General features: G+C 67.1%; 56 protein-coding genes and 4 pseudogenes (1 of these 60 running past the window's edge). 32 read left to right on the forward strand and 28 right to left on the reverse strand.

All coding sequences use genetic code 11. The features are described from left to right. The first annotated feature begins 96 nt into the window (after positions 1-96). From ACFVJ3_RS20335 to ACFVJ3_RS20345, 3 genes are all read left to right on the forward strand, one after another. Complete coding sequence (locus ACFVJ3_RS20335) at positions 97-555, forward strand: flavin reductase family protein (protein ID WP_378453733.1); 459 nt, start codon at positions 97-99, stop codon at positions 553-555. A 65-nt stretch (positions 556-620) separates the two neighbouring features. Next, positions 621-1,307 (forward strand): amidohydrolase family protein, encoded by a 687-nt coding sequence (locus ACFVJ3_RS20340; protein ID WP_378453734.1) that lies wholly within the window; start codon positions 621-623, stop codon positions 1,305-1,307. Between the two features lie 314 nt (positions 1,308-1,621). Further along, positions 1,622-1,897 (forward strand): hypothetical protein, encoded by a 276-nt coding sequence (locus tag ACFVJ3_RS20345; RefSeq protein ID WP_378453735.1) that lies wholly within the window; start codon positions 1,622-1,624, stop codon positions 1,895-1,897. Positions 1,898-1,920: 23 nt separating this feature from the next. Here ACFVJ3_RS20345 and ACFVJ3_RS20350 read toward each other — a convergent pair whose 3' ends face one another. Further along, the gene (locus tag ACFVJ3_RS20350) at positions 1,921-2,565 is read right to left on the reverse strand and encodes a PAS and ANTAR domain-containing protein (protein WP_378453736.1); all 645 of its coding nucleotides are present in this window, start codon (positions 2,563-2,565) and stop codon (positions 1,921-1,923) included. A gap of 415 nt (positions 2,566-2,980) precedes the next feature. Between ACFVJ3_RS20350 and ACFVJ3_RS20355 the strand changes: the two genes are divergently transcribed. Next, positions 2,981-3,352, forward strand: coding sequence for a hypothetical protein (locus tag ACFVJ3_RS20355; RefSeq protein WP_378453737.1), 372 nt, complete (start codon positions 2,981-2,983; stop codon positions 3,350-3,352). Positions 3,353-3,673: 321 nt separating this feature from the next. Here ACFVJ3_RS20355 and ACFVJ3_RS20360 read toward each other — a convergent pair whose 3' ends face one another. The 5 genes and pseudogenes from ACFVJ3_RS20360 to ACFVJ3_RS20380 form a co-directional block, all read right to left on the reverse strand. After that, positions 3,674-3,820 carry a hypothetical protein gene (locus ACFVJ3_RS20360; protein ID WP_378453738.1) on the reverse strand — a complete coding sequence of 49 codons (147 nt, stop codon included), beginning with the start codon at positions 3,818-3,820 and terminating at the stop codon, positions 3,674-3,676. Positions 3,821-3,922: 102 nt separating this feature from the next. Beyond that, positions 3,923-4,567: a ScbR family autoregulator-binding transcription factor gene (locus ACFVJ3_RS20365; RefSeq protein WP_378453739.1), complete on the reverse strand. Its 645-nt coding sequence runs from the start codon at positions 4,565-4,567 to the stop codon at positions 3,923-3,925. A 168-nt stretch (positions 4,568-4,735) separates the two neighbouring features. Then, positions 4,736-5,143 (reverse strand): lipopolysaccharide assembly protein LapA domain-containing protein, encoded by a 408-nt coding sequence (locus tag ACFVJ3_RS20370; protein WP_378453740.1) that lies wholly within the window; start codon positions 5,141-5,143, stop codon positions 4,736-4,738. A 314-nt stretch (positions 5,144-5,457) separates the two neighbouring features. Further along, entirely contained in the window at positions 5,458-6,066 is a 609-nt protein-coding gene (locus ACFVJ3_RS20375; protein WP_378453741.1) for a hypothetical protein, read from the reverse strand. 750 nt (positions 6,067-6,816) lie between these two features. Continuing rightward, positions 6,817-7,225: pseudogene (locus ACFVJ3_RS20380) on the reverse strand (ANTAR domain-containing protein); the annotation flags it as partial. A 292-nt stretch (positions 7,226-7,517) separates the two neighbouring features. On the opposite strand from ACFVJ3_RS20380, the gene ACFVJ3_RS20385 reads away from it, so the two are divergent. Beyond that, positions 7,518-8,108 carry a histone-like nucleoid-structuring protein Lsr2 gene (locus tag ACFVJ3_RS20385; protein WP_378453742.1) on the forward strand — a complete coding sequence of 197 codons (591 nt, stop codon included), beginning with the start codon at positions 7,518-7,520 and terminating at the stop codon, positions 8,106-8,108. A 137-nt stretch (positions 8,109-8,245) separates the two neighbouring features. Here the strand turns inward: ACFVJ3_RS20385 and ACFVJ3_RS20390 are convergent, their stop codons facing one another. After that, complete coding sequence (locus ACFVJ3_RS20390; RefSeq protein WP_378453743.1) at positions 8,246-8,698, reverse strand: hypothetical protein; 453 nt, start codon at positions 8,696-8,698, stop codon at positions 8,246-8,248. Positions 8,699-8,952: 254 nt separating this feature from the next. Between ACFVJ3_RS20390 and gvpJ (ACFVJ3_RS20395) the strand changes: the two genes are divergently transcribed. Together gvpJ (ACFVJ3_RS20395) and gvpJ (ACFVJ3_RS20400) are read left to right on the forward strand one after the other, a co-directional pair. Then, a complete protein-coding gene (gvpJ, locus tag ACFVJ3_RS20395; RefSeq protein ID WP_378453744.1) occupies positions 8,953-9,315 on the forward strand; it encodes a gas vesicle protein GvpJ in 363 nt (120 codons plus the stop codon). A 479-nt stretch (positions 9,316-9,794) separates the two neighbouring features. Beyond that, the gene (gvpJ, locus tag ACFVJ3_RS20400) at positions 9,795-10,199 is read left to right on the forward strand and encodes a gas vesicle protein GvpJ (RefSeq protein WP_378453745.1); all 405 of its coding nucleotides are present in this window, start codon (positions 9,795-9,797) and stop codon (positions 10,197-10,199) included. A 280-nt stretch (positions 10,200-10,479) separates the two neighbouring features. Here the strand turns inward: gvpJ (ACFVJ3_RS20400) and ACFVJ3_RS20405 are convergent, their stop codons facing one another. After that, a complete protein-coding gene (locus ACFVJ3_RS20405; RefSeq protein ID WP_378453746.1) occupies positions 10,480-10,776 on the reverse strand; it encodes a hypothetical protein in 297 nt (98 codons plus the stop codon). A 465-nt stretch (positions 10,777-11,241) separates the two neighbouring features. Between ACFVJ3_RS20405 and ACFVJ3_RS20410 the strand changes: the two genes are divergently transcribed. Together ACFVJ3_RS20410 and ACFVJ3_RS20415 are read left to right on the forward strand one after the other, a co-directional pair. Beyond that, entirely contained in the window at positions 11,242-14,544 is a 3,303-nt protein-coding gene (locus tag ACFVJ3_RS20410) for a protein kinase (protein WP_378453747.1), read from the forward strand. A gap of 418 nt (positions 14,545-14,962) precedes the next feature. Continuing rightward, entirely contained in the window at positions 14,963-16,906 is a 1,944-nt protein-coding gene (locus ACFVJ3_RS20415) for a potassium transporter Kup (protein WP_378453748.1), read from the forward strand. A 347-nt stretch (positions 16,907-17,253) separates the two neighbouring features. Here the strand turns inward: ACFVJ3_RS20415 and ACFVJ3_RS20420 are convergent, their stop codons facing one another. Further along, complete coding sequence (locus ACFVJ3_RS20420) at positions 17,254-17,934, reverse strand: TetR family transcriptional regulator (protein ID WP_378453749.1); 681 nt, start codon at positions 17,932-17,934, stop codon at positions 17,254-17,256. Positions 17,935-18,669: 735 nt separating this feature from the next. Here ACFVJ3_RS20420 and ACFVJ3_RS20425 point away from each other — a divergent pair. Then, complete coding sequence (locus ACFVJ3_RS20425; RefSeq protein ID WP_378453870.1) at positions 18,670-18,945, forward strand: hypothetical protein; 276 nt, start codon at positions 18,670-18,672, stop codon at positions 18,943-18,945. A gap of 158 nt (positions 18,946-19,103) precedes the next feature. After that, on the forward strand, positions 19,104-19,787 hold the full coding sequence (locus tag ACFVJ3_RS20430) for a TetR/AcrR family transcriptional regulator (RefSeq protein WP_378453750.1): 684 nt from the start codon (positions 19,104-19,106) through the stop codon (positions 19,785-19,787). 479 nt (positions 19,788-20,266) lie between these two features. On the opposite strand, the pseudogene gvpO reads toward ACFVJ3_RS20430, so the two are convergent. The 6 genes and pseudogenes from gvpO to ACFVJ3_RS20460 form a co-directional block, all read right to left on the reverse strand. Next, positions 20,267-20,398, reverse strand: a pseudogene (gene gvpO, locus ACFVJ3_RS20435) (gas vesicle protein GvpO); the annotation flags it as partial. 27 nt (positions 20,399-20,425) lie between these two features. Continuing rightward, positions 20,426-21,214 carry a GvpL/GvpF family gas vesicle protein gene (locus tag ACFVJ3_RS20440; RefSeq protein WP_378453751.1) on the reverse strand — a complete coding sequence of 263 codons (789 nt, stop codon included), beginning with the start codon at positions 21,212-21,214 and terminating at the stop codon, positions 20,426-20,428. Next, on the reverse strand, positions 21,214-21,588 hold the full coding sequence (gene gvpJ, locus ACFVJ3_RS20445; protein ID WP_378453752.1) for a gas vesicle protein GvpJ: 375 nt from the start codon (positions 21,586-21,588) through the stop codon (positions 21,214-21,216). Before gvpJ (ACFVJ3_RS20445) ends, ACFVJ3_RS20440 begins: the two co-directional genes overlap by 1 nt. After that, on the reverse strand, positions 21,585-22,808 hold the full coding sequence (locus ACFVJ3_RS20450; protein ID WP_378453753.1) for an SRPBCC family protein: 1,224 nt from the start codon (positions 22,806-22,808) through the stop codon (positions 21,585-21,587). Before ACFVJ3_RS20450 ends, gvpJ (ACFVJ3_RS20445) begins: the two co-directional genes overlap by 4 nt. 5 nt (positions 22,809-22,813) lie before the next feature. Then, positions 22,814-23,524, reverse strand: coding sequence for a hypothetical protein (locus ACFVJ3_RS20455; protein ID WP_378453754.1), 711 nt, complete (start codon positions 23,522-23,524; stop codon positions 22,814-22,816). Between the two features lie 408 nt (positions 23,525-23,932). Then, on the reverse strand, positions 23,933-24,232 hold the full coding sequence (locus ACFVJ3_RS20460; RefSeq protein ID WP_378453755.1) for a hypothetical protein: 300 nt from the start codon (positions 24,230-24,232) through the stop codon (positions 23,933-23,935). 61 nt (positions 24,233-24,293) lie between these two features. Between ACFVJ3_RS20460 and ACFVJ3_RS20465 the strand changes: the two genes are divergently transcribed. The 5 genes from ACFVJ3_RS20465 to ACFVJ3_RS20485 all read left to right on the forward strand — a co-directional run bounded on the left by ACFVJ3_RS20465 (position 24,294) and on the right by ACFVJ3_RS20485 (position 27,667). Beyond that, positions 24,294-24,893: a hypothetical protein gene (locus ACFVJ3_RS20465; protein ID WP_378453756.1), complete on the forward strand. Its 600-nt coding sequence runs from the start codon at positions 24,294-24,296 to the stop codon at positions 24,891-24,893. Positions 24,894-25,479: 586 nt separating this feature from the next. Further along, on the forward strand, positions 25,480-26,382 hold the full coding sequence (locus tag ACFVJ3_RS20470) for a Rieske 2Fe-2S domain-containing protein (protein ID WP_378453757.1): 903 nt from the start codon (positions 25,480-25,482) through the stop codon (positions 26,380-26,382). A 165-nt stretch (positions 26,383-26,547) separates the two neighbouring features. Then, positions 26,548-27,048: a hemerythrin domain-containing protein gene (locus ACFVJ3_RS20475; RefSeq protein ID WP_378453758.1), complete on the forward strand. Its 501-nt coding sequence runs from the start codon at positions 26,548-26,550 to the stop codon at positions 27,046-27,048. Positions 27,049-27,074: 26 nt separating this feature from the next. Then, entirely contained in the window at positions 27,075-27,332 is a 258-nt protein-coding gene (locus ACFVJ3_RS20480; protein ID WP_378453759.1) for a hypothetical protein, read from the forward strand. Beyond that, positions 27,332-27,667, forward strand: a complete 336-nt coding sequence (locus tag ACFVJ3_RS20485) for a hypothetical protein (RefSeq protein WP_378453760.1) — start codon at positions 27,332-27,334, stop codon at positions 27,665-27,667. The genes ACFVJ3_RS20480 and ACFVJ3_RS20485 overlap by 1 nt, the downstream gene beginning before the upstream one ends. A 369-nt stretch (positions 27,668-28,036) precedes the next feature. On the opposite strand, the gene ACFVJ3_RS20490 is transcribed toward ACFVJ3_RS20485, so the two are convergent. Then, positions 28,037-28,294 (reverse strand): Rho termination factor N-terminal domain-containing protein, encoded by a 258-nt coding sequence (locus tag ACFVJ3_RS20490; RefSeq protein WP_378453761.1) that lies wholly within the window; start codon positions 28,292-28,294, stop codon positions 28,037-28,039. 104 nt (positions 28,295-28,398) lie between these two features. Between ACFVJ3_RS20490 and ACFVJ3_RS20495 the strand changes: the two genes are divergently transcribed. Then, the gene (locus ACFVJ3_RS20495) at positions 28,399-28,719 is read left to right on the forward strand and encodes a hypothetical protein (RefSeq protein WP_378453762.1); all 321 of its coding nucleotides are present in this window, start codon (positions 28,399-28,401) and stop codon (positions 28,717-28,719) included. 139 nt (positions 28,720-28,858) lie between these two features. Here ACFVJ3_RS20495 and ACFVJ3_RS20500 read toward each other — a convergent pair. Continuing rightward, positions 28,859-29,090 (reverse strand): annotated as a pseudogene (locus ACFVJ3_RS20500) (hypothetical protein); the annotation flags it as partial. Between the two features lie 106 nt (positions 29,091-29,196). On the opposite strand from ACFVJ3_RS20500, the gene ACFVJ3_RS20505 reads away from it, so the two are divergent. Then, the gene (locus tag ACFVJ3_RS20505) at positions 29,197-29,688 is read left to right on the forward strand and encodes a DUF6328 family protein (RefSeq protein ID WP_378453763.1); all 492 of its coding nucleotides are present in this window, start codon (positions 29,197-29,199) and stop codon (positions 29,686-29,688) included. 113 nt (positions 29,689-29,801) lie between these two features. Next, positions 29,802-30,290 carry a hypothetical protein gene (locus ACFVJ3_RS20510; protein WP_378453764.1) on the forward strand — a complete coding sequence of 163 codons (489 nt, stop codon included), beginning with the start codon at positions 29,802-29,804 and terminating at the stop codon, positions 30,288-30,290. A 93-nt stretch (positions 30,291-30,383) separates the two neighbouring features. Here the strand turns inward: ACFVJ3_RS20510 and ACFVJ3_RS20515 are convergent, their stop codons facing one another. From ACFVJ3_RS20515 to ACFVJ3_RS20535, 5 genes and pseudogenes are all read right to left on the reverse strand, one after another. Further along, positions 30,384-31,067, reverse strand: a complete 684-nt coding sequence (locus ACFVJ3_RS20515; protein WP_378453765.1) for a PAS and ANTAR domain-containing protein — start codon at positions 31,065-31,067, stop codon at positions 30,384-30,386. Between the two features lie 156 nt (positions 31,068-31,223). Further along, positions 31,224-32,169, reverse strand: a pseudogene (locus ACFVJ3_RS20520) (aminotransferase class I/II-fold pyridoxal phosphate-dependent enzyme); the annotation flags it as partial. Positions 32,170-32,283: 114 nt separating this feature from the next. Further along, positions 32,284-33,495 (reverse strand): CoA transferase, encoded by a 1,212-nt coding sequence (locus ACFVJ3_RS20525; RefSeq protein WP_378453766.1) that lies wholly within the window; start codon positions 33,493-33,495, stop codon positions 32,284-32,286. Positions 33,496-33,520: 25 nt separating this feature from the next. Continuing rightward, entirely contained in the window at positions 33,521-34,528 is a 1,008-nt protein-coding gene (locus ACFVJ3_RS20530) for a MaoC family dehydratase (RefSeq protein ID WP_378453767.1), read from the reverse strand. Beyond that, entirely contained in the window at positions 34,525-35,373 is an 849-nt protein-coding gene (locus ACFVJ3_RS20535) for an HpcH/HpaI aldolase/citrate lyase family protein (RefSeq protein ID WP_378453768.1), read from the reverse strand. The genes ACFVJ3_RS20530 and ACFVJ3_RS20535 overlap by 4 nt, the downstream gene beginning before the upstream one ends. Before the next feature lie 180 nt (positions 35,374-35,553). On the opposite strand from ACFVJ3_RS20535, the gene ACFVJ3_RS20540 reads away from it, so the two are divergent. Then, positions 35,554-36,705, forward strand: coding sequence for an acyl-CoA dehydrogenase family protein (locus tag ACFVJ3_RS20540; protein ID WP_378453769.1), 1,152 nt, complete (start codon positions 35,554-35,556; stop codon positions 36,703-36,705). Between the two features lie 31 nt (positions 36,706-36,736). Beyond that, positions 36,737-37,489 (forward strand): GntR family transcriptional regulator, encoded by a 753-nt coding sequence (locus ACFVJ3_RS20545; RefSeq protein WP_378453770.1) that lies wholly within the window; start codon positions 36,737-36,739, stop codon positions 37,487-37,489. A 29-nt stretch (positions 37,490-37,518) separates the two neighbouring features. On the opposite strand, the gene ACFVJ3_RS20550 is transcribed toward ACFVJ3_RS20545, so the two are convergent. After that, positions 37,519-37,857, reverse strand: coding sequence for a winged helix-turn-helix transcriptional regulator (locus ACFVJ3_RS20550; protein ID WP_378453771.1), 339 nt, complete (start codon positions 37,855-37,857; stop codon positions 37,519-37,521). Between the two features lie 75 nt (positions 37,858-37,932). On the opposite strand from ACFVJ3_RS20550, the gene ACFVJ3_RS20555 reads away from it, so the two are divergent. After that, the gene (locus ACFVJ3_RS20555) at positions 37,933-38,544 is read left to right on the forward strand and encodes a malonic semialdehyde reductase (RefSeq protein WP_378453772.1); all 612 of its coding nucleotides are present in this window, start codon (positions 37,933-37,935) and stop codon (positions 38,542-38,544) included. Positions 38,545-38,750: 206 nt separating this feature from the next. Here ACFVJ3_RS20555 and ACFVJ3_RS20560 read toward each other — a convergent pair whose 3' ends face one another. Further along, on the reverse strand, positions 38,751-39,248 hold the full coding sequence (locus ACFVJ3_RS20560; RefSeq protein ID WP_378453773.1) for a hypothetical protein: 498 nt from the start codon (positions 39,246-39,248) through the stop codon (positions 38,751-38,753). A gap of 203 nt (positions 39,249-39,451) precedes the next feature. Between ACFVJ3_RS20560 and ACFVJ3_RS20565 the strand changes: the two genes are divergently transcribed. Continuing rightward, complete coding sequence (locus tag ACFVJ3_RS20565) at positions 39,452-43,930, forward strand: AAA domain-containing protein (protein ID WP_378453774.1); 4,479 nt, start codon at positions 39,452-39,454, stop codon at positions 43,928-43,930. A 32-nt stretch (positions 43,931-43,962) separates the two neighbouring features. Here the strand turns inward: ACFVJ3_RS20565 and paaI are convergent, their stop codons facing one another. The 3 genes from paaI to paaZ are packed head-to-tail and all read right to left on the reverse strand — an operon-like array spanning position 43,963 to position 46,737. Then, positions 43,963-44,376 (reverse strand): hydroxyphenylacetyl-CoA thioesterase PaaI, encoded by a 414-nt coding sequence (paaI, locus tag ACFVJ3_RS20570; RefSeq protein WP_378453775.1) that lies wholly within the window; start codon positions 44,374-44,376, stop codon positions 43,963-43,965. Positions 44,377-44,383: 7 nt separating this feature from the next. Continuing rightward, entirely contained in the window at positions 44,384-44,701 is a 318-nt protein-coding gene (locus ACFVJ3_RS20575) for an EthD family reductase (RefSeq protein WP_378453776.1), read from the reverse strand. Continuing rightward, positions 44,698-46,737, reverse strand: a complete 2,040-nt coding sequence (gene paaZ, locus ACFVJ3_RS20580) for a phenylacetic acid degradation bifunctional protein PaaZ (RefSeq protein WP_378453777.1) — start codon at positions 46,735-46,737, stop codon at positions 44,698-44,700. The genes ACFVJ3_RS20575 and paaZ overlap by 4 nt, the downstream gene beginning before the upstream one ends. A 159-nt stretch (positions 46,738-46,896) precedes the next feature. On the opposite strand from paaZ, the gene ACFVJ3_RS20585 reads away from it, so the two are divergent. Beyond that, positions 46,897-48,117 carry a thiolase family protein gene (locus tag ACFVJ3_RS20585; RefSeq protein ID WP_378453778.1) on the forward strand — a complete coding sequence of 407 codons (1,221 nt, stop codon included), beginning with the start codon at positions 46,897-46,899 and terminating at the stop codon, positions 48,115-48,117. Beyond that, positions 48,114-48,842 carry an enoyl-CoA hydratase/isomerase family protein gene (locus ACFVJ3_RS20590; RefSeq protein ID WP_378453779.1) on the forward strand — a complete coding sequence of 243 codons (729 nt, stop codon included), beginning with the start codon at positions 48,114-48,116 and terminating at the stop codon, positions 48,840-48,842. The genes ACFVJ3_RS20585 and ACFVJ3_RS20590 overlap by 4 nt, the downstream gene beginning before the upstream one ends. A gap of 35 nt (positions 48,843-48,877) precedes the next feature. On the opposite strand, the gene ACFVJ3_RS20595 is transcribed toward ACFVJ3_RS20590, so the two are convergent. Continuing rightward, entirely contained in the window at positions 48,878-50,026 is a 1,149-nt protein-coding gene (locus ACFVJ3_RS20595; protein WP_378453780.1) for an RNA-guided endonuclease InsQ/TnpB family protein, read from the reverse strand. A gap of 101 nt (positions 50,027-50,127) precedes the next feature. Between ACFVJ3_RS20595 and ACFVJ3_RS20600 the strand changes: the two genes are divergently transcribed. The 7 genes from ACFVJ3_RS20600 to paaE all read left to right on the forward strand — a co-directional run. Further along, positions 50,128-50,982 (forward strand): 3-hydroxyacyl-CoA dehydrogenase family protein, encoded by an 855-nt coding sequence (locus tag ACFVJ3_RS20600; RefSeq protein WP_378453781.1) that lies wholly within the window; start codon positions 50,128-50,130, stop codon positions 50,980-50,982. A 39-nt stretch (positions 50,983-51,021) separates the two neighbouring features. Continuing rightward, the gene (locus tag ACFVJ3_RS20605; protein ID WP_378453782.1) at positions 51,022-51,813 is read left to right on the forward strand and encodes an enoyl-CoA hydratase-related protein; all 792 of its coding nucleotides are present in this window, start codon (positions 51,022-51,024) and stop codon (positions 51,811-51,813) included. A gap of 86 nt (positions 51,814-51,899) precedes the next feature. Next, positions 51,900-52,853, forward strand: coding sequence for a 1,2-phenylacetyl-CoA epoxidase subunit PaaA (gene paaA / locus ACFVJ3_RS20610; RefSeq protein WP_378453783.1), 954 nt, complete (start codon positions 51,900-51,902; stop codon positions 52,851-52,853). Beyond that, positions 52,850-53,155: a 1,2-phenylacetyl-CoA epoxidase subunit PaaB gene (gene paaB / locus ACFVJ3_RS20615; protein WP_378453784.1), complete on the forward strand. Its 306-nt coding sequence runs from the start codon at positions 52,850-52,852 to the stop codon at positions 53,153-53,155. Before paaA ends, paaB begins: the two co-directional genes overlap by 4 nt. A gap of 8 nt (positions 53,156-53,163) precedes the next feature. Beyond that, a complete protein-coding gene (gene paaC, locus ACFVJ3_RS20620) occupies positions 53,164-54,081 on the forward strand; it encodes a 1,2-phenylacetyl-CoA epoxidase subunit PaaC (protein WP_378453785.1) in 918 nt (305 codons plus the stop codon). A 1-nt stretch (position 54,082) separates the two neighbouring features. Then, positions 54,083-54,592, forward strand: coding sequence for a 1,2-phenylacetyl-CoA epoxidase subunit PaaD (gene paaD / locus ACFVJ3_RS20625; RefSeq protein ID WP_378453786.1), 510 nt, complete (start codon positions 54,083-54,085; stop codon positions 54,590-54,592). A 2-nt stretch (positions 54,593-54,594) separates the two neighbouring features. Then, positions 54,595-55,688: the 5' portion of a 1,2-phenylacetyl-CoA epoxidase subunit PaaE gene (paaE, locus tag ACFVJ3_RS20630; protein ID WP_378453787.1), read on the forward strand. Its footprint extends 4 nt past the window's final position; the window shows 1,094 of its 1,098 coding nt (coding positions 1-1,094); the start codon lies at positions 54,595-54,597; its stop codon lies off the right edge, out of view.

Genomic DNA, 55,688 nt, shown 5'->3' on the forward strand with positions numbered 1-55,688 from the left:
GGCATGCATAGCCCGGACAGTTTCGAGAGGTCGCTACAGGTGGCAATCGCCTGAAATCATGTAACCCCCGTGTCCACCGTTCGGGGGAAACCTCAAGTGACCGGACCGGTCGCCATCGTCACCGCCAACGACAACGGAACGCCACACGGCACGACGGTCAGCTCGCTCGCGTCCCTGAGCCTGACGCCGGCCATGATCTCGGTCGCCCTCGACAACGCCTCGACGCTGTTGAGCATCGTCCGCCGGACCGGTGCCTTCGGTATCAACATCCTCTCCGCCGGGCAACACGAGGCGGCGATGCGCTTCGCGAGCCGCCGCGAGGGCAGATTTGCCACTGCAACATGGGAATTCGAGGAGGGCCTACCATCGCCTGATGGGCAGCACAGCCTGGTTGCAGTGCAACGTCGCGGCCGAGATCCCCGGAGGGGATCACACCCTGCTCCTCGGCGCGGTGCGGGGCTGCTCGACCACCGACCGCACCCCCCCCTGGTGTACAGCCGGCGCAGCTTCGGCACGCACACCGTGCTGCCCTCGATCACTGCAACCGCATCGTGAACGAGATAAGGAAGGGCGACCGGCCCCGCCGGACCGGCCACCGGTCATCGTGAAGGGCAGGGACAATGAGCACGGCCGCCGAATCGCTCATCGATGTGCACGCGCACTTCGTCACCGACCGGTACGTGAACGCAGCGAAAACTGCCGGGCACCAGCACCCCGACGGGATGCCTGGCTGGCCCACCTGGAAGGCGGCCGACCATCTCGCTCTGATGGACGAAGGCGGGATCGACACCGCCATGGTGTCGGTGTCCTCGCCCGGTACACACTTCGGTGACGACGGGGCCGCCCGCGCGCTCGCCCGGGAAGTCAACGAGTTCGCCGCCGAACTGGTGCGGGAGCATCCGGGGCGCTTCGGTCATTTCGCCAACCTGCCTCTACCGGATGTAGACGGTTCTCTGCGGGAAATTGCCTACTCCCTCGATGTTCTCGGCAGCGACGGCGTCGCCGTGGAAACTAACGCGCACGGACGTTATCTCGGCGACGCCCTGTTCGAACCGGTGTGGACCGAACTTGATCGCCGCCGTGCCGTCGTCTTCGTGCATCCGACGTCGCCGCCAGGTCACGAGGCCGTTTCACTGGGTCGGCCGCGACCGATGTTGGAGTTCTTGCTCGACTCCGCCCGCACCGTCAGCGACCTGGTCTTCGCCGGCGTCTTCCTGCGGTATCCCGACATCTCGTGGGTCTTCACGCACGGCGGCGGCGCAGCGACTACTGCTGGACTCCCGCACCCGCGACCGCACGCCAGATAGCATCCATCGATTCCGCAGAACAACCTCATGGTGACACTTGGCGCGCCCTGACCACCCGCAACGCGCATCGACTCTTCCCTCGCCTGAAGGCCACCGCAGATGAACCCCAGGCGCCTTCCTGCGATGACACCGCATAGGCGCCGGCGCCGCATCGTCTGTTCGGTTACCGCGATGCAGGGATCACGGCGAGGTCTGAAACGCTGCCGACACGGTTCCCTGGACTAGTTGGCATCGTGGGTGCGGTTGCGGCGCCATTGCAGTGGAGGGGTCATGCTTATGCTCCGGGAACACCGCGAGCAGGAGGTTCGATACGCATGCCCGAGAAAAGTGACAAGAAACCGGAGCCTCGAACCGTGACCGTGGGTACCCGGGTGCTGGTCCAACGACAGTTCGGACAAGCCGCGACCGGCGTGATCATCGAGGACTACTCCGAACTGACCGATACGGCCGAACGCGGACACGAGTGGGCGCCCGTGCATCGGTGGGCGGTCGCCCTGGACGACGGGCGGCTGGTCTTCGCCGATACCGCCGACCTCACCATCGAGCCCGGCAGCCCGAGATCCGGTCCGGGGGCCGACGCAACCGTCTGAGCCGCCGCCAGCGGAACCGTTACCTATGGGTGCCGGACCTTTTCGTGGGATGTAAGCAGTAGGTGATCGAACCAGGTGCGCAGACCGGAGTTTGGTTCACACTCGGCGAGGCCGGCGACGATCTGTTCGGCGATGGTGCGGAGTCGGGTGTTGGTTTCTTGTGAGCGCCAGGTGAGGATGCCGAAGGCACGGTCGGCGGGGATGCCGTAGACCAGCATCAGGGCGCCCTTGGCCTGTTCGATCACGGCCCGGGATTCGGTGAGTTCGGCGACCGCTTCGTCGACGGAGTCTTTGACGTCGTCGCGGTGGGACTCGGTGATGTCGATGTAGAACCCGGCGGTGCCGATCACCTGGCCGGTGTCGTCGTGCAGGCGGTCGCCGACGACCACGACCTGTCGGATTTTTCCGGTGGTGTCGATGATGCGGTGTTTGCTGCTGAAGGGTTCGGCGTCGTTGATCATCCGGTCGAGGGCCCGGGCGACGTGGGGGTGGTCTTCGGGGTGTTTGTGGGAGAGCAGCAGTTCGGTGGTCGGCGTGACTTCGCCGGGCCGGTGCCCGTGCATCTGGGCGACGGTATCGGACCATTCCCACCGCTGTCCGTCCAGGACGAACCGGAAACTGCCTACCCGCTGCGGCTCGCCGCCACCGAATACCTGCTCTGAATCCACGCCCTATTTTCTAGCAAATCGATAGCTGGGGAGTTGCGCGGGCTGTTCGGTCGTGCCCAAGCTCACATAGCAATGCGCGATCCTTCGGGTGCCCGGCCGCATCGCATGGACCGGCAGGGCCGGTGGCCCTCGATGACCTCACCGTCGATCCGTCTCCTGAAGCTTCGAGGTCGAAAGGGGACGAGGGCGTAAGCAGTCCGCTGTCGACTGCCTGTCGACGTCAGGCCTCCACGGGGCACCAGAAAAGGTCGTGTAACAAAGCGGGCCGGCCGTTCGGTGTACCTATCGCCTCACCGGTCGCGTCAGTCGTGTTTCGCGCCGGTGAGGCCCGCGCGTGACAGTCGGTGGCCGTCCAGGGAATCGACGATCTTCATGGCCTCAACGCTGACTGCGGCTCAGAAGTCGATTAGTGGGCGTGGTCTTCGCCTCCTGCTCGGTGAGCGGTGCATCGGAGCGGCCCACGGTGCTCTGCCGACGATCGTCGGGTCCTGGTCTGGTCGTCGAGCCGTGCTGCCCGGGCATTCTCGTGGCCGACTATTGCCTCCTGCCAGCCCTGATCGGTCACGGCGACGTGATCGCGGGCGGCTGGGGGTGGTACGCCGAGCTGTGCGGCGATCTGCGCCCACGACATGCACGCCGCCGTCGCGTCGCTGGCGAAATCGACGGCATCCTCGACCGGGCAATCCCGCCTTCACGCTGCATCTCTGCGATTCCCACCGGTGAAGCCTGCGGCGCTGCGGCTTCGGCGAACGCCTCCTCGGAATACCACCGGCTTGTCCGCTGTTGAAGAAGCTGACGGTGGCGCGCATACCCCGGGTACCACACCAGAAAAGTCGCTGCGAGCGACCACTTGCCGAGAGGCGATATGGCGTCACTGTCACCCTTGACCGGGTAAGACCTACATTGCGTAGCGTTCCCGGACGGGATGAGGAGCCGCTGACACCGGGGAAGGTGTCGGCGGCTTTGCTCTGCATCCGCCTACAGGTCCTCCACCCGCACCGATCGAGGATCGACATCGAATCGGCGGCCTTTCACGCTGGGATGGCGTAGCCTGCGACGTGGGCAAGGTTTGATCTGTTGCTCGCAGCCGACGGACTTCAGTGGTTCGCTACAAGACCTCGAGCAGTCGTTCGGCCAGTACGGCTGCCGACGCTGGGTTCTGCCCGGTGAACAGGTTGCGGTCGACGACCGTATAGGGCTTCCATATCTCATCCTTGGTGAAGTCGACGTTCAGGGCGATGAGTTCGTCCTCCACCAACCACCGGGCCTTCGGTCCGAGCCCGACCGCGTTCTCTTCCTCGTCGGTGAGCCTGCCCCTTGGACAGCTATCCGCTGGAGGTTCGCTGATCAATTCCCACTAGGCGGGCACGAGGACCGAGGACAGTCGGCGTGCGGCGAACTGGGAGAAGTATTCGACCTTCGCATTGGCGACCAGTCCGGGTAGGAAGACCTTCCATGCGGTAGTCATACGCTCGGACAACTCCGCCAATGTGGCGGTTGCGACTGCCACCAGGCGTGTGCCTAACGCCATCTCCAGCAGGAGACGGCCCGCCTCGTCCGGGTCCGTGCCCTCGCGGAAGTCGCCTTCCTCGACTGCCCGCGCCGCCAGTGCTCGAAAGGTCGAGGACCACTGGTCGAAGACCGCGGGCCCGGTGCCGCGGAAGTCGCCGATTTCGTTGAGCAGCCGGAACGCAGCCGAGATCAGGTCGTCGTTGTTGGCCGTGTCGACCATCACGTACGAGATTCCGATCAGCGTTTCCAGTGCCGGAGTGCGAGAGTCGAATTGCAAAGAACATACCGCGTTCAAACGTTCGCAGCCTTCGTCGATGACCGCCCGTGCCAGTTGCTCTTTCGAGCTGAAGTGGAAGTACAGTGAGCCCTTCGTCACGCCCGCAACGGCGATGATCTCGTGCAAGGCTGCTTCCGTGTAGCCCACGCGGTTGAACACTTTGGCCGCGGCGGTCAGCACAGTCTGCCGCGTGGCTATCGCTCTCTTCTGCAAGACACCGGCCCCTTCGTTCGACGTGGATGATGGTGTGAATCGTACTGGTCGGTATTGAGTTCGCCGGTTCTCGATCTGGGCGAGGGTTTCTTGTCGCTGATCGCGTTTCGCTTCGAAGGTGTATGTCCGGGGGCGTGCACCGGCCTCGACACGTATGACAGGTGGTTCTCACGGATCGGTGGTGAGCGCGCGTTGCCGGTTCGCGGCGTGGCGGATTTGCAGGATCCGCATACCACCGGCGACCGCGATGATGATCGCTCCGGCCACCGCGGCGAACAGCAGCGCCACACCCAGCGGCAGCGTGAAGTCCCACCCGAATAGTTCCAGGGTGATGCTGTCGAGGTTCTGCAGGATGAACACCAGTAGCAGCACCAGAATGAGCACGCCGGTGACCAGACCGGTCCAGAGCGCACCGGTACGGGTGTGTGTGATGCCCTTACGTCGGGCGGGGTCGGGATGCAGGTGGCTGGCAGCGTCCGGGTCCGGCGTCGTTCCCGCCGGGGGGACGCCGCTGCGCCGCGGCCCCGGTGAGAAGTCGGTGTTCGGATCGGCGGGGTTCCCAGAGGTGGTCGACATGCACGGTCGAGTACCCATGCGAGGTTCCGGCTACCCCGGCGCCCCGGCTCCGGGTTCGCGCGCTGTGTGGCGATCGAACCCTGGGCCGGGTCATCAGTGGTCAGCGGCAGCGTGCTCGTCGAGTACGAGCGCACCCGCCGCGCGTAATTTCCTGACGGAAGCAATGCAACCCGACCACAGCGGTGGCACGGCCCTCACGCTCGGGTCCTGGCGGCCGGTCGGCTGCTGCACTGGTCGTAAAGGCGTGAGTGACAGGGTCAATGTGAGAGGCGACTCCGAACGTATCCGGTGGTTCGGCCGCGCTGGTCTGGTTGTCAGTGGTGCTTGCCGGTCGGGGTTGTCCCGGTGCCCGGGGGTGGGGTCTCGGCGCGGGCGATTTCGGCTACGCGGTCGGCCAGCTCTCCGGTCAGTGTCGTGCCGGGTTCGGTGCTCGCGGCGTCCGTGAGCTGGGTTACGACGGTGGCGGTCGACGGGTCGACGGTGTCGATGCTCGGAGAGTGCTCGAGTTGGTGCGGCGCCTGGACTTTGAGGCGCTCGGCGAGCAAATCGGTGTCGAGTTGCTGCGCAGCCTTTTCGTTCAGCTCGGCGTGCTCGACGGTCGCGGATCGAGAGGTAGCTTCGACCTCAGCGTCAGTGACTTCCACTGCGCGTGCATCGTCATCCTTGACGGATGCACTGCCGGGGGCGGGGGCTACGCGGGGTGGGGCTGGGGCGTTGGCGGCGCGATGGGCACGGTCCTGGTGACCCAAAACGGTGCCGACGGCACCATCGAGCAGGCCGAGGCCACCCCGATACAGCCGTCGAGCCGGTGCTGATGGCGCCAGGTGTGAGATCACCCGGTCATCGATCACGTGGAGGGGGTAGCGCACGATCGTGTACTGCACGCGCAGCACGGCCAGGGGTAGTGCGGTGAGGATGTTCATGGAGCTTCCTTGTACGGGTGACAGGTCAGGATTAGGGGTGACGCTGCCGAGGGGCCTCGATCGGGTCGGGCCGGGGCGGCGGGTCGGCAGTGTTCTGTTCGTGCGGGGAACCTCCTACGGTGTGGTGTCCGAAGGCGGGCGGGCACCGGAACGGCCTGTCGAGCGCTCGCCGGGCATCGTTGCCTCACGCCGGGCACCGGCGGCTCACGGTGTTCGGCTACCATCGCACCAGCCTCGTGTCGCGGCTGGCAACCCGAAATATCCTGCCAGGCTGGGTGTCTGGCCCAATACATCGGATCCGAGGAACTCCCCGACAGCTGTCGACTCCGGATCCTTGTACGCCTCCGCGTTCGCGCGAGTACGTGCACGGGCGGCCGCCTCGATGATGCGCAGGGTGCGGTGTGATCCACTGCGCCCGGCGCGGTACGCGCGGTCGGGTGAGTCAAACGTTCCCCGAGGGTCCCTTCCTCCCGCGTTTCTTGTACAAGACATAGGCGATGACACCGACCAGAATGACGATTCCGATGATTTCCACAGGCAGCGGATACCCGATCGTTGCGTTCCCCACGCGGTGCGACCGTTCAGCAGCCTCGCGGCGTTCCGTGCCGCGGCTTTCGCGGTGACTGTTCGGGTGAGTTGAGAAGTTCGCGCAGTGCCCTGCCACTGGGCGTTCGCCGAGGTCTCACTCAGACCGGTCGAGTCATCCGGTCCAGGGTCTGCGGGTTGACAACCCAGCCCGCGGAACCTCCCTTACTTCGGTCGCCGGGCTCTTTCGTGTGCGGTGAGCAGCACATGATCGAACTGCGCGCAGACCGGAGTTTGGTTCACACTTGGCGAGGCCGGCGACGATCTGTTCGGCGATCGTGCGGAGCCGGGTGTTGGTCTCCTGCGAGCGCCAGGTCAGGACGTCGAAGGCGCGGGCGGCGGGGATGCCGTAGACCAGCATCAGTGCACCCTTGGCCTGCTCGATCACCGCCCGCGACTGCTCGAGTTCGTCGACCGCCTCGTTGACCGACCCTTTCACGTCACTGCGGTAGGAGTCGGTGATGTCGATGTAGAACCCCGTCGTGCCGATCACCGCTCCGGTGTCGTCGTACAGACGGTCGCCGACGACCACAACTTGGCGGACTTTGCCGACGGTGTCGATGATGCGGTGTTTCTAGCGGATCGGTAACCCGAGAGTTGTAGGGGTCGCGCGGACAGGACGCCCACAGTGGTCTTTGGTGCCGGCCAGAGATCGGGGTGGTCCACCGACGACGCTCGCCGATCCCCCATCGCCCGTGACAGCAGCTTCGGTGGCCCGCCGATGGGTGTTGTCTGATGATGATTAATCGCTCCCGCCTGGGGTAAGCACGGCTTACGCACCCCCGCCGGGCACGGTTCCATGCTGTATCTCGCCGCCCGCCGACGCCGAGGTGCGGGTGACGACTCGGCAACTGTGGGTGAGGGCAATGAAAATCAGAGGTCAATTGGCGGTGGCCGTCGGGGCGGGTTATCTGCTCAGGGGGTGGACCGCGAAGCTCGCTAGGTCCCCGGAGGTCGCCAAGCTCGGTGAGACTATTCGGGGAGAGCTGATGACCGCGGCGAAAGCTGCGGCGGTCACCGCGGTCAACACGCGTATCGAGTCGCTCAACAGCCGGCTCCAGTCGAGCGGCGAAGACCTGGCGGTGGGCGTGGGCGAGGTGGCCGGCACCAGGTCAGGCGAGATCCGCGACCACCACGTCGGCGAGCCGGAAGAGGGAAAGGAAGAGCCCCGCGAGCGGATCGAGTCCGCAGAAGGCGAACAGGTGCGGGAAGCCGGAGAGGTACCGGACGACGAAGGCGAGGAGCGGGCCGAGGAGACGGGCGAGACCGACGAGAGCGCAGAGACCGCGCAGCCCGAGCGGGAGAAACCGTCAAGGCGCCGTCCCCGCACCCGACGGACCCGGGACACAAGCACGGCCAAAGAAGTCCGGGAGTGGGCCGTCCAGCAAGGCTACGAGATCTCCTCGCGCGGCCGCATACCCGCGGACATCGAGCAAACTTTCCGCGACGCCCACTGACAACCGAGCGGTAACCGGTGGTCGGCTAGTAGGCGCGGCGACGGCCGCCGAGAGAAGAACGCGCCACCACCGAGGGTCAGCAACCGAAGAAACATCGGCAGGGTGGCCGCTGCTGCCGCGATCACCCGGTCGCAGGTTCACGACGAACTGAAGATGGGCAGGACGACACCGACGACGGCGAAACCAAGGACGGCGATGCCGCCGATCAAGTGTGGGAACACCTGTTGGTAAATCTCGACCGGAGGGACCAGCATCATCGTCCCGGTGACGAAGATGCCGGGGTAGATCACCTCCTGGGTGTCCTCCACCCCCGAAAGTGCTGGAGCAACAGCGTGTCGCGGTAGCGTTGCCCGCGCACCCGCTCGTCTGTGCGCTCCGGAGTTACGGTTGAACAGTCCGGTGCGGACGACGCGGGCGCGGGCAACGCTACCGCGCGCTCGCAGTGCCCACCGACCCCGTCCGCAGATGATGATGTGGCCGGTCATCCGGCTGATGCGCAGTCCATTCGCCGTCGTTCCATGACGTTGCGCAGGGTGGCCTTCGATGAGCGCCTCCAGGAGGACGCCGAACATGTACAGCGCGGTGCCCACGCCTGCCAGGTCAGAACGATGGTGAACAACTGTCCGATTCCCGTGAGGGGTGCACTTCTCGGGTGCCGATCCTGGCTGATGTTCCGCTGGTTGAAGTCTCCCGAATCGGGGTAGTCGCAAAGACCGTACTCAGGGCCCGAGCAGAACCGGGCGGGACGAGTCCATCTACCGGTGTGTGCAGCCCGCGTTGCGCCGCTCCGTCGGTAACGAGCCGCCATGGCGGCCTCGGGCGGCCGAAAGCAAGGAGCACAGCAATGACCACAGGTGGACCGAGCTCGAGCAGCCTCGCCGATGTCATCGACACCATTTTGGACAAAGGCCTGGTCATCGACGCTTACGTGCGTGTCTCACTCGTCGGCATCGAACTACTTACGATCGACGCTCGCGTGGTGGTCGCCAGCGTCGACACGTACCTGCGATTCGCCGAAGCGGTGAACCGGCTCGAGATCGGGAGCGAACCGAAAGGTCTGACGGACCTGGTGTCGGACGTCAAGGGTGGCGGCAGTTCGAAGTCCAAGACCAAAGGTGTCCTCGAAGGGGTCGGCGAAACGCTCAGTGAACTCCTCGGCGGACAGGACACCGAGCGCGAACACGCGTCGAAGCGACGACAGAAGTGATTTCCGAGGGGACCAGGCAACCGATGCGCCGACCCGGAACCCCGGCGCACACCCGCACCATCGGGACCAACGTGCCGCCGGATCGCGTGGGAACGCTAATACCCCGTCTCGGTACCGGCGAAGGAACTCTCGTCGGTCAGCTCGAGACCGCTGTTTGCGCTGGTGGTTGAGCCCTGACGAGGAGGGGTAGACGAACGACATAGGCGCACCCTCCGCGCACGGTCCTGCGACACATTTCACCGAGCTGGCTTCGAGCGCGCCGAGATCTCGCGACGAAGGGCTTCGACGATGACAACCAAAGCTCAACCGCCTTCGGCCGTCCGGGCGGGGAATCCGCCGGTAAGCGCGCACAGGATCACTGCGGCGGAGCTACTCGCGCCGACGTTCAGTGCGGCCGGCGACAGTATCGATATACCGGGCGACCAGTTTCGTTCGGGCGGAAGGGATCTCCTCTGCGGGTGCAAGCACGGAGCACCGGTATGACCACGGCGATACAACCCGCAGGCGGTGGAGGTGTCGCCGGTGGTCCCAGGTCGAGCAGCCTCGCCGACGTCATCGACACCATCCTCGACAAGGGCCTGGTCATCGATGCCTACGTGCGCGTCTCGCTCGTCGGCATCGAAATACTCACCATCGACGCCCGCGTCGTGGTCGCCAGCGTCGACACCTACCTGCGATTCGCTGAAGCCGTGAACCGGCTCGAGATCGGCAGCGAACCGGAAGGCCTATCCGACCTCGCGTCGGGCGGCACCGACAGCGACGCGGAATCGACGGCGCAGAGCTCGATCGAATCCGGTGACGACAAAGGTGATGGTCTGAGCGGCGGCGACGAAGAACCTGAACGCGAACGTGTGACGCGCAGGTCCACTCGGGAGGACAAGTGATGGCTACTCAGAGACGAGTTCGCTGCCGCGTTTGAAACAACTCGAGGGCAAGGCCCAGTGCGTCGTCAAAGGCCGCTACGACGAGGCGGCCATCCCGGGGAGGTGATCGGGGAGAGCGACCAGGCAGCGAGGAGGAGGCCGTGCACATCGCGGTCCTCCGACGTCGACCGGCAGGACGAACCCGAAACAGACAGTGGGTGAACTCGCCCGGGACTGGAACGGCCGAATCGAGATCCGCCTGAATCAGGTTATTTCGACGCAACTCCGGGTGCCGGCGGGCTCACCCGCGGGCATCGGTGCGGATATCGCGGGGGACGAGTTCGAACCAGGCGCTGGTGCCGCCGTGAATGTGCGGGTCCGGATAGCGCAAGGCCAAGCCCTGCTCGTCGAAGGCGGTGAACCAGTCGCGCCACGGCATGTGTTCGAGGACAGGCGTGCCGGCCTCGTGGAAATCGATGCGCAACACGGAGGCGTCAATGCCCGCAGTCTTGGCGATGCGTGCCGGTACGCCGTGATGGGACTGAGTCCAGCGGCGGATTTCGTCGTGATCGGTAGTGGTGTGCCGGGGTGATTTCATTCGAATCGGTCCTCGTTCGTGTCTTCCGTTTGTCGGATGTCGGTCCGGTGCATCCCGGGCATACCCAGTTCCGGCGTATTCATTCTGATGAGTAGAGCGAGCGAGTCGACGTCACCGAACATTGCCTTCCTCGCTCGCTACTCCGGTGCTGCGCACCGCAGATCCGCCGCCGGGGTACGGGCGGCGGAGTGAACCGGCCCCGACCCGCAGCGGCCGCTCATGCCAGATGACCCATCGCACGCAACCCGGAGGAGGCTCATCTCTGCTGTGTTTTGGTCAGGGTGCCGTTTGAGACGAATGTGTACCCTCACCGCGCCGCCGGCCGGCCGGGCGACGCCGAAATCCTTCGCGGGACGAGGTCCGGGGTGCCGGGTGGTGGATATCCTTGGGTGCACAGTTTTCGAGCTGAGTAAGCGCGGGTGTCGATCGTCGATGCCACGAACAGGATGAATCGCTGGGTGGCCGATGGTCAGAGACGATGATCCACTGGTCACGCAGCGTGACATTGGACCGGCGGTCGCTGCGGAGTTGGCGGCGGTCGGTTTTGGGGACGCGGAGGAGATCGGCCGTGGCGGCTTCGGTGTTGTCTTCCGCTGTACGCAGCCCGACGTGGACCGGATCGTGGCCGTGAAGGTCCTCACCGCAGACCTGGACAAGGTGAATCGGGCGCGGTTCTTGCGGGAGCAGCGGGCAATGGGCCGGCTGAGCGGGCACCCGAACATCGTCAATGTCCTGGAGGTCGGTGACACCGAAGGCGGGCGCCCGTACATCGTGATGCAGTACCACGCGCAGGATTCGCTGGAGGCGCGGATCCGCCGACACGGTCCGCTGCCGTTGGACCACGCGTTGCGGACGGGGGTGAAGATCGCCGGGGCGGTGGAGACCGCGCATCGACTCGGAATTTTGCATCGCGATATCAAGCCCGCCAACATTCTGTTCACCGACTACGGGGAGCCGGCGCTGACAGATTTCGGAATCGCGCACATCTCCGGTGGCTTCGAGACCGGCACCGGAACGGTGACTGGGTCGCCGGCATTCACCGCCCCGGAGGTGCTCAGGGGTGATCCACCGAGCACCGCGTCGGACGTCTACGGCCTCGGGACCGTCTTGTTCAGTGCCCTGACTGGCCACGCGGCCTTCGAGCGCCGCACCGGTGAGCAGGTGGTGGCCCAATTCCTGCGGATCACCACCGCACCGGTGCCCGACTTGCACGGCCTCGGCATCGACGACGACGTGTCCGCGGAGATCGCCCGAGCGATGGCCGCGAACCCGCAGGATCGGCCGTCCGCCGCCGAGCTCGGTGACGAACTGCGGCGGATCGAGGCCCGCAACGGATTCCCGGTCGATGAGATGGCGTTGCATGCCGGACCGGATGCGCTGCCGGGAGAGCCGAACCCCACCCGCCCGGTCGTCGATCCCGAGGGCGCTGCGGTCGTGCGCGATTCGGCGGCCCCGGATCGTGTGCGGGGCAGCGCGGGGAATCTTCCCGTCGAGCTGACCAGCTTCGTCGGTCGCCGTAATGAACTCACCGTGACCAGGGAGATGCTCTCCCGCTCACCGTTGGTGACATTGACCGGGATCGGCGGTGTCGGCAAGACACGCCTGGCATTGCGGGTGGCCGCGAATATGCAACGCGATTTCCCTGACGGGGTATGGCTGGTGGAGTTGGGAGAACTATCAGACGAGTCGCTGCTGACCGATGTGGTGGCCGCAGCGCTGGGGCTGAGGAACTACTCGGCGCGGCCACTGCGTGAGGTGCTCGTCGAGTTCGTGGCCGAGCGGGTGCTGTTGGTGATACTGGACAACTGCGAGCGGGTGGTCGACGCCGTGGCGGACCTCGCCGAAACATTGTTGCGAGGCTGCCCGGGGCTGCGGATCCTCGCCACCAGTCGTGAGCTTCTGGGCATCGGTGGGGAGGAGGCGCTTCGGGTGCCACCGCTGCCGGTACCCGATCCGGATCGGCAGTCGTCGTTGTCCGGGCTTCCCAGTTATGACGCGGTCACGTTGTTCGCCGAGCGCGCCGCCACGGCCGTCCCGGGGTTCGAACTGACCGAGGACAACAAGACTGCGGTGGCCCAGATCTGTCACCGACTGGACGGGTTGCCGTTGCCGATCGAATTGGCGGCAGCTCGGCTGCGAGCGATGTCGCCGGAACAAATCCTGACTCGGCTCACCGACCGATATGCGTTGCTGACCCAGGGCAGCCGGGGCGCACCGTCGCGGCAGCAGACCCTGCGACTCAGCTTCGACTGGAGCTATGAGTTGTGCACACCGGTGGAGCAACGAGTGTGGGCGCGGGTGGCGGTGTTCGCGGGCAGTTTCGAGCTCGAGGCCGCCGAGGTGGTGTGCGGAGCCGGGCTCGATGCCGTCGAGCTACTCGACACGATGGCCTCCCTGGTGGACAAGTCGATCCTGATCCGCGAGGAATCCGGCACCGCGGTGCGGTTCCGGCTTCTGGAAACACTGCGCGACTACGGCCGCGAGACGCTGCACGAGACGGGCGGCATCACGGAGCTGTGCCGGCGCCACCGCGACTATTACCAGAAGTTTGTGCTCGCCGGGGAGGCCGACTGGATCAGTTCCCGACAGCTCGAATGGATCACCCGGCTCGATCGGGAGCAATCGAATCTCCGGGAGGCACTGGAATTCTGCTCGTCCGACAGCCCGAACACAGGTCTCCGGATCGCCGCCGCCCTGTTCCCGTTCTGGAGTGCCAGTGGACTACTCAGCGAAGGCCGCCGGTGGCTCGCCCGCCTCCTCGCCCGAACCCCCGGGGAGCCGAGCGTCGACCGGGCCAAGGCGCTGCACGCGGCCAGCGTGTTGGCCGAGGTGCAGGGTGACCTCGAGGCGGGCGCCGCACTTGTGGACGAGGGACTCGCGCTCGCCGAACAGTCGACCGACCCGATGATCCAAGCCCTCATCGCCTACGCCGACGGCATCCTGGCGATCTTCGGTGGTGACCTGGCCCGTGCGTGTTCGCGCTTGGAAAGCGCGATCGAGACGTTCGGTCGGCGGGAGGACCGCACGCTCCAGACCGGTGCGACGAACATGCTCGGGCTGGCCAACACACTGCGCGGCGAGACGAAACGAGCCATCGAGTGCTATGAGCAGGTGCTCACGCTCACGCAGGCACGCGGGGAGGTCGTGTATCGGTCGTATGCACTGTGGGCGATGGGTGTTGCGTTGTGGCGGCAGGGGGATGCAGATCGGGCGGTGGGGCTGCTCGAACAGTCGTTGCGCCTGGCCCGAGAGGTGAACAACCGGCGCACCGCCGCGTCGGGTCTCGAGGCGCTGGCCTGGATCGCCGCCGGGGAGCAGACAGCACGTCGCGCCGCCGTGCTGCTGGGATCGGCCGAGGAGCTGGGTCGGTCGGTCGGCAGCGATGCGGTCGTGTTTCCGACGATGCTCGTCGACCACGAGGAGTGCGAACGGACGTGTCGTCGGGTACTCGGTGAGCGAGGATTCGAGGAGGCCGGCCGGGAGGGCCGGCGGCTGGGGTTCGATGCCGCCGTCGCCTACGCCCTCGGCGAGCGGGCCCCGGATTCCCCGCCGGCCGCGGCCGCGGCGTTGCCGAAATTGACCAATCGGGAAGGGCAGGTCGCCGACCTGGTCGCGGAGGGCCTGACCAACAAGGAGATCGCCGCTCGACTCGTGATCTCGCCCCGCACCGCCCAGGGGCATGTGGAGCATGTGCTGGCCAAACTTGGCTTCACCTCCCGCGCACAGATCGCCGCGTGGGTAGTGGAACAGGCAGGAACCACGCACTGAACGACGCGCAATCCGCCGTCGCCAGTCGCACACCCGGGCGTCGTCGACGTCTACTCTGGCCGATCCTGGGCTGGGGGGTGATGGTCACGCACGCCACACCGCCGGTCGCATCATCGGCAAACATCGCCTGCGCGCCAGCCACGCGGGCCCGCCGTCCGCGCCCGCGTGGCGGAAAGGGGTGGTCGGCACTCACCGGCCTCATTCGAATGAGCCAATCCTGCTGAGGTGACAAGGAAGTCGGCCCTCTTTCGGATAAACGGTGCTTGTTCTCGCCCACCGGCGCTGGTGCAGGTGACGCTGAGGGCCCGCCCGGTGGTGGGTGGGGTTCCTCGACCCACAGCGAGAAACTCGACTTCCGCGGTCAGCACGTACAGGAAGACAGACAATGGGATCCGGTCCTGCAGACGAGGAGCACGCCATGGACACAGAGCCTGGAGTCGGTCCGCCGAGTCGCGTGGAGGGCGGCGGTCGAGAACCGGTGCGGGCCGCCGTCGTGGTCGGCGCACTGGGTGTGGTGTTCGGCGATATCGGGACCAGTCCGATCTACACCATCCAGACGGTGTTCAACCCGGCCGATCCGCACCCCGTGCCGATCAGCACGAACAACGTGTACGGCGTGGTGTCACTCATCTTCTGGTCGGTGATGCTCATCGTCACCTTCACCTACGTCCTGCTGGTGATGCGCGCCGACAACGACGGCGAGGGCGGGGTGATGGCGCTGATCACACTGCTGCGGCGCCTGGGTGCGGTGCGGGGCCGTCGCGTCGCCGTGGTGCTGGCCGGGCTCGGCATCTTCGGTGCCGCTTTGTTCTTCGGCGACAGCATGATCACCCCCGCGATCTCGGTGCTGTCCGCGGTGGAAGGCCTGAAGGTCGTCGAGCCGGGGTTGGCAGAGTGGATCGTGCCGATCACGGCGGTGATCATCGTGGGGTTGTTCTCCGTCCAACGCCGCGGCACGGCGGCGGTCGGGCGACTGTTCGGGCCGGTGATGATCGTCTGGTTCGTCTCGATCGGGGCCTGCGGCGTGAGCGGCATCGCCCGGCATCCGGCGATCCTCGAGGCGCTCTCGCCGACCTATGCGCTGAGCTTCCTGTTCGGGCACTTCGAAATTGCCTTCTTCGCGCTGGCCGCGGTCGTGCTGGCGGTCACCGGCGCGGAGGCGCTGTATGCCGACATGGGGCATTTCGGTCGGCGGGCGATCACCCGCGGCTGGCTGCTGCTCGTCCTGCCGGCGTGCGTGCTGAGTTACCTCGGCCAGGGGGCGCTGCTCCTCGGCGACGAGGGCGCGGTGAGCAGCCCGTTCTTCCTGTTGGCCCCCGACTGGGCGCGGTGGCCGATGGTGCTGGTGGCGACCGCTGCGACGGTGATCGCTTCCCAGGCGGTGATCACCGGCGCCTACTCGGTCGCGTCGCAAGCGGCGCAGCTCGGCTACCTGCCGAGATTGCGGGTGGCACACACCTCCGAGTCGACGATCGGCCAGATCTACGTCCCGTGGATCAACTGGGTGCTGATGGTGTCGGTGCTCACGCTGGTCTTCGCCTTCCGCAGTTCGGCGGCGTTGGCGTATGCGTTCGGAATGGCGGTGACCGGGACGATCACCATCACGACTCTGCTGTTCTTCTACATCGCCCGGACCCGGTGGGGCACGCCGTTGTGGCTGGTCGTGATCGGTGCCGGCTGTTTGTTGGCGGTCGACCTGCTGTTCCTGGCGGCGAACCTGACCAAACTCGTGCACGGAGCCTGGTTGCCGCTGCTGATCGCGCTCACGGCGTTCACCGTGATGACCACCTGGCAGCGTGGTCGCGCCATCGTCACCCGCGCACGGGAGCGAGCCGAGGGATCGTTACGGGAATTCGTCGACCAACTGCACGATTATCGGCCGCCGCTGGTGCGGGTCCCGGGCACCGCGGTGTTTCTCAACCGCGGTAAAAAGACGGCGCCGTTGGCGATGCGGGCCAATGTCGAGCACAACCGCGTGCTGCAGCAACACGTGGTGATCATGTCGATCAACACGCTGCCGGTGCCGCGCGTACCGGACACCGAGCGGACCGAGATCGATAAGCTCGGCTACGCCGAAGACGGGATCGTCCACGTCACAGCATTTTTCGGGTACATGGAATCACCGCACATCCCGGCCGTGTTGCGGCTGCTCGACCCCGCCGACACCGAGGGGCCGATCGCGATCGACGACGCCTCCTACTTCCTGTCGAAGATCGAACTGACCACGGGGACGGCACCGACGATGGCGCAATGGCGCAAGCACCTGTTCATCGCCACCTCCTACATCACGGCCGACGCTGCCGAGTACTTCGGCCTGCCAGGGGAGCGGACAGTGATCATGGGTTCCCGAATCGAGGTTTAGGGAAGTGGGTTCGCCTGCAGGACCATGTTTCCCAGCTTGGGGTTTCGTAGCGTGATCTGTTGAGGACTGTTCGCGACGACACACCACAGCCGGCCCGAGGGCACTATTTCCGGCCGGTCCGATCAGCGAGCGGACACCACACCAAGGTTTGGTCCCATGGGCAGGAGGTGTGCGGGAACGCCCTGCCTCGCCCGGTGCGCATCGTCGCAGCGTGATCAGGACACCTTCAGCGATGTCGAGAACCGGATGTTGCGTGCGTGCAAATCGTTGGTAGTCACCCCAGCATCGCACTGCACCGATCCTCCCGCCCACGACGGACCGGCGACTGGTGGACCGGATGACCGGGGTCAGGATCCACCCGGTGTGTCTCCGGTGGGCGTGGCGACTGGGGTGCGGCGTTGCGCGAAGCGCAGGAAGTACGTTCCGTCCACCGGGGTGGTCAGCGCGGGCAGCAGCACCCGCCAACTCTCATCCACCTGGCGGGCCCCCGCGTCGAGGATGCCGGTCGCCGTGGCGTGCAGTTGGGCGCCGTAGGCAACTGCGACGAGTACCTCGGCGACCTCACCCGGATCGAGGTCCGCCCGGATGTCTCCCTCGGCGATGGCTCGCTCCACCAAGCCGCGGTACGTCTCAGTCCAGGTATGGATGGTCGAGGTCGCGGTATGAAAGCGGCCGCTGCTGTCGCCCATCTCGCGGACCAGTCGGAACGCGGCCCGCACCATCGCCTCACCTCGTCCCATATCCGCCAGGGTGTAGGAGAGCTCAATGAGCGCTTCGACGGCACGAGTATGGCGGCGCATCTGCTGGGTACGGAGATGGTCCATTCGGTTCATGCCCTCGGAAATGACCGCGCCGGCGAGATCCGGTTTCGATGAGAAATGGTGGTACACGGCGCCTTTGCCGACGCCCGACTGCCCGATGATCATCTCCAACGTCGTGCGTACATATCCGTGCCGGTCGAATTCTTCGGCCGCACGTTGCAATACGCTGTTTCGGGTGCCACGAGATCGTTGTTGAATGACGATCACCGCTCCTTCTCCGCAGGGCCACTTTCGCCGGTAATGTACCGCGATATTGCAAGTGCCAGGCGAATATGCGCCGGGCAGCGGGCGCGCCGGGAATAATTCTTTGGTTTCGGTGATAAAGCGTTCCTCGTGGTGGTGGCTCGGCCCCCACCTGGTGAGTCGAGCCACCGCCGTTCCAGGGCGTATACGGCGATCAGCCGATGCCGATGCCGCCGCCGAATGTCACGCTGAGCCATTTCAGGAACGCATCGAATGCGACCGAAAAGTCATATACCTGCAGAACCCATGAACCCTTCACTCCTCTTACCTGTTGTCGTTTACGAGATCACCGATCCCGCTTACCTGCATATCGCATCGAGGTACCCTAGGCGTTTCACAAAACCTGAAATTAGACACCCTCTCAAACTGAACGAAAGACCAATTCGATTTGGACGACTGATCAAAATGTGAAATGGACGACTGATCAAAATGTGTGAAAATTCCCGGGGTGATTCAGGGCCGGGGGGAGGGGTCGATCCGGCGTGACGTGGCGTGGCGCCCCGGCGACTCGTGCCGCGCCGCAGCCGCCCGAGCACCACACCGTGGGGTGCCGGATCCGCTCCCGCGATCGGATGGGCCTTCGCCGCCGCGCAACAATATGCGCCCCCGCGGCGATACACCCGCGGGCGGGGCCCGTAGGGGGCACCGATCGCGTCAGCGGCGGACGCCCAGCAAACAAGGAAAGATCGAGTGCCCGGTATGAACATGTCCTGGATGGTCACGGTGCTGGCTGCCACACTGATCGTGGTCGCTGCGTCTTTCGCCGCGGCGGTCACCGCCGACGCGGCGTCGCGCAAGCAGATGGCGGAACAGGCCGATCAGGCTGCATCCGGCCCGCGGTCACAGGTGCTCACCGGCGAGCAGGTGCACAAGGGGCGGGATTGGCACCGGGTCGCGATACGGGTGTGGACGATCTGTGTCGCCGCCTCTCTCAGCGCGGTCGCGTTCATCGGGGTGCTGATCATCTTGGGATGAGGATCAGCTCGCGGCCCCACGTCCCGAGGGTTGAGATGGGCGGATCGGAAGCCGCACAGGTCGCCCGAACACCCCCGGGCCCCGAGTTCCACACATCCTTGCTCGGAATGCGGGCTCGCACACCCACCGGCCCACGGTCTAGCGCTTACGCTCAATCGATGGCGAAGAAGCTCCCCGCGGATGAGCGCCGCGCCCAGATCCTCGATGCGGCGTTGACGATCGCAGCCGAGCAGGGCGTCGCCGCGCTGACCATGCGCCCGCTCGCCACCGCCGCCGGGGTCTCCCTCGGGGTGGTGCACTACCACTTCCACGACAAGGACACCCTCCTCACCCACCTCGGGCAAACCCAGATCCTGCACGTCAACGACGCGATGCGGTCGGCGTTCGAGCAGTACACCGAACCCGCCGGCCTGACCGGAATTCCGGCGCTCGAGGACCTACTGCGCGCCGGAATCCGCGGACTCTGGCCGATCATCGAATCCACCCCCAATCACCAACTGCTGACCTACGAGATCACCGCCCACGCGCTACGCCAACGCAGCGCTGGCAACCTCTCGGCCGGTGCGATCGCGCAGCAGCAATATCGCACAATGGACGCCGAAGCCGTCGCGTTCCTCGACCTGTGCGCGACCCGAGCCGAAGTCAGCTGGACCACCCCGATCGATCAGGTCGCCCGGTTCGTGCTCACGTGCATGAACGGGCTGGTGCTGCGCTGGCTGGTCGACCGGGACGCCGACGCCGCCCTGACCGCCCTCGACGATCTCGTGCAGATCATCACCACCAAGGCAACCTCGGGCCGCGCACCGGCCGACCACAAACCAAACGACTCGGTGCCGAGGTAGGGAAGGGCAACCCCCGGAAGAGGCGGGGAGTGCCGGGGCGCCGGCGTCCTCACTAATTCCATGCTGTTGCCGCAAAGGAGCTCGGGCATCCAAAACTTCGATATGGGGCGTACCCGTACAGCTGCGAGGCAAGACCCGAGTATCGGTACCTGCGTGCGTAGGGACTTCGTCGACACGCGCCTCGCCCGGGCGCCCGGAAACAGTGGTTTCGGGGAGTCGCCGGCACCCTGGTAACGGCCACCGTCGCCCCCGCGTACTCCCAGGCCGGACGGGTACCCGAACCCCGGCGGGTAACCACCCTCCCGCCCGCCCTTTCATGATTGTTGCTATGCGCAACGCAACATTTCCGGCGGCTCCGTGACCCCGCCGGGGGGTTCGATCCGGCGGGGTACCGGGCCACCGCGCCGGGTGGGCGCGGCAACACCATTCAACGGTAACCGTGTCGTGGGCAGTTCCGGTTCGAGGCGGTGTCCCCGCGTGCCGGGGCTGTAGCGGCGAGTTCTGCGGTAGGACAATAACTCTCTGTCCAGATTCAGCACCACCTCGTACAGGGCGAGCACGTCGGTCGAGGACGGAATGCGTCGATCCTCGATCACTTCCACTTCGACGGTCGGGCGTCCTCCGACTGTCCCGTCGCCTCAGCCCTCCGGCGTCTGGGCCATCACGAAGTCGTAGACGGCGAGCGGTCCGAGCAGCCGCATTTCGACCCGGCCGTCCCACTGCTCCGCCAACGCTCCCACCGCCTGCTCGAGCTCGTCCTGCCGGGCGACCTCGACGAGGACCGCCACTTGCGCGGCATCCTCCTCATGTGTGGGTTCGCGGACGTTGACCGAGTCGGCCAGCGAGTCGAGTGCCTCGACCACCGTGGCCGTATCTTCCTCTCGCTTCGCGACGATGGCGTTGGCCACGATCTCGCCGAGGGCCATCCGGGCGTCGCGGGTGGTGGCCTCCGGCTGGTCGCGGATCGTGTCGCGCAGTGCGCTGGCCTGCTCGTTCTCGCCGATCACTTCCCACAGGATTGCGTGTTCGACGTAGCGGCCCTTCACCACGTATTGGGCCTTACCCTCGAGTTGCTCCATTGCGGCGGCGAACTCGTCGGCGTGCGCGGTGAGCAGTTCGTCCTTCACCGCGTCGGAGTTGGTCAGGACCGCCCCGAACCGCAGGGGAAGTACCGGTGCCACCCGCGCGGTGCCGTCCAGCAGGTGCGCGTGGGCCTGGAGGTCCGCGGGTTTGCCGAGCGGCCGGTCCACCGATATTTCGCTCACCAACGCCGCGATGTCGCCGTGTCTGATGATGCTCACCTGTGAGTCGTCGACGCCGACGGCGTCGTCTTCGGTCTCCACGTCCGCGGGGACGATGCCGTAGACGTAGACGCCGGTGGTACGCGGCTGGTCGGGCGCATCGGTGGCCTGGTTCGATGTGGACATCATCTGTCCCCTCTGCTGGATTTACGCGTCTCCCGCTCGCGCTCGGGCTCCTCTTGTCCGCCGCCGAGGAGGTCACCGAGTTTCTCACCCGCGGACTCGAGTGCGCCCTTGGTCTTCGATTTGGCACCACCTTCGGTGACGTCGCCCACCAGATCGGTCAGGCCCTTGGGTTCGCTGCCGATCTCGAGTCGGTTCACCGCCTCGGCGAACCGCAGATACGTGTCGACGCTGGCGACGACGATGCGGGCGTCGATGGTCAGCAGTTCGATCCCGACCAGCGAGACCCGCACGTACGCGTCGATGACCAGGCCCTTGTCGAGGATGGTGTCGATGACATCGGCGAGGCTGCTCGAGCTGGGCCCGCCGGTGGTCATCGGCGGGCTCCTCGCTTCGAGCCGGCGGACTTTGTGGCCGCGGTCTTGCGTGGGCGGCTACGGCGTGCCGATGCAGTGTCCTCACTCGCGGCCGCGGACTTGCGCGGTCGGCCGCGGCGTTTCGGCGGAGGCGCCTCGTCCTCCTCGGCCTCCTCGTCGACCGCTTCCTCACCCTCGCCCTCGTCGTCCTCTACTGCTTCCTCGTCCGCGGGCTCCTCGTTCTCGTCTGTTTCCTCCGGCTCCTCGGTTTCGTCCTCGTCTGTTTCCTCCGGCTCCTCGGTTTCGTCCTCGTCTGTTTCGGCGGGCTCCTCGGTTTCGTCCTCTTCGCCCTCGTCCAATTGCGCTTCGTCCTGCTCGTCTTCCGGTTCTGCTTCGTCGGGCTCGACTACCTGGCCGTCCCGGATTTCTCCGCGCCAGCCCTCCAACTCGTCAGGATGGAGGATTGTCTGCGTCATCACGTGGCGTCCGAAGTGCTTCAACTCCAACCGTGCTCGTCGTCCCTGTGCACGCCAGAGGTTTCCCGTCTTCTCGAACAACCCCTTCGGGTGATACTCGAGTATCAGAACGATGCGGGTGAGATCGGGGGTCACCTCATGGAACGTCACCGCACCGTCGATGAAACCCTTAGCCCCCTTCGAGCGCCACACGATCCGCTCATCGGGAACCTGCTCGAGGATCGTCGCTTCCCAGGTTCGGTGCGACAAGAAGATCTGCGCCTTCCACTCGAGCTTCTCGTCCGATTCCTGTTCGACCCGTTCGACCTTCTTCATGAACGACGGAAAGTCGGCGAATTGGGTCCATTGGTTGTAGGCCAGCTCAACCGGAACCCCGACATCGATCATTTCGACGATGTTGGTCAACTTCAGCTTCTTGCCTTTTCCGCCACCGCCACCGGTGACCGCCTCTTTGAGGTCGGACGCCTTGTCCTTGACCATCTGCTTGGCGCCCTCCCAGCCGCCACCGGTGTCGGACTTGTCCGGCGACTCATTGTCATCCGATTTCTCGGAACCGGTGAGCGCGGCGAGCAGCCCCCCGTCGCCGCCACCCTCGGCGTACTCGGTGAGCCGTCCCGAGGCGTTCGACACCTTGTCCGAGACCGACGACAGTGCCTTATCGGCGACCGTCCCGATCAGCTGCTGGACCGCGTCCTGCAGCACACTCGACGCGCCGTGCCCGTCGCCCGGCACGGCCTCTTGTAGTTTCTTTGCGGCGTTCGTCATCGCCATCACCTCCGTGCCCGTCGGACGGGCGCAGAGTCCGTCGTGGCCTTGGCCCGTGCCCTGCGTTTGCGGGCAGGAGCCTCTTCGTCGTCTTCGTCTGACTTCGCGGTCCGCGACCTGCTGGCGGGCCGGGTGCTGCCGGTGTTCGAGACCCGGCGGCGCGGCGTGGGCCGCTTACGTGGGGCCGGTTCCTCGTCGGCCTCGTCGTCGTCCGGCTCCTCGGCCGTAGCCTCGTCCTCGTCCTGCTCCTCGTAGTCGTCGGCCTCATCTTCGTCGCCGGCGTAGTCGTCCTCCGGCTGTTCGTCGGTGCCGGCCTGCTCGTCGTCGTCCCGCGAACGAGTGCGCTTCTTGCGGCCGAATCTGCTCACCTTGGTGACATCAGTGACGTTGTCCGTGGCATCGCTGACGGTGCCCGTGATCTCCTGGCCGCCCAATTGGAGCCGGTTGCTCAGCGAGTCGATGCGCTGGCTGGCAGCGGTGACCGCTGCGGCCTTCGCCGCCCCGAGAAGCTCACCCCGGACCGACTCACCGAGTTTGGCGACCTCCGGGGAATTCGCGAGCATCTTTGTGCCGAGTGTGAGCAGCTCCCGCGGCCCGCCGCGAAAGCGCCCGGTCGTCCCGGCCCCGGCGAGCATCAGTGCCAGCTTCATCCGGCGGGTGCGGCCCAGCAGATAGCCCGCACCGATCGCGGCCGCCATCTGAGTCTTGTTGTTCATCATTGAACCCCTTCTACCGAGTAATCACCACGCACCTCTCGCCAACCTCGGCGATGTGTCGCAGGACCGTTTTCGGCGATGTGTCGCAAGACCGTGCGTGGTAGGGGTGCGCATTTTCGACTACCCCAACCCGGCAACGCTCAATCACCAGCACAAACACCACCCCGGCCGACCTCACGGACGCCCTGTTTCTCCGTCCACTTACCCGCACCGACTGTCCGAACCGAGACGCCCGCGCACGCAAAGACTTTTCGGAGACGTTGCCGTGCAACGAATCAAGCACTTTCACGGCGGTTCTGCGAGGGTTCGGCGAGCAACGGAAGATCGCTGGTGATCAATGGTTGCGCAATGCCGCGATGATTTTTTTCTTGTGGGACGTCCTATACCGCTGCCCGCCCGTCGATCAGATCAGCCTGCGGCGGCCCGCACCGCCGCGACGATCGCCATGACAAGGAGGGCCAGCAACAGGACCACGAGCAGTACCGGCCCGAGCAGGAGTCCGAGGATCAGTAGGAGAATCAGGGCAACCTTGGCCTTGCCGCTCAATCCGGACACCAGACCCTTGATCGAGGCCCACACAGGATTCTTACCTGTCAGGGCGGCCCGAACGCCCTCGAGTCCTGCTGTCATGCCCACCCCGCCGTGCGCGACCTCGTCGACGAGGGGGTTCATCCACTCCTCGATCTTCTGCTTAACCTTTTCCGTCACCCTGGCGCCGCGGTCTCGCACCGTCTCCTGGAGTCGGTGAAGGTGGGCTTTCAGCCATTCGATGGCGGCCTCGACCGACCGCGACACCCGCCTCCAGGTGGTGTCGGCAGGCCCGCCGCGTTCGGTGTCCTTCGCTGACGAGTCCGGTCGGCGTGCGCGATTCGGTGCGGTGGACCGCGGGTGCGCGGCCGTGCTGGACCGCTCACCTCGGGGATGTGTGCAAGCCGCCGGCTTCGCGGTGGTAGCACGCCCGGAGGGCGCGGCGCTGTCGGCTCGCCGCCGCCGGGGTGTGCCCGAGGATGATTCGCCGGTGACGTCCGTTCGCCTCGGTCGCGGCGTCGGTTCCGCCCGCCCCGGGCTGCTGCGCCGCGAGGTGGCTCCGGTCGATGTCGCGGCCGCCGGCCGCCGGCGCGGCAGCCGCCCCGTCGCGGTTGTGGCGGTCGCCGCGAACCTTTTCGCCGATGTCCGGGCCGTCGGCTTGGTTTTGGCAGTCGCAGTCGGGCTGTCACCGCCGGTGGTCTTGCCGCTGCCGACCGGGCCGCCACGGTGCGATGCGACCGATGTCCGGCCGCCCGTTCTCGCTCGTGCACCCATACACCAAAAATACACCCACGAGGTGCACCGACACGCCCTCGCCGCCGCTATTCGACGGCCTGTATAGGGTGGTGCCCGGTACCACGGGCTCCCGCAGCGTGGGTGCCTCCCTCGCCCACACGCTGTTCGGCTTTTCAGCTCAGGGGAGGGTTCCCAAACCCGACAGGTGTGTCCCCGTGCGAAAATCCGACGGAACAGGCCGTCGAGGAGCGTCAGCCGATTCGTTGTGGGAGCACTATCCCACTCCGCATCGGCCGCCGCCGTAGTCGTAGCACCGTGTCTGTTGCGCGGCGCCACTGTCGATTTCGGCATGGATCGGTGTGTTGGATGCGGGGGTGGCGGGTAAGCGGTCGTCATGAGCGATCCGGGTCGCGTACGGACTCCGGTTCACCTGAGACGGCCACCGCCCGCCGCCGGCTCACCTCGCTCCGGGCGGATGATCACCCAGGATGAGGGGCCGTCGCCGATCGCGTCGTCCCGAAGAGCCCGGACGACGCCCTGGCCGCATTTCTCCGCCGGCAAAAGTGAACGAGGCATCCGGAGTCCGGGATTCTGATCCCATCCATGAGGGTGTGGTTTGCGCCGGACAACATCGGGGCATTCGCGCCGGAGCGGTCCGAAAGGTGTTCGAATCGAAGGAATATAGGAATTTGGTGAACGTGAATCTGCTCGAGCGAAGTGTGCGTCGGCTCGAACACGCTCACGCATTGGATCGCCCTGCCGGCGCGGTAGTGAATACGATCAACAAGTGGCTTCCGCCGGGCCGGGTGAAGGATGCGTTGTCCGGCACCGATCTGGGGCACCCTCTGCATCCACTCCTGGTCACCGTTCCTATCGGCGCGTGGGCCAGCGCCGGCTTCCTCGATGCGCTCGGCGGCCGGGGGGCGCGGCCCGCCGCGACGAAACTCGTGGGGCTGGGTGCTCTCGCCGCCGTGCCTGCCACTCTCACAGGCGCCTCGGACTGGACCGACACACTCGGCGCCGAACGCCGGATCGGCGCAGTCCACGCGGTCTCGAACTATGCAGCCATTGCCGCGTATCTGGCGTCGTGGACCGCCCGACGTCGGGGCCGTCACGGTGTCGGCATCGGTCTGTCGGCAGCGGGGGCAGGACTGCTCGGAGTCAGCGGCTGGCTCGGTGGCCATCTGTCTTATGCCGCCGGGGTCGGGGTCGACACCACCGCGTTCTCCACCCTCCCCTCGGACTGGACGGACGCGGCCCCGGAAACGGCCCTGACCGGGAAGGAAATGGTCGCCGTGCTGGTCGGTACCGTGTCGGTGCTGCTGGTGAACCGCTCAGGCACCGTCGTCGCGCTGAGCAACCGCTGCACCCACCGGGGTGCTCCACTAAACGACGGCTCCTTCCACGACGGGTGCATCGAATGCCCCTGGCACGGGAGCCGCTTCCGCGTCGCGGACGGTCAGGTACTGCGAGGTCCAGCGACCCGACCGCAGCAGGTGTATGAGACACGCGTCCGGGACGGACGAATCCAGGTCCGGCAGCAGGACGAGCAGCGGACGCTCCGCACCAACCCCGTTGCCAGCGGCAATGACTGACGGCACGGCAATCTGTCACGATCCGACGGGCACGCCGTGAATCAGGCCGGACCCGTGTTAGCGATGGCGGTCAGTGGGTAAATCGTTTGTGACCACGACTCAGCACTGGCGTGTGCACTGTGACCGGCGATGCGCACGTCACCCCGAACCAAGTAGGAGGTACTCATGTCGACTGATGCGATCGTGCTCCTGAAGAACGACCACAAGGAGATCCGGAAACTGTTCCGTGATTTCCGCGGTGCGGGATCAGGTGCGGAGGTGGAGAAGGGCCGCATCGTGAACAAGATCATCGAGGCTCTGACGGTACACACCTACATCGAGAACGAGGGCATGTACCCGAAGGTGCGTGAGCTCGCCCCGGACCTCGAGGACGACATCCTCGAATCATACGAAGAGCACCATGTCGCGGACGTGCTGGTCGTCGAGCTGGCAGCGATGAAGCCGGGGGACGAGCGCTTCGACGCGAAAACCACCGTGCTGATCGAGAACGTCGAACACCACATCGAAGAGGAAGAGCAGGAGTGGTTCCCGAAGGTGCGAGAAGAGCTGGGACGTAAGAAACTCCAGGAGATCGGTGAACGGCTGCTCGAATTGAAGGAGAAGGCGCCCACCTCTCCCGCACAGCCCTCCGCCCTGAAGAAGACGGTCGACGCGGTGATCAAATAGGGGCGATCGCGTGTTGGGCGGGGACCGTGAATCTGACCGGTCGGGCTGTGGGTGCGGCTCGGGCGGTGTTCGTCCAGGCACCGTTTCAGGCGTTCGCAGCGCTGCGGGGTGGTGTTCGGGTCTTCCATCCGCGTGGCATGGTCGCCGCCGGGCACATCGAATTCGACAACCCGTGGTGGACGCTGCCGACGGGAACACCGATCAACGTGATGGCGAGGCTGTCCGGCGGAGTGGGAACACCGAGGGGTGTGCCCGACGTGTTGGGGCTCGCTACAGCAGCCTGATGCCGTATTCGTCGAACGGGACGAACACCAGATGGGTCCTTGCCGTTCCCGTCGGCACACATCCGACGTCGACCTCGCTGGACGCGCTGCGCGACGCGATCACTCACGCGCCACTGACGTTTCGGCTCGAGCTGGTTTCGTTGACCGGTTCGCCCGTTCCCGCCGGGCAGGTGACGCTGACGCACGTGGAGGATCTGCCGGACGACGAGCAACCGACCTTCGACCCGGTACTCAACCGTTCACCGCGGTTGGCGCTGCGTCCCGAGTGGCTCGCCGGGGTGCGGGTCGGAGCATATCGGGGAAGTCGCCGCGGCCGCGGGGACCCGACCCTGTAGCCCCCCGTCTCCGAGTTTCGGGGACCGTCTGCGTGTGCTGGCGGCCGGCCCGGCAGTACGCGCAGATTTTCGCAGGCGATGGTCGAGCAGATCACCACCCGATCGCCGGGAGTGAAGCCGCGCACGGCGGCCCTACGTCCTCGACGACGCCGACGCCCTCATGGCCGCCGATGGTTCCTTCCTTCATTCCAGGCATGTACCGTGCCACACGAGTGCATTTACCAGCGCTCCCTTTCGTCAGTGATTTCTGGACCCGGGTACCCGACGGCAACCGTTTGGTACGAAACAATCTGCGCCCGGATCGGTACCACCGAAACAGGAGTCAGCCCGCGCGCGGCCGGTGCAGGCTCCGACGTGAGTTGGAGGGCATCAGTGGTTGCACAGCGCTTTGATCAATTCACCTTTGCGCTTGGATGAATAGCCGGACAAACCAACCTCTTTCGCCTTCTTCTTCAACTCGTCAACGGTCCAGTCCTCGTACGATGACGACTTGCCGCCCTTACGGCCGGTACTGGACCGGCCACGATTGGCGGCCGAATTCGCGATCCGCGCCGCCTTCTCTTTCGACGCACCGTCCTTCCGTACTTCCTGGTACACCTTCTCGTCCTTGATCGATGACCGCGGCATGGTGCCCTCCTCGCTTCGATGCTGCTCACCGGGTACCCGAATCCGCCCGTTGTCGGTCGGTGTGCTCGATATCGGTTCCAGTTCGGCTCAACTGCAGATCGTGCATGCCGCCCCGGGAGCGCCGCCGCTTCCTGTCCATGGCGGTCAAGGCTGCGATTCTCGGTGAATCCGTCGGACGGGACCAGTTCCTGGACGCCGGTCTCGATCGGGTCTGTCGGGCGGTCACCCACACGTTGGATGCGGCGCATCGGTACGAAGTGGCGCAGCTTTACCCCTTCGTCGCGGCCGCTATCCGAGACGCCGCGAATCGGGACAGCGTGCTCGACCCCATCGAGCGGGAATGCGGTGTCCGACCGCCGACACGAGCGACGTCCAACGCACACAGCGCCTCCTGGACCGCTCCTACCGCGAGAGCAGCCGGATGACTGCGCGTTCGACGACAGCCCGCTCGGCTTCCTCGGAGCGCGAGCGCTGTGCGCGGGCGAGTGCGGATGCGATGGTGTGATCCGACTCGTACGCGGCGAGTACCCGCGGGTCCACATACGACGCGCAGTCGCTCTGCCATCGTGAGGACGCGCCCGAACTTCTCTTCGTCGCGTTCGTGGCGCCACTGGTCGTGGTAGAGGTACTGGCGTCGGCCGGCGGCGTCGACCCCGACAGCCTGGATATGCCCGTTCGGGTGAGGGCTGATCCACACCCGTCGCCACGCCGGTGGGATGACGAGGGCCTCGATGCGTGCCCGGTGTGTTCGGATCGCTGTGCCGCAACCGCATTCGGTTCGCCTCTCGCGGCGGATGGCGCCGAACGGCGTGCGCCCGCACCGCCGTCGGGTGCCAGCTCGCGTCTACACACCGGCGGCAGTTGGGGGTTCCATCGACCCTAAGATCGGGTACTTCCTGAGCATGGACACCGCAGATGGTCGGGACGACGCCGCATGGAACCGCAGGGTCCGCGACGAAACCGAAACCCAGCGACTCGACCGCAACTGGAGCAACCTGCTGCAGGAACTGCGCGTGGTGCAGACGGGTGTCCAGCTCCTGACCGGATTCCTGCTGACCCTGCCGTTCCAGCAGCGTTTCGAGGAACTGTCGGACGCGCAGGAGGTGATCTATCTCGTGACCGTCGCCCTCTCCGTCACCGCGACGATGATGCTGGTCGCGCTGGTCGGCGTACACCGGCTGCTGTTCCGGCAGCATGCCCTTCCCACGCTCGTCGCGACCGGACAGCGACTGGCGATCTGCGGCATCGCCGTGCTGGGTTTCGCCCTCGTCGGCGTGGTTCTGCTGATCTTCAGCTTCGTGGTCAACTTGCCCACCGGGATCATCGCGGCCGCAGTGGCAATGCTGATGTTCTTCAGTTTCTGGATCCTGCCCTCGCTGCCGAACCGGACATGAGTGGCGGTCGCAAAATCACCGGCACCGGCGGCGCGAGCGAACGATCGCCGGAACAACCCGGCACCGTATGAGGCGGGTGGGTTGTGGGTCCCCGGCGCCGGGCACTCTCCAGTATGGGATCGAACGCACGCCGCCCCACCAGCTCTTCGGCCGCAGCTCTCGGCGGTCGGCTGGTGCAATTGGTTGGCGACCGTGACGCGGCCCGAGTCTCGTGCGAGATATCCCGGCTGTGCGCCGAGCCGCACCCCGTCGGAGGCCGGCCGGTATACGGCGATGTGCTCGCGTGGGTCGTCGATGCGATTGTCGGCGTGGTGAGCGCGCGCCTGGGCGCCGCGGGTCCAGGGGAGAGATTCATCCTCGACCTCCGCTTCACGGACGGGCGGTACGTCGACGTCGACGCCTTGCCGGCATCGGCGCGTTGGGTGCTGCGGACGGTGTCGGCGTTCCTCGCCGAGGATGTCGCGGAGGGGGAGCGGTCGCTCACCGCCGCCGAGCAATTCGACCTCACCATGCGAGCGGAGACCCTGGCCGACGCGATCATCTGGCTCGACTTCGTTCTCGATGTCGACCTTCCCGACCCGCCCGACGTCACCACCGCATAGGGAGGGTCCCTTTGTCGGGAGGCGGAGCTTGGTGCTGCGGGTGTCTCGGACCGAGGTTCCGCAGGGCGAACTCCCAACGCGAGGGACCGCCGATCAGTCCTGTGCCCCCGACTGTTCGTCGGAGTGCTCGTGCGCGGTCAGGAGTAGGTGGTCGAACCGGGCGCGAAACGACTCGGGGAGGATCGCCTCTCCGGCGAGGGCGTCGACGAAGCGCTCGGCGAGGATGCGGAGCTTGGTGTTGGTCTGCTGTGAGCGCCAGGTGAGGATGCCGAAGGCCCGTTCCGAGGTGATGCCGTAAACGAGCATGAGTGCACCCTTCGCCTGCTCGATCACCGCCCGCGATTGTTCGAGTCCGGCGACCGCCTCGGTGAGCGCCGCGTTGAATTCGCGGAGGTCGGTCTCCAATGATTCGGTGACGTCGATGTAATACCCGGATGTGCCGATGACCTTGTCGTTCTCGTCGAACATTCGATCGCCGACCACGATGACGTGGTGGATACGGCGGTCGGTGTCGATGATGCGGTGCTTGCTGCTGAACGGCTCACCGGCGTGGATCATCTTGTCGAAGAGTGCAGCGACCTGCGCTTGATCGTCGGGATGTTTGTGGGACAGCAGAAGCTCGGTGGTGGGGGTGATTTCGCCCGGTTGGTAGCCGTGCATGCGGGCGACGGGATCCGACCATTCCCAGCGCTCGCCGTCGAGGTAGAACCGGAAACTTCCGCCCTGTGGGGGTGCGTTCGAGCCGAGGAGCTCATCACTGTCCACAGCTACACCCACTGCCCTCTTTGCTCGAGCACCCTCGTCTCGATGCCATTGCCACAGTATGCCGAGCACTCACATCGCAATGCGTAGAAATAGTCGATAACAGCGGACAACGGCCAGAGGACCGTTGCGTCCGGCGAGGATCAGCGGCTGCGGATGTGCACGGTCAGCAGCAGGGATGCGCCGGTGGTCGGACATACCGACGTCCTGCTGACAGTGGCCGCGCAGCCAGTCGGCGCACTGGTATCCGGTCGCGCCGGTCTCGCTCACGTCGATCAGGATGCAGGCGGTCCAGGTCGTGGGAAGCCTCCTTGCCCAGCAGGCGGTTGGGGCTGGTGGTCATCAGCAGATCGGCGCACGCGGACAGGTGGGCACCGTCTACGAGATCACCTTGGACATGAAACACCGATCCCTGCTCGAACCCGGCACCTATCTTGTGGACACTGACGACGCAGACGTCCGCGCCCGCGTCCATCGCCCAGGTCGGCAGGTCGTCGTGGAAGGGCAGATGCGCTCCCCGGGCCTCGTCGATGATCAGGGGTTTGCCCCGCTCGTGACACACGCCGGCGATCGCGGCGATGTCGGCGCAGGTGCCGTAGGGGCTGGGACTGACGACGATGGCGCCGCCGGCATCGGGGTGTTGCTCCCAGGCGGTGCGCACCTGCTCCGGGGACGGCGGGTGGGAGAAATGCATCTCTTCGTCCCACCGAGGGGTGATCCACCGCGGCGTGACCCTGCTGAAGATCAGGCCGGCGACGATCGATTTGTGCGAATCGCGGCCGACGAGCAGGCCGCCCGGGTGGTTACCGGCCACGGCCATCATCGCTGTTTTCACCGACAGTGAGCTTCCGCAGGTGGAGAAGAACGCCTGATCGGCCCCCACCGCTTCGGCCATGAGGTCTTCGGCGTCGGCGAGATTGCGGTTGCTCGAGGTGCGGTCGTCCAAACCGGAGGAGGCGAGTACGTCGGAACGGAATGGGTCGATCCCGAGCACCTCTGTGACGCGTCCGTCGGCGCCGCGGCCCAGCCGGTGCCCGGGTGGGGTGTGGTCTGTACGGACGTGCGAGCACTCGACGAGTGGATGCCCGCGTACCAGCCGCTGAGGCGGCACGTGCATCTATTGGATCAGTGCACGGAATCCACACCGGCCCGGTGTACGAACTCGGGTAACGCCGGTCTCACGAGCGACGCTGCGGAACGAAGCTTTCCGCAGCGTCGCATGGTCAACGCGTCACTTCCCGCCGACGATGCCGCTGTCGAGGAGTTTGGCGATGTCGGAGTCGGAGCTGCCGAGGAGGTCACGGAGCACGCTGCCGGTGTCGTCGCCGACCGCGGAGGCGGGTGCCACCGTGGCGTGGTGGCCGTCGAACGACGCGGGGTGCCCGGCGGCGAGGTAGGTGCCGATCCGTGGCTGATCGAGAGGGGTGAACATCGGGTTGTTCTCGAGTTCACCGGATTTCACGACTTCCTCGAAGGTGCGATAACGCTCGGCGAGCACGGACGTCTTCGAGAGCGCCTCGGCCACTTCGGCCGCGGTGTGTTCGCGGAACCAGCGGGCGAACAGGGCGGTGAGGACGTCGCGGTGGGTGAAGCGATCGGTGTCGCGGGCGAAGTCCGCGTCGAGTGCGGTGGCGAGTGCCTCCACGGCGGCGGTGGTTCCGGTGACGGCGACCAGGTCACGGAAGTGCCGGGGGGTGAGGGCGACGATCATGAATCGGGCGCCGTCGCTGGTGGTGAAATCCGTTCCGTACGTGCCGTAGACGGAGTTTCCGGTCGCCGGCCTGCCGGTGCCGTTGATCTGGACTTCGGTGAGGTAGCCGAGCGTGCCTGCGGTGGCCAGCGCGACGTCCTCGAGCGGCAGGCGGATGTGGGTGCCCTCGCCGGTGGCGTCGCGGTGCCGGACGGCGGCGGCGACGGCCAGCGCGGCGTACAGCCCGCACACCACGTCCCACGCGGGGAGAACGTGGTTGACGACGCCGGCATGATCGGTGGGCCCGGTGATGGACGGGAAGCCGAGCCCCGCATTGACGGTGTAGTCGACGGCGGGGGAACCGTCGGTGCCACCGAGGACTTCGAGGGTGATGAGGTCGGAGCGCAGAGCGCTGAGCGCGTCGTGGGCGAGCCAGTCACGACCACCGGCGTTGGTGACGAGGATTCCGCCACCCGCACCGGGGGCCGCGACCAGTTGCTGGACGAGCTGCTGCCCCTCGGGACTGCGCATGTCGACGGAGACGGACCGCTTGCCGCGGTTGAGGCCGGTCCAGTAGATGCTCTCGCCGTCACTCGTGACCGGCCAGCGTTTGTAGCAGGCGGAGCCGCCGATGGGGTCGATCCGGATCACCTCGGCCCCCAGCTGAGACAGCGTCAGCCCGCACAGGGGCGACGCGACGAAGCTGGAGACCTCGACGATCCGAAGTCCGGCGAGGGGAGTGTGGGCAGTCACGAGAGAAGCTCCTTGAGGGTGGAGGTCAGGCCATGAGGGCGGTGAAGCGCCAGTCGAGGACGGGGACGTCGGACGCTGCGGCGTTGTGCGCGAACACGAGTGAACGCAGATGCAGTACGCCGCCACCACCGGGCAACGGCTCGGCGCTCTCGATCTCGAGTTCGCTGGTGAGGGTGTCGCCCTCGTGGACGGGACCGGTGTGGTCGCAGGACTTCCAGCCCAGGACCGTGACGAGGTTGGGCAGGGCGCGCGTGGCCTGCCCGAGTGCGATGCCGATGGTGTGCCCGCCGTAGACGAGCCGTCCGTCGGCGCCGACCCGTTCGTCGTGATGGGTGGCCGCGATGTTGAGGGTGAGGCGCGCCAGTTCGGGGGCGCTCGAGACCACGTCGCCGCTGCTCCGCAGGACGGTGCCGGCGAGGTCGGCCGAGAAGTGCTGTCCGGGAACCTTGTCGCGGTAGCGGGCGAGGTCCCAGCCCTCGGGTGCGGCGAAGGACTGCTCGGTCTGCGGACCGATCGCGGACAGGTCGTCGGACTTGCGGACGCGGTCCTCGTCGGGGTTCTCGCTCAGCGGGAGCATCGCGCAGCGGTAGAAGTCGAGGACGGTGCGGCCGTCCTGGTCGGTGGACGTCATCCGGAGTGCCGCCAGCCCGGTGGGTTTGCGTCCGGGTTTCGCCGAATTCTCGCGCAGGCCCACTACTTCGGTGCGGGTGTACAGGGTGTCGCCGAGATGGGGGAAGTGGTGGAAGCGGAGGCCGCGGTAGAATAGGTTGGCCTTCACGTGGTGCGTGGCGAGCGTGGACTGTCCGATGGCGACGTCACAGATGAGGCCGGGATTCGCCACGGCGTCGCCGGATCCGGTGACGGCCCGGGACAGGTGCGCGTCGAGGGGCAGCCGCAGGCGGTCGCCGAGGATGGCTTGATGGGCGGCGGCGAGGCCGCTGGTCAGGGTGACGGCGGGGGCGGTGTCGAACACCTGCCCCACCTCGAGTTCGTCGAAGTACGGTCCACCGACGTACGTCTGCGTGATCGTCACTGTGCACCTACCTGGGCGAGGACGCGTCGTGCGGCCACCGCGACGGCCTCGTCGAGCATCTGCCCGTCGAGTTGCGCCGCCCCGCTGCCCGCGGCCTCGGCGGCGGCGAGTGCGTCGATCACGCGGCGCGCGTCCTCGACTGCGGTGTCGGTGGGGGTGAAGGCCGAAGCGGCCGACTCGACCTGTGCGGGATGGATGACCCATTTCCCGTCGAACCCGAGCGCGCTGGTCCAGGCGGCCGAGTGACGGAAGGCGTCGTCGTCGGCGATACCGAGGAACGGGCCGTCGATCGCCTGGATGCCGGCGGCGCGGGCGGCGACGAGGACGCCGTCCTGGATCGCGAGCCAGTGCTCGGGGAGGGCGGAGCGGAACCGGCCGAGGGCAGCCCCGAGGTCGGCGTAGCCGATGACGACGGACTCGAGCCGGGCGACGGCGCGGGTGATGTCGCCGATGTTCTGGACCCCGACCGGAGTCTCGACGAGAGCTTGCAACCCGATGTCCGTGCCGGCGAGCGCTTGATCGGCGCGAGCGAGATCCTGCGCTGTCTCAGTCTTGGGAACCACGATGCTCGTGAGCGCGTCGCCGAGGGAAGCGCACAGGGCGAGGTCGTCCTCGGCCCACGGTGTGGTCAGCGCATTGATGCGGACCGAGACGGCCCGGGAGCCGTCGGACTCGCGCACGAGCCGGCGCACGAGGTCGCGGGCGTCGGCCTTCCTGGCCGCGGCGACGGCGTCCTCGAGGTCGAGGACCACCTCGTCGGCAGTCGACCGGAGCGCCTTGACGGCCTTGCGCTCGTCGGATCCGGGGGCTACCAGAACGGCGCGCCTGCGGGTGAGGTTCTGCACGATGCTTCATTCCTAGGGTCCGGGAGCCCGGGTCGGGCTGATATGTACGGCCAGCCCGGTAGGGCTGCGCTGCTGATGCTGGCAGCGGCGCAGCCGTCATGTCAAGACCGATCGTTGACTTTAGGCAGACATTGTCGGATTATGGCCGTACAAATGTTGTGGAAAGCGTGAGGTGGATTCATGGGCAAGCTGAACGAGGAAGAGGCGTACCTGGTCGAGACGGTGCGCGCCTTCATCGACCGCGACGTGAAGCCGACGGTGCAGGCGGTGGAACACGCCAACGAGTACCCCGAGAAGTGGATCGAGCAGATGAAGCAGATCGGGATCTACGGTCTGGCGGTCCCGGAGGAGTACGGCGGATCGCCGGTGTCGATGCCCTGCTACGCACAGGTCACCCAGGAACTAGCCCGTGGGTGGATGAGCCTGGCCGGGGCGATGGGCGGGCACACCGTCGTCGCGAAGCTGCTGTCGCTGTACGGCACCGAGGAGCAGAAGCAGCAGTACCTGCCGAAGATGGCGACCGGCGAGATCCGGGCCACCATGGCGCTGACCGAGCCCGGTGGCGGGTCGGATCTGCAGGCCATGTCGACCAACGCCAAGACCGACGGCGACGACCTGGTGATCACCGGCTCGAAGACGTGGATCTCCAACGCCCGCCGGTCCGGCCTGATCGCGCTGCTGTGCAAGACCGATCCGAGCGCGACCCCCAAGCACAAGGGCATCTCGATCGTCCTGGTCGAACACGGTCCCGGCCTGACGGTGTCGCGGGATCTGCCCAAGCTCGGCTACAAGGGCGTCGAGACGTGTGAGCTGTCGTTCGACAACTACCGCGTCCCGGCCTCGGCGATTCTCGGCGGCAACCCGGGCAAGGGTTTCGGTCAGATGATGAAGGGCCTCGAGACCGGGCGCATCCAGGTCGCCTGCCGGGCGCTGGGTGTGGCCACGGCGGCGCTCGAGGATTCCCTCGCCTACGCGCAGCAGCGGGAGAGCTTCGGCAAGCCGATCTGGAAGCACCAGTCGATCGGCAACTACCTGGCCGACATGGCGACCAAGCTGACCGCGGCGCGGCAGCTGACCTGGCACGCGGCCGAGCAGTACGACAGCGGCGACCGGTGCGACATGGAGGCCGGCATGGCCAAGCTGTACGCCTCCGAGGTCGCCATGGACATCGCCCTGAACGCGGTGCGGATCCACGGCGGCTACGGCTATTCCACCGAGTACGACGTCGAACGGTACTTCCGGGACGCCCCGCTGATGATCGTCGGCGAGGGCACCAACGAGATCCAGCGCAACGTCATCGTCTCGCAACTCGTGTCGCGGGGCGGTCTGTAGTCCGGCAACCTGCACGTAGGATCGGTGCGCGATGAACGGTAGGGAACGAGAACGAGAGACGGAGCCGGCGTACCAGCTGGTGTCGAAGCAGCTCCGTGAGCACATAGCCGCGGGCAAGTACCGCGGCGGCCTCAAGCTCCCCACCGAATTCGAGCTCGCGGAACAGCACGGCGTGAGCCGGCAGACCGTACGACGCGCATTCCAGGACCTGGTAGCCGAGGGCATCGTCTACCGGGTCCCGGGACGTGGGACGTTCGCAGCGGAATCCGACGGCCGATACCTGCGTCAGCTGGGGTCGATCGAGGATCTGATGAATCTGTCCACCGACACCACCATGGAGGTGGTCTCACCCCTGCGCCGCCGGGTCGACATCGAGGCCGCGAGCAGGCTCCGCCTCGACACCGACCTCGTCCACACGGTCGTGTTCCGGCGTCGCCACGACGACACACCGTTCGTGCTGACCACCGTGTACCTTCCCGACGAGATCGCCCGCCTCGTCGTCGACGCACCCGAGATGTCCGCGGGCGCCGTCAGTTCGTACACGATCATCGGTCTGCTGGAGCCGCACCTGCGGAGCCCCATCGTCGAGGCGGCGCAATCGATCACCGTCGCGCCCGCCCCCGGTGACGTGGCCCGGGAACTCGGCTGCCCCGAGGGTCATTCGATGCTGCGGGTGGACCGCCTGTATTCCGATTCGGAGGGGCGGACCGTCGAGCTGGCGGTCAGCTACTTCCTGCCCGAGCACTACACCTATCGCGTGACCCTGCGGCGCGGCGGACGCTGACCGTCCGCGTCCTCGTCGCCTGAATCTGGCTAGGCCAGCAGGTTTTCGCGCGCCCAGGCCGTCAGGGCGTTCAGGGACGGCAACAGCGCCCGGCCCGCCGGGGTGAGCTCGTACGCGACCGAGACCGGTGGGCCCTCCTCCACCGAGCGCAGGACGAGTCCGGCCGAGGCCAGTTCGGCGAGCCGGTCGGACAGCACCGAATCGCTGATACCGCCCACTCCGCGGCGTAGCTCGGAGAACGTGGACGGTCCCTCCATCAGCACGCCCAGGATCACGCCGTTCCAGCGCTTGCCGAGAAACGTGAAGGCGCGTGCGAGTGCCGCGTCGCAGGCGCGGGGTTCGTGCGTCACTTCGCCTTCGTCAGCCACCCCTCCACCCTAGCAATGGTGCTAGCATCGGCCCTGCAACTAGTATTTTAGAAGTAACAAGCAGAAAGGGAGTCGATGAGTCACGCAATCTCTACTGGTAGAGGGCTCGACGAGGCGGCACGGGCGCTGCTCTACACGGCGGCGCGCACCGCCAACAGCTTCGCTCCGACGCCGGTGAGCGACGAAGAACTCGCGCAGATCTGGGAACTCGCGCGCTGGGCGCCCACGGCGGCCAACACGCAGCCGCTTCGGGTCCTGTTCGTGCGCACCGACGAGGGCCGCGCCCGTCTGGTCGAGCACATGAACGAGGGAAACAAGGCGAAGACCGCATCGGCGCCTGCCGTCGCCGTCCTCGCGGTCGACCCACGTTTCCACGACCACATCCCAGCACTGCTGCCGTTCCGTCCGGAACTCCGCGACGTGTTCGAGGCGAACGAACCGATGCGCAAGAAGACCGGGGACTTCAACGCCGCCCTCCAGGCCGGCTACTTCATCCTCGCCGTGCGGTCGCTGGGTCTGGCGGCCGGACCGATGGCCGGCTTCGACGCCGACGGGATCGACAAGGAGTTCTTCCCCGACGGACAGTGGCATTCGACCCTCGTGGTCAACATCGGCCACCCGGGCGAGAACCCCTGGTTCGACCGGCTGCCCAGGCTCGACCCGGAGGAATCCGTCTCCTGGGCTTGACGATCCGCGTCTACATGTCGTCGGGAGCGGTGCCCGGCCCCCAGCTTCCGAATTGCTCCACCACGTCCCACAGGGGGTCGGTGGGACCGAGTCGTACGTGCACTCGGCGGGCCGGGGGTCGGGCACGAACGCCCACAGGAGCGCCCCCGCCGCGCCTGCGTCCCGCGGCCCCCGGATCTCGGCGGCGATGTGCGTCGCCCGGTCCGTCAGGGTGGCACCGGTCCGGCGAGTTCGCCGATCTCACCGACCAGGAGCGGTTTGCCCAGTGCCGCAGCCTGTTCGAGACCCCGGGCGAGCCCGTTCCACTGATCGCCGGGCAGCGGAACGCCGTCGGCGCCGTAGTCGTGGTACTGCACGACGCCGACATACGGTGACGCCGAAACGAACTGGTACTCGTCGCCCGGGGTTCCGCACTGGCCACCACCGGTCAATCCCGCGGTGATCAGGGTTCGCGGATCACGTGCATGCACCTCGGCGCCCGCGGCGTCGACGAAATCGCGCAGCACCTGCGCCGCGGCGAACAAGGCGTCCATCGGCCCGAAGTCCAGCTGTCCGGTGAACCGGTTGATCGCCAGCGCCTGGAAGAGGTCGAACCCCGTCGAGCGCGAACCCGTCGGACGGGGCCGTGACCCGGGCCCCCGGCACCGGAGCTGCAGCCGACACGGAGCCACCCCCAGCGTCGTCGGTGCGACGGTCGCGATCACCGCGGCGAGCGTCGTGATGCGTCGAACCGATCATGGATGAATAGTAGAGACCGGTCGGTACGAATAGAGGTCCGAAAGGCACCCCGAGCGACCGTCCAGTCCCCCTGCCAGGGGACGACGCCTCGAACTTCACCCCCTCGACCCGATAGTGTGCACGGCGGGGGCAAGCGCACGTCATCACCGAGAATTCGCAGAGGTTTACATTGTCGAGTCCCGAAAACGACGCCGAGCTCGCAGGCCGCGTCCAGCGCCTGCTGCAGTTCCTGCGTGAGATCGTCAGGGCTCGCACGAAGCCGGTTCTCCGCGTCGACCAGCACGAACAGGTCGAATGGCTGCATCAGGACGGCCGCACGATCCAACTCGATTCCGACGCCGCGCAGGGTGACATCGTCCTGCGCGTGCCCCTCATCGGCGTCGAGGATCCGCCGGAACTGCCCACGGTCCTGGCCGGCTGGGTGGACGCGTCGGCCCGCTCCGACAGCTCGCGTTCCGACCTCGAACTGAACGCGTCCGACGCCTACGCCGAGGACTCCGACGAGGAATACGACGTGCGCCGCGCGTACGACGTCCGGCAGGCGTTCGACGCCTACGTGCCGCGCTGGCAGGCGTGGGCGAAGGCAGACCGGGAGCGTCGCCCGCACGCCGATCTGTACCAGCGGCTGCAGCGGATGTTGCAGGAGCTGAACGCCCGCCCCGAGTCGATCGAACTCGTTCTCGCGTCCGGTCTGCTGACCCTGGCAGGCGCCGGTCCGGACGACGGCGTCCAGACCCACCTCGTCACCCAGTCCGCCAGCATCCACCGCGACCCCCGGACCGGCGACCTGCTGGTGCGGCTGATCGCGGGCTCCCAGCCCCGGCTCGAAGATTCCCAGCTGTTCACCGGAATGGACGTCTACGACAGCGCGCACGCGATGCCGCTGCAGAAGCAACTGCAGGGCACCGCCGCGTCGCCGCTGAGCGACGGCGTTCGCGCACTGCTCGCGGAGTGGGCGCCGAAGTCGCTGATGACGCCTGTCACGATGCGGGACGGCGTCCGGCCGCCCGACGCCGACGCCGACGGCACCCTCACGCTGTCGCCGGCCCTGGTCCTGCGGAAGCGCAGTGCGTTCGCCCTGGTCGAGTATTACGAGCAGATGATCTCCCACCTCGAACGCGACGGCGCGACGGTTCCGCTCGGACTCGCGCAGCTGGTCGAGGCGATCGAACCGGCAGACCGGCTGTCGTGGCTCGAGCGCACCGGCGCCGCCACCTCGTCGACGCTCGCCGAGGACCCGCTCTTCCCGCTCCCGGCCAACGCCGAGCAGTCGCAGATCATCGAGCGGCTCGGCGGCGACAGCGGAGTGGTGGTCGAGGGCCCGCCCGGCACGGGCAAGACCCACACGATCGCCAACCTGGTGTCGGCGCTGCTCGCACGCGGCCAGCGGGTGCTCGTCACGAGCGAGAAGGCGCAGGCGCTCCGGGTGCTGAGGGACAAGCTCCCGCCCGAGATGCAGGAACTGTGCGTCTCCATCACCGACCTCTCCCGCGGCGGCTCAGACGAGCTCACCCGGAGCGTCGCGACGATCGCCGAGCGGAAGTCGTCGTTCAACCCGCACAGTGAGGGCCAGAAGATCGCCGATCTGCGTGCCCAGCGGGACGAGGCGGTGGAGAAGCGGGCCGTCGTGCTCGAGCAGGTGAAGGCGCTGCGCGAGTCCGAGACCTACCTCCACGACGCTGTCGCGGACGGCTACGAGGGCACCGCCGCCACCATCGTCCGCAAGGTCATGGGCCTGCAGGACGCCTTCGAGTGGCTTCCCGGTCCGCTGCTGAGCGAGCAGCCGCCCCTCACCGGCACCGAGGTCGAGACGCTGCGACGGCTGTCTGTGACGGCGTCCCCCGAACGTGCGCAGCGGTCCCGCCAGACGCTTCCCGCGCTCGACTCGCTGCTGCCCAACCGGGCCGAACTCGAACGGCTCTGCTCGCGGGCATCGACCAGCGTCCCCATCGACACCCCGCAGTCGGCGCATCTACTCGAGGTCCTCGGGGGTGTCGACCCCGAGACCGCGTACACCGTTCGCCGGCACTGCAAGGAACTGCAGGCGCGCGCCCACGACGTCCTCGACCTCGACGGCCAGTTCCAGAGCCTCGCCGACACGGTCCTCGCCGGCCGGGCGACGCACCTGTGGGGTCGTCTGGACGCCCTGCCCGCGATCGTCGAGGCGGCCGCTGCCGCCGACCGCTACATCGGCGCGCACGACATCCAGTGCGCCGTCATGACCCGACCCGCCCTGCAGGCGGTCGGTGCGCTCGCCGTCGCGATGGAATCCGGCGCCGTCGAGTGGAAGGCGCGCTTCCGTCGCAGCGACGAGCAGAAGGCCGTCGAAGAACTCGGCCTCGACGCCACCGTCGACGGCGCACCCGCCACGACTGCCGCCACGGTGCGGCTCGTGACCGAGCACCTGCGCGCCCACGACGCCGCGCAGACCGCCGCCACCCTGCTGGCCGATCTTCGGATTCCGGTGGACATGAACGGTTCCCGTGCCGTCCAGGTCGACAGCCTCAACATGATCGTCGGCCGGGTGGCCCGCGTGCGTGCCCTGCTCGTCGCCCGCGACGCGCTGGCCCGCGAGCTGTTCGCGCTGTCCCCGAACGCGCCGCGGATCCGCACGCTCGCGGACGCCGTCGCGGTGGCCGGGGCCGCAGAAGCGATCACCACCCGCGCCGACGTGGACAGTGCCCGTGCGGAACTCGACGCCATCGTCTCGGCCGTCTCCACCGAGGTCGACGCGGGACCGTCACCGGAAGGCACCGCTCTGGTGGCGGCGCTCGATCAGGCCGACAACGCGGCCCTCTCCGACGCCCTCGCCCGCTACGCAACCGCCCGCGTCGAGCAGCAGGATCAGCGGCTGTTCGACGAACTGTCCGACAAACTTTCACCCGTCGCCCCGGCGCTGTACGAATTGGTGCGCAGGACGGCAGCGCTCACCGAGTGGGACGAGATGAGCTGGCAGATGTCGGAGGCCTGGGCGTGGCGCCGCGCCCGTCAATGGGTCACCGAGCAGCACCGTGCCGGTCGTGAGCAGGAACTGGAAGCCGAACTCAACGCCGTCGACGCGGATCTCGCACACCTGACGGCACGGCTCGCGGCGTCGACCGCCTGGCGTGACTGCCTCGAGCATCTGACGGCGGATCAGGTCCGGGCGCTGCAGACGTATCGCGAGCACATCTCGAGCATCGGTGCAGGTGCTGGGAAGTACGCCGAGAAGTACCGCAGCGCAGCACGATCCGCGATGGGTGAGGCGCAGGGCGCCGTGCCCGCGTGGGTGATGCCGCTGCAGCAGGTCCTCGCGTCCATCCCGCCCGTTCCCGGCAGCTTCGACGTCGTCATCGTCGACGAGGCGAGCCAGGCCGACATCACCAACCTGTTCCTGCTGTGGCTGGCGCCGCGGGTGATCGTCGTCGGCGACGACAAGCAGTGCGCACCCGCCGACATCCCCACCACCGGCACCCTCGACGACGTGTTCACCCGGCTGGACGCCTACCTACCGGACCTTCCGGAGTACGTCCAGGCCACGCTCACGCCGCGGTCGAGCCTGTTCTCGATCCTTCGGACCAGCTTCGGGCAGGTGGTCCGGCTCCGCGAGCACTTCCGCTCGATGCCCGAGATCATCAACTGGTCGAGCACCCAGTTCTACGGCGAACTGCCTCTCGTCCCGGTGCGGCAGTTCGGCGCGGACCGGCTTCCGCCGCTGAAACATACGTACGTATCCGACGCCACCGTGTCGGGCAAGGACGCGTCGCTGACCAACCACATCGAGGCCGCCGCCCTCGTCGACCAGCTCATCGAATGCCTCGTCGACCCCCGTTATGACGGCAAGACGTTCGGAATCGTCGTGCTGCAGGGGCAGTCCCAGGTCGACGCCATCCGGACCGAACTCGTCAAGCGCATCGGCATCGAACAGTGGGAGCAGCGGCGACTGCGGGTCGGGACGCCGCCCGACTTCCAGGGCGACGAACGAAGCGTCGTCTTCCTGTCGATGGTCGTGGGACCCGAGCAGAACTTCGCACCGTTGACGGCGAACCAGTACAAGCGGCGGTTCAACGTCGCGGCGACACGCGCGCAGGACCAGCTGTGGCTGTTCCACTCCGTGACCGTCGACGAACTGAAGCGGGCCGACCTGCGCAACTCCCTGCTCAGCTACGTGATGTCGACGTCGCCGGCACCGGCCGACCCCATGCCGCAGGACGTCGACCGCGACGTCCGGATCCCCCCGTTCGACAATCTACTCGAGCAGCGGGTGTTCACCGACATCGCCGAACGTGGCTATCACGTCAATTCCCAAGTCGAGGTGAACAATCGGCGCATCGACCTCGTCGTCACCGGCGGCACCATGAGACTCGCCGTCGAATGCGACGGCGACGCGTTCTCGACCACCCCGGAACAGCGGATCGCGGACCTCGAACGCGAGCAGGAACTCAAACGGTGCGGCTGGACGTTCTGGCGGGTTCGGGAGTCGGAGTACTACCTCGACCCGAAGACCGCCCTGTCGACTCTGTGGGACACGCTGGACAACCTGGGCATCGCGCCGCACGCGGTGGATCACGCGATCGCCATCGAGGCGGCCGCCACCGAGCGGGCAGCGCGCGACGCCGCGTCCGAGCGCGGAAAGCACGCGGCCCCGTTAGGCGCTTCGCGCCCGTGAGTACTTATTAACGTCCCGCGGTTAACAAGTACTCACGGGCGCGGCTGCGCACGACTGTCGCCGCGGAACTCGGCGATGACGTCGTCGCCGCGCCGGACGGTGACGTCGTAGATGCCGTTGCGCCCGTAGCGTGCCCGCTCCACGGCCTCGGCGACGAGGGTGTCGCCGAGGCGGGTGGAGGTGAGGAACCGGATGTCGGCGCGGGCGGCGACGGCGGGAGAGTCGTAGCCGTTGCACGCCATCGCGAATGCGGTGTCGGCGAGGGCGAAGACGAAACCGCCGTGGGTGATGCCGTGGCCGTTGACCATGGTCTCACTCACGACCATCGACGCGACCGCGTGGCCGGGGCTGAGTTCGAGGATCTCGATGCCGAGCGCCTGGGACGCGTTGTCGGCCTCGAACATCTTCCGCGCGATACGGCATTCCGCGGATGCGTCGACAGTCATGGTTCTCCTACTGGTTGTAGACGGATTCTTCTTCTTGGACGTACATGGTGACGCCGCCGGTGGCGAAGTTGCGGACGTCCTTGCCCGTCTGCTTCATCTCCTCGGACTGCAACCCGGACTTCATGGTGTCGGCGTCGGGGAAGACGAGGCTCGCCACGGCGTAGTACGGCGGCTTCCCGCCGTCGAGGGCGCTGCACTTGCCCCAGGTGAAGTCGGACAGGCCGGGGACCTTGCGGGCCAGCGGCATGTGGGTGTCGCGGTAGTAGGCGTCGAACGCCTCGGGGTCATCGGGGTGGCCGTAGCAGACGGCGACCTTGAAGGTCATGCGTTTTCTCCTTTGGCGACGAGGGTGAGAACGTCGTACGTTGCGACGGGATCGCCGTCCTGGTTGACGACGACTGCATCCCAACGGACTTCACCGTAGTCCGCACTGCTGCGCGGGGTGATGAGCTTCGCGGTCAGGGTGACGGTGAGGCTGTCGTCGGCCTTGACGGGGGTGAGGAACCGGAGGTTGTCGACGCCGAAGTTGGCGAGGACGGGACCGGGATTCGGTTCGACGAACAGACCGGCGGCGAGGGAGACGACGAGGTATCCGTGGGCGACGATGCCGCCGAACAGCGGGTTGGCGGCTGCGGCCTCGGGGTCGGTGTGGGCGTAGAACGTGTCGCCGGTGAATTCGGCGAAGTGGTCGATGTCGGCGAGGGTGACCTGGCGGGGGCCGCCGACGATGGTGTCGCCGATTCGCAACTGCGCGAGGTTCTTCCGGAACGGGTGGACGCCGTCGTCGTTGCGCTGGGAACCGGTGACCCACTTGTTTCCGACCGCGGTCAGGATGTCGGGGGTGGCCTGGACCGCGGTGCGCTGCATGTGGTGCAGGATGCCGCGGATGCCGCCGAGTTCCTCACCGCCGCCTGCGCGTCCGGGACCGCCGTGCACGAGGACGGGCAGGGGTGAGCCGTGGCCGGTGGATTCCTTGGCGTCGTCGCGGTTGAGGACGAGGACGCGGCCGTGGAACGGGGCGAGGCCCAGCACGATGTCGCGGGCGAGTGCGGAATCGCGGGTGACGAGGGAGGCGACGAGGCTGCCCTTGCCGCGGGCGGCGAGTTCGATGACCTCTTTGGTGCTGTCGTATCCGATGACGGTGCTGACGGGACCGAAGGCCTCGATGTCGTGGGGTTCGGTGGCGTCCTTGTCGTCGGAGCGCAGCAGGATCGGCGGCAGGAACGCGCCGGTCGCCTTGTCCGCGCCGACGACCTCGAAGTTCTCCGGGTCGCCGACCACGATCTGCGCCGACTTGGTCAGGCCGCGAAGCGATTTCAGTACCTCGTCGCGCTGTTCGATGCTGGCGAGCGCACCCATCGTGACGCCGTCGGCGTCGGGGGCGCCGACCACGACACGCGACAGCCGGGCCTCGGCCGCGGCGATGACGTCGTCCATCAACGCGGACGGCACGAATGCGCGCCGGATGGCGGTGCACTTCTGGCCGGCCTTCACCGTCATCTCGGTGACGAGCTGCTTGACGTAGAGGTCGAATTCCTCGCTGCCGACCTCGACGTCGGAGCCGAGGATCGACGCGTTCAGCGAATCGGCCTCGGCGTTGAAGTGGACGCCCTCACCGACGACGTTCGGATGCGCCCGCAGGGTGGCCGCGGTGTCGGCGGATCCGGTGAACGCCACGGAGTCCTGCCCGCCGAGGTGGTCGAGCAGCCCGCGGGCGCTCCCTGACAGCAGCTGGACCGAACCCTCGGGCAGCAGCCCGGACTCGATGATGCGACGGAACACGAGCTCGGTGAGGTAGGCCGACTGGCTCGCGGGCTTCACGATCGACGGGACGCCGGCGATGAACGCGGGGGCGAGCTTCTCGAGGAAGCCCCACACCGGGAAGTTGAACGCGTTGATCTGGACGGCCACGCCGCGACGCGAGGTGTAGACGTGCTGGCCGAGGAATGTGCCCTTCTTGCCCAGCTGCTCGAAGGCGCCGTCGAGGTAGACGGTGTCGTTGGGCAGTTCCCGCCTGGCCTTGCTGGCGTAGCTGAGGAGGGTGCCGAAGCCGCCGTCGATGTCGACACCGGAGTCGCGCTTGGTGGCGCCGGTCGAGGTGGAGAGGGCGTAGAACTCGTCCTTGCCGGCCATGAGGGTGAGGGCGAGCGCCTTGAGGGCGGCGGCGCGCTCGTGGAAGGTCAGCTTCGCGAGCGCCGGTCCGCCCACCTCGCGGGCGTAGGTCACCATCGCGCCGAGGTCGAGACCGGTCGCGGAGATGCGCGCCACCTCGTTGCCGTCGACCGCGCTCAGCAGCGGGGTTCCCTCGTCCGGCGCGGTGTACCAGCGTCCGGCGGCGTAGCTTTCCAGTAACTTGCTCACGACAACTCCATTTCACCGTACGTTCGGTCGGTTAACAGAATCGTCGCTTCCGCCGCTGGTTGTCAAGGGAGGATGGCAATTTCTTGTGTGCCACCTCCCCTTGCGTACCGACCGAAGATTCGGTTATTAATAGACGGCACCCCCGTGAAGGAGAAGACTGTGGCCGAAGTGTTTCTGGTGGACGGAGCCCGTACCCCGCAGGGTCGATACGGCGGAGCGCTCGCAGGAGTGCGCCCCGACGACCTTGCCGGCCTCGTCGTGGCCGAGGCAGCCCGCCGGGCCGGAATCCCCGGCGACGCCGTCGACGAGGTGATCCTCGGCGCCGCCAACCAGGCGGGCGAGGACAACCGCGACGTCGCCCGCATGGCCGTGCTGCTCGCGGGCCTGCCCGACAGCGTCCCCGGCTACACGGTGAACCGCCTGTGCGCGAGCGGTCTGACCGCCGTCGCGTCCGCCGCGCACACCATCCGCAGCGGTGAGGCCGACATCGTGATCGCCGGCGGCGTCGAGTCGATGACCCGCGCACCCTGGGTGATGGCCAAGCCCGGCACCCCGTGGGCACGCCCCGGCGAGGTCGCCGACACCTCGCTCGGCTGGCGCTTCACGAACCCGCGGTTCGCCGCCGCCGACCGCGACATTCCGGCCGGCGCCGGACCGGACGTCCGCAAGGTGACGCTGTCGATGGGCGAGACGGCCGAGGAGGTCGCCGCGCTCGAGGGCATCACCCGCGCCGAGAGCGACGCCTTCGCGCTGCGCAGCCAGGAACGGGCGATCGCGGCGGTGGACGCCGGCCGGTTCGAGCGCGAGATCGTTCCCGTGCCGGTGCGCGACGGTGAACTCACCGCCGACGAGACCCCGCGACGGGGAACCACTCTGGAGAAGCTCGGCAAGCTGAAGCCGGTGTTCCGCAAGGACGGCATCGTGACCGCCGGCTCGTCGTCCTCCCTCTCGGACGGCGCCGCGGCCTTGGTCGTCGCGAGCGAGGCGGCGGTGGAGAAGTACGGCCTGACCGTCCGCGGCCGCATCGTCACCAGCGCCAGCGCGGGCATCGCCCCCAACGTCATGGGTCTGGGCCCGGTCCCGGCCACCCGGAAGGCGCTCGCCCGCGCCAACTGGTCGATCTCCGACCTCGGCGCCGCCGAACTCAACGAGGCCTTCGCGGCGCAGTCGCTCGGGGTGATCCGGCAGCTGAAGCTCGACGAGTCGATCGTCAACGCGGACGGGGGCGCCATCGCACTCGGCCACCCGCTGGGCTGCTCGGGTGCGCGGATCCTGCTGACGCTGCTCGGCCGGATGGAACGCGAAGGCGCCCGCCGTGGGCTGGCCACGCTGTGCGTGGGCGTCGGCCAGGGCGTCGCGATGCTGATCGAGGCGCCGTGAACACACTGAAGATCGAGGACCGCGCCGACCGGATGGTGGTCACACTGCACCGTCCCGCACAGCGCAACGCGATCAACGCGGAGATGATCGGCGAACTGCACCAGGTGTGCGCCGCGTTGGAGGCGACACCCAAGCCGATGCTGCTGACCGGCGAGGGCGACCACTTCGCCGGCGGCGCCGACATCGCCGAACTGCGCGAGCGCGGCCGCGACGAGGCGTTCGCCGGCATCAACCGCACTCTCTTCGACCGCATCGCGAAGCTGCCGCTGCCCACCGTCGCCGCGGTGAGCGGGTACGCGCTCGGCGGCGGCGCCGAACTGTCCTACGCCTGCGACATCCGCATCGCCACCGAGACCGCCGTCTTCGGGAACCCGGAGCCGGGGCTGGGCATCATGGCCGCCGCCGGGGCCAGCTACCGGCTGCCCGAATTGGTGGGCAAGTCCGTCGCCAAGCAGGTCCTCCTCGGCGGCCGGAACCTCGACGCGCAGGACGCGCTGCGCAGCGGACTCGTGATGAGCGTCGTCGCACCCGGCGAGCACATCGACGCAGCGCACAAGGTCATCGACCGCATCACCCGGTCGGCGCCGCTGGCGCTCAAGCTGACGAAGATGATCGTCGACGCACCCGGCTCGCACCCGTTCGCCGACGACATCGCCCAGGCGGTGCTGTTCGAGAGCCGCGACAAACACGATCGTATGACTGCGTTTCTGGAGAAGAGAAGTTAACGGTTCTCCACGGCTGAAGCCGGGGGATTTCAACCTCAGGCGGCACCCGAAACCACCTTGGGAGGAGGCTCCGAATGTCTGACACCCTCAACGGAAGTGTGGCCCCGTTCTGCCACAGCCAAGATCGTCTTGGCGGCGTTGCGGTCCCGGTCCTCGATCAGTCCACAGGCGGGGCAGGCGAAAGTGCGTTCGTTCAGCGGCAGCCGCTTGGTTCTCGCAAAGCATCCGCTGCACGTCATCGTCGTGTAGGCGGGCTGCACCAACACCACCTTCCGGCCTGCCCGCTCGGCATACTCGATCAGCGTCCGCTTGATGGTCGACACGGCAGCGTCAGCTGCCTTGCGTGCCATGGTGGACCCGGCGAGGAACCTCGGCCGGAAGTCTTCAACAGCGATGGTCTGGTGGCCGGCGACGACGCGCCGCGCCCACACTCTGCCGGTGTGGACGTTTTGCCGCTGCGCCTTCTTGGCGACCTTCGCCGCCTCACGCTTGGCGCGCTGGTACCCCTTCGTCTGTGCCTGCCCGCGCGGCTTACGGCGGCGTGCCATCTTCCGCTGCGCCTTCGCCTGCTCGACCGCAGAGCGGCGTCGGTGCCCGGTGTGCGGCAGGTCGTAGGCCGGATCAGTGGTAGTGGCCGTGGTGGACACGCCCCAGTCGATCCCGATGGACCCTTCGACTTTCGGGGACGCCTCGATCTCGCGACGCACGACGAGGGAGGCGTACCAGTGCCCCAGCGAATCCTGGTACACCCGAACGCTGGTGGGCTCGGACGGCAGGTCGCGGGACCACACCACCGGAATCGTTACGCCCTTCGGCAGATGCAGCCGTCCGTCTTTAATGCCGAATCCGCGGGTGGTGTACTCCAGCGACGGCAGCGAGTCCTTGCGCTTCTTGGCACGTGGGCGGCCACGGCCTTTCACGGTGAACGAGTGATCCAGCGTCTGGGCGAACTGGCGGAGCATTTGCTGCTGGGCCACCTGCGACCCCTCCCGCAGCCAAGAGTGATCCCGACGCGTCGCGGTCAGCAGCTTCGACAGCTTGGCGAACGTCGGCTTGCGTCCGGACTCGAACTGGTGGACGGCTTCGTTCCACAACCAACGGCAGCGGCCCCACTCATCGAGGAGCGCACGCTCGGCCTGTGCGCCGGGGCGCAGCCGGAAGCTGTAGCGCACGACTTCCTCCACACCGACACCCTAACGAGAGGCACTGACATGCACCCGTATCCCCACGCACCACGCCCTTTCCTTCTCATGGCCGAAGCCGGGGGCTTCTCGGGCGGTATGCGATGACGAGCACAGCACCGAAGAATGTCGGCGTGGTCGGCGGCGGCCGGATGGGCGCGGGCATCGCGCAGGTCTTCGCCACCCTCGGATCCACTGTCACCATCGCCGAGAGCGGCGACCGGGAGGCGGCCCGCAAGCGGGTGTCCGACGGGCTCGACCGCGCGCACGAACGCGGCAAGCTCGGCGACGTCGATCCCGCGACGATTCTCGGACGGGTGTCCACGGTGGCCGCCCCCGATGCGTTTCCGCCGGCCCTGGATCTGGTGGTCGAGGCGGTACCGGAGTTGGTGGACCTCAAGCTGTCCGTGCTCGCGCTCGTCGAGAAGACGGTCGACCCGTCGACGGTGATCGCCAGCAACACCAGTTCGATCTCCATCGCCGAACTCGGCAGCGCCCTCAGCGATCCGGCCCGGCTGATCGGCATGCACTTCTTCAACCCGGTTCCGGCGTCGACGCTCGTCGAGATCGTCCGCGCCCCCGCGACCGACGCCGGTGTGGTCGAGAAGGTGCGTGAGTGGGTCGCCCTGCTCGGCAAGACCGAGGTGCTGGTCAACGATTCCCCGGGCTTCGCGACGAGCCGTCTCGGCGTGTGCCTCGGGCTCGAGGCGATCCGGATGCTCGAGGAAGGCGTCGCCGACGCCGAGTCCATCGACCGGGCCATGGAATTGGGCTACCGGCACCCGATGGGACCGCTGCGGTCCACCGATCTCGTCGGACTGGACGTCCGGCTCGCGATCGCCGAGCACCTCGCGAAGACGCTCGGCGACCGGTTCGCACCGCCCGCGCTGCTGCGCGAAAAGGTCGCCAACGGAGAACTCGGCCGCAAGACCGGCCAGGGATTCTTCACCTGGTCCTGACGGGCCACCCACACCACAACCAGCAGGAGGCACATTCTCATGAGCACTGACGACGTGGTCGGACTTTCCGTGGACGCGGGACTGGCCACCATCACCCTGCGCCGCGCAGGCGCGTCCAACGCCCTGGACCGCGCGGTGAAGGAACAGTTGCTGGCGGCGGTGGAGAAGGTCGCCGCCGACGACAGCGTGCGTGCCCTGCTGCTGCAGGCGGAGGGAAAGAACTTCTGCGTCGGCCAGGACCTGGCCGAGCACGTCGCCGGGCTCGAGGCGGACCCCGCGCACGCGATGGATACCGTCGCCGAGCATTACAACCCGCTGCTCCGGGCGCTGGCCGGGGTCCGCGTCCCGGTCGTCGTCGCGGTCGGTGGGGCCTGCGTCGGGGCGGGGCTGGGCATCGCCCTGGCCGCCGACATCCGGATCGCGGGGGAGGGTGCGAAGTTCGCCACGGCCTTCACGGGGATCGCGCTGGCCGGCGACTCCGGGCTGAGCCACACCCTGGTGCAGGCGCTCGGACCGAGCCGGGCGACCGGGCTGATGATGCTCGGCGACCGGTTCACGGCGGCGCAGGCGCTGGACTGGGGACTGGTCCACCGGGTGGTCCCCGACGCCGAACTGGGGGAGGCGGCCGTCGCGCTGGCGCGAAAGCTCGCCGACGGTCCCACGGCCGCGTATGCGCAGGTCAAGGCTCTGGTCTCGGCGGCGTCGGCTGGGCTGTCGGAGGCGCTCGAGCGGGAGCGCGAGGCCGCGGAGCAGCTCGGCCGGTCGAAGGACCACCGCAGCGCGGTCGACGCGTTCCTCGCGAAGCGCACGCCTGTCTTCGAGGGCCACTGACGTAATTCGGCTCCCGCCCTTGTGTGGGCGGGAGCTGACATGCATACTTGATACCAACCGATCATTCGGTAATAGAGGTAGGACATATGACCACGTCACACGCTTCCGATGAGCTGCAAACGCTCTTCGATGACACCATCGCAGCCGACCGGAGGGTCGAGCCGCGGGACTGGATGCCCGACGGCTACCGCAAGACGCTGATCCGGCAGATCGCGCAGCACGCGCATTCGGAGATCATCGGCATGCAGCCGGAGGGCAACTGGCTCACCCGCGCGCCGTCGCTGCGTCGCAAGGCGATCCTCATGGCGAAGGTCCAGGACGAGGCCGGACACGGCCTGTACCTGTACTCGGCGGCCGAGACGCTCGGAGTCGACCGGGCCGACCTCACCGAGAAGCTGATCGAAGGCAAGCAGAAGTACTCCTCGATCTTCAACTACCCGACGCTTACCTACGCCGACGTCGGCGTGATCGGCTGGCTCGTCGACGGCGCCGCGATCTGCAACCAGGTCCCGTTGTGCCGCAGCTCCTTCGGGCCGTACGCGCGGGCGATGATCCGGGTGTGCAAGGAGGAGTCGTTCCACCAGCGTCAGGGCTTCGAACTGCTGATGACGATGATGCGCGGCACCGACGCCCAGCGCGAGATGGTGCAGGAGTCGGTGAACCGCTGGTGGTGGCCGGCGCTGATGATGTTCGGACCGCCGGACGATCAGTCGCCCAACTCCGAGCAGTCCATGAAGTGGCGCATCAAGCGGCACACCAATGACGAACTCCGTCAGCGGTTCGTCGACATGTCCATCCCGCAGGCCGAGGTGCTCGGCGTGACGTTCCCGGATCCGGACCTGAAGTGGAACGCCGAGCGCGGCGCTCACGACTTCGGAGAGCCCGACTGGAGCGAGTTCATGCAGGTGATCAAGGGCAACGGCGCCTCGAGCGTCGAGCGCGTCGCCAACCGGCGGGCAGCACACGAGAACGGGGCGTGGGTGCGGGAGGCCGCGACGGCCTTCGCCCGCCGCGAGAGCAGCAAGGAGAACGCACGATGAGCACGGACGACACCGCAGTGCGCGCGGACTGGCCCCTGTACGAGGTGTTCCTGCGCGGCAAGCGCGGACTCAACCACGTCCACGTCGGATCCCTGCACGCCGCCGACGACGAGATGGCCGTTCGGCACGCCCGGGACGTCTACACCCGCCGCAACGAGGGCGTGAGCATCTGGGTGGTGCGGTCCAGTTCGATCGTGGCGTCCAGCCCGTCGGAGAAGGATCCCTTCTTCGCGCCCAGCGGCGACAAGGTCTACCGGCACCCCACGTTCTACGAGATCCCCGACAACGTTCCCCACATGTGAGGCTGACGATGACCGACCACGACAATGCTTACGACGGCCTCGTCGACGAAGACAGCCACGGCCAGTGGGCGTTCGGCACCAGCTTCGACGACCCCCTCGCCGGCGTCGACACCACGGTTCCGGAGGACGTCGACCTCTCCGCGCTGGCCGGCTATTGCCTGATGCTCGGTGACGATGCCCTGATCAGTTCGCAGCGCCTCGCCGAGTGGAGCACGCGCGCACCGGAACTCGAGGAAGAGGTGGCGCTCGCGAACGTCGGGCTCGACCTGCTCGGTCAGGCGCGACTACTGCTCGCCCGTGCGGCCGCGGCGGACGCGTCGGTCGTGCCGCACATCTCGGACACGAGCCCGATTCCCGCCGAGGACGCGCTCGCGTTCTTCCGGGACGAGAATCGGTTCCGCAACACCCGGTTGGCCGAACTCGACAACGGCGACTTCGCTCAGTCGATCACGCGACTGCTGGTGTTCTCGACGTGGCGCCTCGCGCTGTTCGATCGTCTCCGTACGTCCCGGGACCCGGTCCTCGCGGCGGTCGCGGTGAAGGGCGTCAAGGAACTCACCTACCACCGCGACTACGCGGCCCGCTGGGTTGTGACGCTCGGCTGCGGCACGGAGGAGTCGAAGACCAGGATGGAAGCGGCGCTAACCCACGTGTGGCCGTACGTCGAGGAACTGTTCGTCCCGACCACCGAGGAGCTCGCGCTCGCGGCGGTGGGGGTGGGCGTCGACCCGCGGGACGTGCGTGAGGAATTCGATTCCGTGCTCGAGCAGGTGCTGCACGCCGCCGAGCTCACCGCACCGACCGGCCGGACCGTCGGCACCGTCGGAGGTAGGGCAGGCCGGCAGGGACTGCACACCGAGGCTCTCGGACTGCTGCTCGCCGAGATGCAGAGCGTGGCCCGGGCGCACCCCGAAGGAGTGTGGTGACATGACCACCGCAGTGCGCAGCGACGCCCGCCGCCTCGCCGAATCCGTGCTCGACCCCGAGATGCCGATGCTCACGCTCGCCGATCTCGGTGTGCTGCGCGACGTCGAGGAATACGCCGACGGGTCGGTGGTCGTGACCATCACCCCCACCTATTCCGGTTGCCCCGCGATGGCCACCATGCGGGACGACATCGAGCACACCCTGCAGGACGCCGGGTTCGGCAGCGTCGAGGTCCGGACCGTCCTGTCGCCGCCGTGGAGCACGGACTGGATCAGCGAGGACGGCAGGCGCAAGCTCCGCGAGAGCGGCTACTCGACACCCGGTCCCGCGCCGCGACGCACATCGGGTCCGGTGCCGTTGACGCTCACCGTCAAGCCGCGAGCCGTGGCATGCCCCAACTGCCACTCGGCGAACACCAGGCTCGACTCGGAATTCGGGGCGACGCTGTGCAAGGCCCTCTACCGGTGCCTCGACTGCCTCGAGCCCTTCGATCACGTGAAGGAAATCTGACCATGACCACAGCGGTCTCCCCGAAACCCGGTGCGGCGTTGCGCAACAGGGCATTCCACACCCTCACCGTCGCCGACGTCGAATCCCTGTGCGACGACGCGGTCGCGGTCACGTTCGACGTTCCGGCCGAGCTCGCCGACGAGTTCGCGTTCGGTCCCGGGCAGTCGCTCACGCTGCGACGCACGATCGACGGCGTCGAACACCGCCGCTCGTACTCCATCTGCGCGCCTGCCGGTTCCGCGCCGCGGGTCGGTGTGCGCGAGGTGTCCGACGGTCTGTTCTCGACGTGGCTCGTGAACCAGGTCCGCCCCGGCGACCGGATCGAGGTGCAGGGCCCGAGCGGAACGTTCGTCGCCGACCCCGCGGCCGGTGGTCGCCACGTACTGATCGCCGCCGGGTCGGGCATCACGCCGATGCTGTCGATCGCCGCATCGATGCTCGCCAACCCCGAGGCCGAAGTCGTTCTCCTGTACGGCAACCGGCGCACCCGTTCGGTGATGTTCGCCGAGGAGATCGCCGACCTCAAGGATATGTACGGATCGCGCTTCGACGTGGTGCACGTCCTGTCCCGCGAACCCCGCGAGGTCGAACTGTTCACCGGGCGCCTCGACGCCGACCGGTTGCGTGCCCTCTTCACGTCCATCGTGCCGCTCGCCGACATCGACCACTTCTGGCTCTGCGGCCCGTACGGCATGGTCACCGATGCCGAGACGGTGCTCGGCGACTTGCAGATCGACAAGAGCCGCGTGCATCACGAGCTGTTCTTCGTCGACGACGTGCCCCCGCCCATGGAAACCCACCGCGAGCCCGGCGTCACCGGGCCGAGCAGCGAGGTGACCCTGGTTCTCGACGGCCGCTCGACCACCGCGACGTTGCCGCGGGACGAATCGATCCTCGACGGCGCGGAGAAGTACCGCTCGGACCTTCCGTTCGCCTGCAAGGGCGGCGTCTGCGGAACGTGCCGCGCCAAGATCACGTGCGGTGACGTGGACATGCGCCGCAACTACGCGCTCGAGGACTACGAGGTCGACTCCGGCTTCGTGCTGACGTGCCAGACCTTCCCGGTCAGCGACAACGTGACCGTCGATTTCGACGC

The organism is Rhodococcus sp. NPDC127593 (assembly GCF_042671975.1).
Lineage (GTDB): Bacteria > Actinomycetota > Actinomycetes > Mycobacteriales > Mycobacteriaceae > Rhodococcus_F.

Bases quoted from the DNA above. Each gene is read 5' to 3' on its own strand.
- ACFVJ3_RS20370 (WP_378453740.1), bottom strand. From the start codon at position 5,143: ATGTCGACCACCTCTGGGAACCCCGCCGATCCGAACACCGACTTCTCA.
- gvpJ (WP_378453752.1), bottom strand. From the start codon at position 21,588: ATGACCACCGGCGGGCCCAGCTCGAGCAGCCTCGCCGATGTCATCGAC.
- ACFVJ3_RS20495 (WP_378453762.1), top strand. From the start codon at position 28,399: ATGCCGCCCCGGGAGCGCCGCCGCTTCCTGTCCATGGCGGTCAAGGCT.
- ACFVJ3_RS20415 (WP_378453748.1), top strand. From the start codon at position 14,963: ATGGACACAGAGCCTGGAGTCGGTCCGCCGAGTCGCGTGGAGGGCGGC.
- ACFVJ3_RS20465 (WP_378453756.1), top strand. From the start codon at position 24,294: ATGGCGGCCTCGACCGACCGCGACACCCGCCTCCAGGTGGTGTCGGCA.
- ACFVJ3_RS20485 (WP_378453760.1), top strand. From the start codon at position 27,332: ATGCCGTATTCGTCGAACGGGACGAACACCAGATGGGTCCTTGCCGTT.
- ACFVJ3_RS20405 (WP_378453746.1), bottom strand. From the start codon at position 10,776: ATGAAATCACCCCGGCACACCACTACCGATCACGACGAAATCCGCCGC.
- ACFVJ3_RS20425 (WP_378453870.1), top strand. From the start codon at position 18,670: ATGAACATGTCCTGGATGGTCACGGTGCTGGCTGCCACACTGATCGTG.
- ACFVJ3_RS20410 (WP_378453747.1), top strand. From the start codon at position 11,242: ATGGTCAGAGACGATGATCCACTGGTCACGCAGCGTGACATTGGACCG.
- ACFVJ3_RS20430 (WP_378453750.1), top strand. From the start codon at position 19,104: ATGGCGAAGAAGCTCCCCGCGGATGAGCGCCGCGCCCAGATCCTCGAT.
- ACFVJ3_RS20575 (WP_378453776.1), bottom strand. From the start codon at position 44,701: ATGACCTTCAAGGTCGCCGTCTGCTACGGCCACCCCGATGACCCCGAG.
- paaA (WP_378453783.1), top strand. From the start codon at position 51,900: ATGACCACGTCACACGCTTCCGATGAGCTGCAAACGCTCTTCGATGAC.
- gvpJ (WP_378453744.1), top strand. From the start codon at position 8,953: ATGACCACAGGTGGACCGAGCTCGAGCAGCCTCGCCGATGTCATCGAC.
- ACFVJ3_RS20510 (WP_378453764.1), top strand. From the start codon at position 29,802: ATGGGATCGAACGCACGCCGCCCCACCAGCTCTTCGGCCGCAGCTCTC.
- ACFVJ3_RS20345 (WP_378453735.1), top strand. From the start codon at position 1,622: ATGCCCGAGAAAAGTGACAAGAAACCGGAGCCTCGAACCGTGACCGTG.
- ACFVJ3_RS20455 (WP_378453754.1), bottom strand. From the start codon at position 23,524: ATGAACAACAAGACTCAGATGGCGGCCGCGATCGGTGCGGGCTATCTG.
- ACFVJ3_RS20475 (WP_378453758.1), top strand. From the start codon at position 26,548: ATGTCGACTGATGCGATCGTGCTCCTGAAGAACGACCACAAGGAGATC.
- ACFVJ3_RS20450 (WP_378453753.1), bottom strand. From the start codon at position 22,808: ATGACGAACGCCGCAAAGAAACTACAAGAGGCCGTGCCGGGCGACGGG.
- ACFVJ3_RS20440 (WP_378453751.1), bottom strand. From the start codon at position 21,214: ATGTCCACATCGAACCAGGCCACCGATGCGCCCGACCAGCCGCGTACC.
- paaI (WP_378453775.1), bottom strand. From the start codon at position 44,376: ATGACTGTCGACGCATCCGCGGAATGCCGTATCGCGCGGAAGATGTTC.
- ACFVJ3_RS20375 (WP_378453741.1), bottom strand. From the start codon at position 6,066: ATGAACATCCTCACCGCACTACCCCTGGCCGTGCTGCGCGTGCAGTAC.
- ACFVJ3_RS20340 (WP_378453734.1), top strand. From the start codon at position 621: ATGAGCACGGCCGCCGAATCGCTCATCGATGTGCACGCGCACTTCGTC.
- ACFVJ3_RS20385 (WP_378453742.1), top strand. From the start codon at position 7,518: ATGAAAATCAGAGGTCAATTGGCGGTGGCCGTCGGGGCGGGTTATCTG.
- ACFVJ3_RS20490 (WP_378453761.1), bottom strand. From the start codon at position 28,294: ATGCCGCGGTCATCGATCAAGGACGAGAAGGTGTACCAGGAAGTACGG.
- ACFVJ3_RS20555 (WP_378453772.1), top strand. From the start codon at position 37,933: ATGAGTCACGCAATCTCTACTGGTAGAGGGCTCGACGAGGCGGCACGG.
- ACFVJ3_RS20605 (WP_378453782.1), top strand. From the start codon at position 51,022: ATGAGCACTGACGACGTGGTCGGACTTTCCGTGGACGCGGGACTGGCC.
- ACFVJ3_RS20545 (WP_378453770.1), top strand. From the start codon at position 36,737: ATGAACGGTAGGGAACGAGAACGAGAGACGGAGCCGGCGTACCAGCTG.
- gvpJ (WP_378453745.1), top strand. From the start codon at position 9,795: ATGACCACGGCGATACAACCCGCAGGCGGTGGAGGTGTCGCCGGTGGT.
- paaC (WP_378453785.1), top strand. From the start codon at position 53,164: ATGACCGACCACGACAATGCTTACGACGGCCTCGTCGACGAAGACAGC.
- paaD (WP_378453786.1), top strand. From the start codon at position 54,083: ATGACCACCGCAGTGCGCAGCGACGCCCGCCGCCTCGCCGAATCCGTG.
- ACFVJ3_RS20600 (WP_378453781.1), top strand. From the start codon at position 50,128: ATGACGAGCACAGCACCGAAGAATGTCGGCGTGGTCGGCGGCGGCCGG.
- ACFVJ3_RS20505 (WP_378453763.1), top strand. From the start codon at position 29,197: ATGGACACCGCAGATGGTCGGGACGACGCCGCATGGAACCGCAGGGTC.
- paaB (WP_378453784.1), top strand. From the start codon at position 52,850: ATGAGCACGGACGACACCGCAGTGCGCGCGGACTGGCCCCTGTACGAG.
- ACFVJ3_RS20540 (WP_378453769.1), top strand. From the start codon at position 35,554: ATGGGCAAGCTGAACGAGGAAGAGGCGTACCTGGTCGAGACGGTGCGC.